General features: G+C 60.5%; 50 protein-coding genes, 1 tRNA gene and 1 pseudogene (1 of these 52 only partly in view). 20 read left to right on the top strand and 32 right to left on the bottom strand.

The window, feature by feature from the left end:
• Window positions 1-12: 12 nt before the first annotated feature.
• Window positions 13-177: a 50S ribosomal protein L32 gene (rpmF, locus tag HMPREF9237_RS03840; protein ID WP_016442420.1), complete on the bottom strand. Its 165-nt coding sequence runs from the start codon at window positions 175-177 to the stop codon at window positions 13-15.
• 305 nt (window positions 178-482) lie between these two features.
• Between rpmF and HMPREF9237_RS03835 the strand changes: the two genes are divergently transcribed.
• The 4 genes from HMPREF9237_RS03835 to epsC all read left to right on the top strand — a co-directional run bounded on the left by HMPREF9237_RS03835 (window position 483) and on the right by epsC (window position 3,587).
• The gene (locus tag HMPREF9237_RS03835) at window positions 483-1,148 is read left to right on the top strand and encodes an IMPACT family protein (RefSeq protein WP_016442419.1); all 666 of its coding nucleotides are present in this window, start codon (window positions 483-485) and stop codon (window positions 1,146-1,148) included.
• Window positions 1,149-1,229: 81 nt separating this feature from the next.
• Window positions 1,230-1,871 (top strand): TetR/AcrR family transcriptional regulator, encoded by a 642-nt coding sequence (locus HMPREF9237_RS08905; protein ID WP_051106967.1) that lies wholly within the window; start codon window positions 1,230-1,232, stop codon window positions 1,869-1,871.
• Window positions 1,872-1,997: 126 nt separating this feature from the next.
• A complete protein-coding gene (gene cysK / locus HMPREF9237_RS03825) occupies window positions 1,998-2,930 on the top strand; it encodes a cysteine synthase A (protein WP_016442417.1) in 933 nt (310 codons plus the stop codon).
• Between the two features lie 84 nt (window positions 2,931-3,014).
• A complete protein-coding gene (gene epsC / locus HMPREF9237_RS03820) occupies window positions 3,015-3,587 on the top strand; it encodes a serine O-acetyltransferase EpsC (protein WP_039898289.1) in 573 nt (190 codons plus the stop codon).
• A gap of 7 nt (window positions 3,588-3,594) precedes the next feature.
• Here epsC and HMPREF9237_RS03815 read toward each other — a convergent pair whose 3' ends face one another.
• A complete protein-coding gene (locus HMPREF9237_RS03815; protein ID WP_016442415.1) occupies window positions 3,595-4,041 on the bottom strand; it encodes a ribose-5-phosphate isomerase in 447 nt (148 codons plus the stop codon).
• A 105-nt stretch (window positions 4,042-4,146) separates the two neighbouring features.
• Between HMPREF9237_RS03815 and HMPREF9237_RS03810 the strand changes: the two genes are divergently transcribed.
• The 5 genes from HMPREF9237_RS03810 (at window position 4,147) to HMPREF9237_RS03790 (ending at window position 10,188) form a co-directional block, all read left to right on the top strand.
• Window positions 4,147-6,201 carry a M13 family metallopeptidase gene (locus HMPREF9237_RS03810; protein WP_016442414.1) on the top strand — a complete coding sequence of 685 codons (2,055 nt, stop codon included), beginning with the start codon at window positions 4,147-4,149 and terminating at the stop codon, window positions 6,199-6,201.
• Window positions 6,202-6,393: 192 nt separating this feature from the next.
• Entirely contained in the window at window positions 6,394-7,371 is a 978-nt protein-coding gene (locus HMPREF9237_RS03805) for an ABC transporter ATP-binding protein (RefSeq protein WP_016442413.1), read from the top strand.
• Window positions 7,368-8,198 carry an ABC transporter permease gene (locus HMPREF9237_RS03800; protein WP_016442412.1) on the top strand — a complete coding sequence of 277 codons (831 nt, stop codon included), beginning with the start codon at window positions 7,368-7,370 and terminating at the stop codon, window positions 8,196-8,198. The genes HMPREF9237_RS03805 and HMPREF9237_RS03800 overlap by 4 nt, the downstream gene beginning before the upstream one ends.
• Before the next feature lie 92 nt (window positions 8,199-8,290).
• Window positions 8,291-9,499 carry a sensor histidine kinase gene (locus tag HMPREF9237_RS08900; protein WP_155875834.1) on the top strand — a complete coding sequence of 403 codons (1,209 nt, stop codon included), beginning with the start codon at window positions 8,291-8,293 and terminating at the stop codon, window positions 9,497-9,499.
• A gap of 50 nt (window positions 9,500-9,549) precedes the next feature.
• Complete coding sequence (locus HMPREF9237_RS03790) at window positions 9,550-10,188, top strand: response regulator (protein WP_039898687.1); 639 nt, start codon at window positions 9,550-9,552, stop codon at window positions 10,186-10,188.
• A gap of 109 nt (window positions 10,189-10,297) precedes the next feature.
• Here the strand turns inward: HMPREF9237_RS03790 and HMPREF9237_RS03785 are convergent, their stop codons facing one another.
• The gene (locus HMPREF9237_RS03785) at window positions 10,298-10,894 is read right to left on the bottom strand and encodes a DsbA family protein (protein WP_016442409.1); all 597 of its coding nucleotides are present in this window, start codon (window positions 10,892-10,894) and stop codon (window positions 10,298-10,300) included.
• Window positions 10,895-11,073: 179 nt separating this feature from the next.
• Between HMPREF9237_RS03785 and pepN the strand changes: the two genes are divergently transcribed.
• Complete coding sequence (pepN, locus tag HMPREF9237_RS03780; RefSeq protein ID WP_016442408.1) at window positions 11,074-13,626, top strand: aminopeptidase N; 2,553 nt, start codon at window positions 11,074-11,076, stop codon at window positions 13,624-13,626.
• Between the two features lie 248 nt (window positions 13,627-13,874).
• Here pepN and HMPREF9237_RS03775 read toward each other — a convergent pair whose 3' ends face one another.
• From HMPREF9237_RS03775 to HMPREF9237_RS03760, 4 genes are read right to left on the bottom strand one after another with little or no spacing between them, the layout of a single operon-like run.
• Complete coding sequence (locus HMPREF9237_RS03775) at window positions 13,875-15,008, bottom strand: mandelate racemase/muconate lactonizing enzyme family protein (RefSeq protein ID WP_016442407.1); 1,134 nt, start codon at window positions 15,006-15,008, stop codon at window positions 13,875-13,877.
• A 47-nt stretch (window positions 15,009-15,055) separates the two neighbouring features.
• A complete protein-coding gene (locus HMPREF9237_RS03770) occupies window positions 15,056-16,189 on the bottom strand; it encodes a mandelate racemase/muconate lactonizing enzyme family protein (protein WP_016442406.1) in 1,134 nt (377 codons plus the stop codon).
• Window positions 16,186-17,838 carry a BCCT family transporter gene (locus tag HMPREF9237_RS03765; protein ID WP_016442405.1) on the bottom strand — a complete coding sequence of 551 codons (1,653 nt, stop codon included), beginning with the start codon at window positions 17,836-17,838 and terminating at the stop codon, window positions 16,186-16,188. Before HMPREF9237_RS03765 ends, HMPREF9237_RS03770 begins: the two co-directional genes overlap by 4 nt.
• 48 nt (window positions 17,839-17,886) lie before the next feature.
• Window positions 17,887-18,537 carry a GntR family transcriptional regulator gene (locus tag HMPREF9237_RS03760; protein WP_016442404.1) on the bottom strand — a complete coding sequence of 217 codons (651 nt, stop codon included), beginning with the start codon at window positions 18,535-18,537 and terminating at the stop codon, window positions 17,887-17,889.
• Between the two features lie 231 nt (window positions 18,538-18,768).
• Between HMPREF9237_RS03760 and HMPREF9237_RS03755 the strand changes: the two genes are divergently transcribed.
• Entirely contained in the window at window positions 18,769-19,908 is a 1,140-nt protein-coding gene (locus HMPREF9237_RS03755; protein WP_016442403.1) for a hypothetical protein, read from the top strand.
• Window positions 19,909-20,033: 125 nt separating this feature from the next.
• On the opposite strand, the gene HMPREF9237_RS03750 is transcribed toward HMPREF9237_RS03755, so the two are convergent.
• The 4 genes from HMPREF9237_RS03750 to HMPREF9237_RS03735 form a co-directional block, all read right to left on the bottom strand.
• Window positions 20,034-22,523 carry a LacI family DNA-binding transcriptional regulator gene (locus HMPREF9237_RS03750; protein ID WP_016442402.1) on the bottom strand — a complete coding sequence of 830 codons (2,490 nt, stop codon included), beginning with the start codon at window positions 22,521-22,523 and terminating at the stop codon, window positions 20,034-20,036.
• Between the two features lie 73 nt (window positions 22,524-22,596).
• Window positions 22,597-23,916: a sugar porter family MFS transporter gene (locus HMPREF9237_RS03745; RefSeq protein ID WP_016442401.1), complete on the bottom strand. Its 1,320-nt coding sequence runs from the start codon at window positions 23,914-23,916 to the stop codon at window positions 22,597-22,599.
• Window positions 23,917-24,185: 269 nt separating this feature from the next.
• Window positions 24,186-26,342, bottom strand: a complete 2,157-nt coding sequence (gene malQ / locus HMPREF9237_RS03740; protein WP_016442400.1) for a 4-alpha-glucanotransferase — start codon at window positions 26,340-26,342, stop codon at window positions 24,186-24,188.
• A gap of 243 nt (window positions 26,343-26,585) precedes the next feature.
• Window positions 26,586-27,938: an MFS transporter gene (locus tag HMPREF9237_RS03735; RefSeq protein ID WP_016442399.1), complete on the bottom strand. Its 1,353-nt coding sequence runs from the start codon at window positions 27,936-27,938 to the stop codon at window positions 26,586-26,588.
• A 292-nt stretch (window positions 27,939-28,230) separates the two neighbouring features.
• Here HMPREF9237_RS03735 and HMPREF9237_RS03730 point away from each other — a divergent pair, with 292 nt between their 5' ends.
• Window positions 28,231-29,886, top strand: coding sequence for a SulP family inorganic anion transporter (locus tag HMPREF9237_RS03730; RefSeq protein WP_016442398.1), 1,656 nt, complete (start codon window positions 28,231-28,233; stop codon window positions 29,884-29,886).
• A 23-nt stretch (window positions 29,887-29,909) separates the two neighbouring features.
• Here the strand turns inward: HMPREF9237_RS03730 and HMPREF9237_RS03725 are convergent, their stop codons facing one another.
• The gene (locus tag HMPREF9237_RS03725; RefSeq protein ID WP_016442397.1) at window positions 29,910-31,223 is read right to left on the bottom strand and encodes an MFS transporter; all 1,314 of its coding nucleotides are present in this window, start codon (window positions 31,221-31,223) and stop codon (window positions 29,910-29,912) included.
• A 92-nt stretch (window positions 31,224-31,315) separates the two neighbouring features.
• On the opposite strand from HMPREF9237_RS03725, the gene HMPREF9237_RS03720 reads away from it, so the two are divergent.
• Window positions 31,316-32,014, top strand: coding sequence for a TetR/AcrR family transcriptional regulator (locus tag HMPREF9237_RS03720; RefSeq protein ID WP_016442396.1), 699 nt, complete (start codon window positions 31,316-31,318; stop codon window positions 32,012-32,014).
• Here the strand turns inward: HMPREF9237_RS03720 and HMPREF9237_RS03715 are convergent.
• Window positions 32,011-33,000 (bottom strand): LPXTG cell wall anchor domain-containing protein, encoded by a 990-nt coding sequence (locus HMPREF9237_RS03715; protein ID WP_155875832.1) that lies wholly within the window; start codon window positions 32,998-33,000, stop codon window positions 32,011-32,013. The genes HMPREF9237_RS03720 and HMPREF9237_RS03715 overlap by 4 nt on opposite strands.
• A gap of 774 nt (window positions 33,001-33,774) precedes the next feature.
• Between HMPREF9237_RS03715 and HMPREF9237_RS09850 the strand changes: the two are divergent.
• From HMPREF9237_RS09850 to HMPREF9237_RS03695, 5 genes and pseudogenes are all read left to right on the top strand, one after another.
• Window positions 33,775-34,089, top strand: a pseudogene (locus HMPREF9237_RS09850) (type IIL restriction-modification enzyme MmeI); the annotation flags it as partial.
• A gap of 30 nt (window positions 34,090-34,119) precedes the next feature.
• Window positions 34,120-36,408: a class I SAM-dependent DNA methyltransferase gene (locus tag HMPREF9237_RS03710; RefSeq protein WP_196800236.1), complete on the top strand. Its 2,289-nt coding sequence runs from the start codon at window positions 34,120-34,122 to the stop codon at window positions 36,406-36,408.
• Between the two features lies 1 nt (window position 36,409).
• Complete coding sequence (locus HMPREF9237_RS03705) at window positions 36,410-37,354, top strand: acyl-CoA thioesterase (protein ID WP_016442392.1); 945 nt, start codon at window positions 36,410-36,412, stop codon at window positions 37,352-37,354.
• Window positions 37,355-37,651: 297 nt separating this feature from the next.
• A complete protein-coding gene (locus HMPREF9237_RS03700; RefSeq protein ID WP_016442391.1) occupies window positions 37,652-37,882 on the top strand; it encodes a hypothetical protein in 231 nt (76 codons plus the stop codon).
• Between the two features lie 136 nt (window positions 37,883-38,018).
• Window positions 38,019-38,501 carry a hypothetical protein gene (locus HMPREF9237_RS03695; protein WP_051106966.1) on the top strand — a complete coding sequence of 161 codons (483 nt, stop codon included), beginning with the start codon at window positions 38,019-38,021 and terminating at the stop codon, window positions 38,499-38,501.
• A gap of 226 nt (window positions 38,502-38,727) precedes the next feature.
• Here HMPREF9237_RS03695 and ettA read toward each other — a convergent pair whose 3' ends face one another.
• The 5 genes from ettA to HMPREF9237_RS03670 all read right to left on the bottom strand — a co-directional run bounded on the left by ettA (window position 38,728) and on the right by HMPREF9237_RS03670 (window position 44,725).
• On the bottom strand, window positions 38,728-40,407 hold the full coding sequence (gene ettA, locus HMPREF9237_RS03690) for an energy-dependent translational throttle protein EttA (RefSeq protein WP_016442389.1): 1,680 nt from the start codon (window positions 40,405-40,407) through the stop codon (window positions 38,728-38,730).
• A gap of 255 nt (window positions 40,408-40,662) precedes the next feature.
• Window positions 40,663-40,866, bottom strand: a complete 204-nt coding sequence (locus tag HMPREF9237_RS03685) for a hypothetical protein (RefSeq protein WP_016442388.1) — start codon at window positions 40,864-40,866, stop codon at window positions 40,663-40,665.
• A 129-nt stretch (window positions 40,867-40,995) separates the two neighbouring features.
• A complete protein-coding gene (locus tag HMPREF9237_RS08895) occupies window positions 40,996-41,613 on the bottom strand; it encodes a single-stranded DNA-binding protein (protein WP_016442387.1) in 618 nt (205 codons plus the stop codon).
• A 131-nt stretch (window positions 41,614-41,744) separates the two neighbouring features.
• A complete protein-coding gene (locus tag HMPREF9237_RS03675) occupies window positions 41,745-43,160 on the bottom strand; it encodes a GTP-binding protein (RefSeq protein WP_155875830.1) in 1,416 nt (471 codons plus the stop codon).
• A 20-nt stretch (window positions 43,161-43,180) separates the two neighbouring features.
• Window positions 43,181-44,725: a GTPase domain-containing protein gene (locus HMPREF9237_RS03670; RefSeq protein ID WP_051106965.1), complete on the bottom strand. Its 1,545-nt coding sequence runs from the start codon at window positions 44,723-44,725 to the stop codon at window positions 43,181-43,183.
• A gap of 164 nt (window positions 44,726-44,889) precedes the next feature.
• On the opposite strand from HMPREF9237_RS03670, the gene HMPREF9237_RS03665 reads away from it, so the two are divergent.
• Window positions 44,890-44,962: transfer RNA gene (locus HMPREF9237_RS03665), tRNA-Arg, on the top strand.
• Between the two features lie 148 nt (window positions 44,963-45,110).
• Window positions 45,111-45,785 carry an oligoribonuclease gene (gene orn / locus HMPREF9237_RS03660; RefSeq protein ID WP_016442384.1) on the top strand — a complete coding sequence of 225 codons (675 nt, stop codon included), beginning with the start codon at window positions 45,111-45,113 and terminating at the stop codon, window positions 45,783-45,785.
• Here the strand turns inward: orn and HMPREF9237_RS03655 are convergent, their stop codons facing one another.
• The 14 genes from HMPREF9237_RS03655 to fni form a co-directional block, all read right to left on the bottom strand.
• On the bottom strand, window positions 45,786-47,054 hold the full coding sequence (locus HMPREF9237_RS03655) for a ferrochelatase (RefSeq protein ID WP_016442383.1): 1,269 nt from the start codon (window positions 47,052-47,054) through the stop codon (window positions 45,786-45,788).
• A 74-nt stretch (window positions 47,055-47,128) separates the two neighbouring features.
• Window positions 47,129-47,857: a hydrogen peroxide-dependent heme synthase gene (gene hemQ, locus HMPREF9237_RS03650; protein ID WP_155875828.1), complete on the bottom strand. Its 729-nt coding sequence runs from the start codon at window positions 47,855-47,857 to the stop codon at window positions 47,129-47,131.
• A 209-nt stretch (window positions 47,858-48,066) separates the two neighbouring features.
• Window positions 48,067-49,242 (bottom strand): hydroxymethylglutaryl-CoA synthase, encoded by a 1,176-nt coding sequence (locus tag HMPREF9237_RS03645; protein WP_016442381.1) that lies wholly within the window; start codon window positions 49,240-49,242, stop codon window positions 48,067-48,069.
• Window positions 49,243-50,346 (bottom strand): hydroxymethylglutaryl-CoA reductase (NADPH), encoded by a 1,104-nt coding sequence (locus tag HMPREF9237_RS03640; RefSeq protein WP_016442380.1) that lies wholly within the window; start codon window positions 50,344-50,346, stop codon window positions 49,243-49,245.
• A gap of 5 nt (window positions 50,347-50,351) precedes the next feature.
• Window positions 50,352-51,245, bottom strand: a complete 894-nt coding sequence (locus HMPREF9237_RS03635; protein WP_016442379.1) for an amino acid ABC transporter ATP-binding protein — start codon at window positions 51,243-51,245, stop codon at window positions 50,352-50,354.
• Window positions 51,242-52,039 carry an amino acid ABC transporter permease gene (locus HMPREF9237_RS03630; protein WP_016442378.1) on the bottom strand — a complete coding sequence of 266 codons (798 nt, stop codon included), beginning with the start codon at window positions 52,037-52,039 and terminating at the stop codon, window positions 51,242-51,244. Before HMPREF9237_RS03630 ends, HMPREF9237_RS03635 begins: the two co-directional genes overlap by 4 nt.
• On the bottom strand, window positions 52,023-52,682 hold the full coding sequence (locus HMPREF9237_RS03625) for an amino acid ABC transporter permease (RefSeq protein ID WP_016442377.1): 660 nt from the start codon (window positions 52,680-52,682) through the stop codon (window positions 52,023-52,025). The genes HMPREF9237_RS03630 and HMPREF9237_RS03625 overlap by 17 nt, the downstream gene beginning before the upstream one ends.
• A gap of 157 nt (window positions 52,683-52,839) precedes the next feature.
• Window positions 52,840-53,763, bottom strand: a complete 924-nt coding sequence (locus tag HMPREF9237_RS03620) for a transporter substrate-binding domain-containing protein (protein WP_016442376.1) — start codon at window positions 53,761-53,763, stop codon at window positions 52,840-52,842.
• A 466-nt stretch (window positions 53,764-54,229) separates the two neighbouring features.
• Window positions 54,230-55,306, bottom strand: a complete 1,077-nt coding sequence (locus HMPREF9237_RS03615; RefSeq protein WP_039898282.1) for an AAA family ATPase — start codon at window positions 55,304-55,306, stop codon at window positions 54,230-54,232.
• 92 nt (window positions 55,307-55,398) lie between these two features.
• Entirely contained in the window at window positions 55,399-55,740 is a 342-nt protein-coding gene (locus HMPREF9237_RS03610; protein WP_016442374.1) for a helix-turn-helix domain-containing protein, read from the bottom strand.
• Window positions 55,741-55,821: 81 nt separating this feature from the next.
• A complete protein-coding gene (locus tag HMPREF9237_RS03605; protein ID WP_016442373.1) occupies window positions 55,822-56,130 on the bottom strand; it encodes a hypothetical protein in 309 nt (102 codons plus the stop codon).
• Window positions 56,131-56,438: 308 nt separating this feature from the next.
• Window positions 56,439-56,738, bottom strand: coding sequence for a hypothetical protein (locus HMPREF9237_RS09475; protein WP_155875825.1), 300 nt, complete (start codon window positions 56,736-56,738; stop codon window positions 56,439-56,441).
• 4 nt (window positions 56,739-56,742) lie between these two features.
• The gene (locus HMPREF9237_RS09470) at window positions 56,743-57,066 is read right to left on the bottom strand and encodes a hypothetical protein (RefSeq protein WP_155875823.1); all 324 of its coding nucleotides are present in this window, start codon (window positions 57,064-57,066) and stop codon (window positions 56,743-56,745) included.
• Between the two features lie 180 nt (window positions 57,067-57,246).
• A protein-coding gene (gene fni, locus HMPREF9237_RS03600; protein WP_016442372.1) for a type 2 isopentenyl-diphosphate Delta-isomerase crosses the window boundary here: on the bottom strand, window positions 57,247-57,671 show its 3' portion. The gene runs 715 nt beyond the window's last position; 425 of the gene's 1,140 nt are visible here — the last part of the coding sequence; its start codon lies beyond the right edge, outside the window — the gene reads right to left on this strand; its stop codon occupies window positions 57,247-57,249.

Raw genomic sequence — 57,671 nt, 5'->3', positions numbered from 1 at the left:
TTTCCCACGGACTTAGTCCGAGAGCAGCCCCTTCTTGTAAGCCTTGGCCAGCTTGCGCGGGATGCGCACTTCGCGGCCCCGCACGCGGACGGTCTGGAGCTCAGTGAGCTCGGCCTTCCACTGGGAGCGACGAGAGCGGGTGTTGCTGCGGGACATCTTGCGCTTAGGTACTGCCATGTCAACCGCTCCTCTCTACTTTCCGGGCCGCCCTGCGCAGCCGCTACGAATCTTCGTGTATATCAGCATCACTGGGGACGCTTCAATAACACACAGCGAATGAGTCTACCTCATCATCTCCTCGCCGCGCCAGACCGCACGTGTGAGATATCAAGCATCACCGTCACCATGGACGGCACGGGGTGGCACGCCGGGCACGGTGCGTCACGGCGAGGATGGCGGGCACGGTGCCGCACCGCGGGGCGCGCACCCCAGGAACGGCCCCTCGCGCCCCGTATAGGCACCGGTGATGAGAGAATACCGATATGTCGGATGTGCTTTTAGAGGCCGGGGCTCGCTACGAAACCGAACTTGAGATCAAGCGTTCTCGTTTTATTACGGTGCTGGCGCGGGTTTCCACCGAGGCGGAGGCGCGCGCCGTGATTGACGGCGAAAAGCGGCGTTTCCCCGACGCCCGCCACCATTGCAGCGCCTACGTGGTGTCTATCCCCAGCAGTGCTCCGATACACCGTTCTTCTGATGATGGTGAACCCTCCGGCACCGCCGGACGCCCCATGCTCGACACCCTCCTCGGCGCAGGGATTACCGACGTCGTTGCCGTAGTCACTCGATATTTTGGTGGAACGCTGCTGGGAACAGGAGGACTGGTGCGGGCGTATTCGGATTCTGTCACCCAAGCTCTCGGCCAGGCCCAACTGGTGGAACGGCGCATTGTGCCCCGTTACCAGGCCGCCCTCCCCCATTCCGATGCCGGCAAATATGTTGCGGCTTTCTCGAGCGCCGGTTTCAACCCCGAAGTGGAGTACCACGACCACGGTGTTGAACTGCGCATATCTACTGAGCGCGGAACAGCCCTGGCCGCTATGATGGCAGAGTTGTCCGCGGGGAATGTCGGCGTCGTACAAATTGATGACGCAATTATCGAGGTCCCCTACCTGGATAAACATGACGCGACTCCTCTAAAGAGTTAAAATAAACAAAAACGGCCGCATCGTGCTGTGCCGTATCGACACACGTCAACCACTGAATGCGGTGATGCCATGAGAAGCCCCTTGCGGACGCACAAGAAAACCGGACCCAAACCGACTTTCACTGCCGATGATGCAATCGACGCAGTCTTCGATATCGGTTTGGATCGGTTCACACTCGGCCAGGTCGCCGAGAAACTCGGCGTAGCAACTTCAGCTCTCTACCGTCTTTTCAAAAGCCGCGAAGACCTCATGGAAGCATGCCTGGCGCGCGTCTCGAGCGAATATCCCGCACCGGAAGGGGATAGCGCAGATGCCTTGCTGCGTGATTATGCGAATAAAGTGTGGAAGCTCATGGATACCCATCCGGGGCTAGATCTGCTTTTCGTGCAGTTTTCCGCCACTTCACGCTTTATCGCCCCGCACCTCAACGCCCTCATTAATGCGCTCGAAGATATCGCGGGCTGGGATGTCGAAATTGGGTTGCTCGCGGTGGACACCGTAACCAATATCATTATGGCCACCCACGCGGCGGCCGCTTCGTTTAATAACGTCAAAGATGATGCCGATATTGCCCAGCCCACCCGCGGAAATATCGTATTGTTCTCCCGCCTGAAATGGCGCGACCGGGCCAACCTCGATACCAAACTCGATTTCCTCATTCCGGCTTTCGCTGCGGAGGCCGAGCGCCGCGCGCGGGAATCGGCTACCACTTCCCGCGATTAGCCGGGGTATCTGCCCAGGTCTATCCACATCTCGGGCCACGCGTATCCGCTTGCGCTCCAGAAAATACTATGGAGCAGCGGGAACAAGATAGCTCGCAGCGGCGTTAGCGTACCCGAGGAGGAAAATATGACCATTTTCAATGACGCTACTGAACTTGTGGGGCACACGCCCCTCGTCCGTATCAACAAGCTCGCGGAGGGCAGCTCCGCGGAAGTCCTCGCCAAGCTTGAGTTTTACAATCCCGCGAATTCGGTAAAAGACCGGGTGGCGGTTGCCATTATCGACGCCGCGGAAAAGTCCGGCGCATTGCGCCCCGGCGGCACCATTGTGGAGGGCACGTCCGGCAATACCGGGATCGGCCTGGCCTGGGTGGGTGCCGCGCGCGGTTACAAGGTTATTTTGACGATGCCAGCTTCCATGTCGGTGGAACGGCGCATGCTGCTGCGTGCTTTCGGGGCTCGCTTGGAGCTGACCGATCCGAAGGAAGGCATGCGCGGGGCGGTGGCACGCGCCGAAGAAATCGTGGCAACTACCGAGAACGCAATTCTGGCCAGCCAGTTCACGAACATCGCCAACCCTGCCATTCACGAAAAGACCACGGGTGAGGAAATCTGGGCGGATACCGAAGGCAAGGTGGATTACTTTGTTGCCGGTATCGGCACCGGGGGCACCATTACCGGGGCGGGGCACGCGCTGCGCCGTCACAATCCGGACGTGAAAATTATCGCGGTGGAGCCCGCCGAATCACCGCTGCTTTCCGAGGGGCGGGCCGGTTCGCACGGCATCCAGGGTATCGGAGCGAATTTCGTGCCCGAGGTGCTCGATACGGAGCTTTACAACGAAGTCATCCCGGTTCCCACCGCGAAGGCTCTTGAGGTGGCCCGCGCCGCTGCTACCTCGGAAGGCCTGCTGCTGGGTATTTCCGGAGGCGCCGCGCTCCACGCCGCCCTCGAGGTCGCCGGGCGCGAGGAAGCCGCCGGCAAGCGCATCGTCGTGATCATCCCCGATTTCGGTGAGCGCTACGCTTCCACTCCCCTTTTCGATCCCTACCGCGACTAGTGGTAGGTACCGGTACGACGGCGCAGGCCAACGTGGCACGGGAACATCAGCCCACGGCGCGGACGGCCGGCTAGAGTAGAGCCTATGGGTTTATCTCGAGCACTCCGGATGATGCGGGAAGATATTGATACAGCGCGCCGGCACGATCCGGCGGCGCGTTCCCGCTTGGAAGTGGTACTGGCTTACTCCGGCGTGCATGCCGTATGGGGGCACCGGGTGGCGCACGCGATGTGGGAGGCAACGCCGCGACTCAGGCTGCCAGCACGTCTCCTCTCCCAAGCCACCCGGTTGCTCACCGGGGTGGAAATCCACCCCGGTGCCCACATTGGCCGCCGTTTCTTCATTGACCACGGCATGGGTGTGGTCATCGGGGAAACCGCGGAGATCGGCGATGATTGCATGATCTACCACGGGGTGACCCTGGGTGGGTCATCAGCCGAACCGGTCAAACGCCATCCCACCTTGGGAAATGGCGTCATGGTGGGGGCAGGCGCGAAAATACTAGGCCCTGTCCACATTGGGGACGGTTCCCAGGTGGGCGCGAACGCCGTCGTCGTTCATGATGTGCCGGCGGAAGCGACCGCGGTGGGAATCCCCGCGCGAGTACGCACCCCGGTCCATCACGAACCACTCATTGACCCGGCAATATATATTTAGGGTCTTTTTAGGCGCCTTCGTACCGCGCGATCTGGTCGATGCGGCGCTGGTGGCGCTCATCTTCACTGAAGGGCGTCTCCAAGAAAAGCTTGACCAGGTTCCAGGCTTCTTCCGGGGTGTGCTGGCGCGCGCCGATAGAAATGACGTTGGCGTTATTGTGTTCGCGCCCGAGCTTGGCCGTATCCTCATTCCAGGCGAGGATGGCACGCACCCCGCGCACCTTATTCGCCGAAATCTGCTCGCCGTTTCCGGAGCCGCCCAGCACGATGCCCAGCGACCCGGCGTCGTCTACAACGCCCTGCCCGCAGGCAATACACGGGGCGGGGTAATCATCGAGCGCGTCATAGGTTTTGGCGCCGTGGTCCACCACTTCGTAGCCACTCTCTTCGAGCTTCTCCACCAGGAATTCCTTGAGCTCGAAACCGGCATGATCTGTTCCAATATGTACTCGCATGCAGCCATCCTATCCTATTGTGCCGCTTGTCACTTTTACTTCGGGGTGGTGCGCCGGTGGCGATGCGCTATTTAAAGTGTCGTAGGCGTCCACTACCCTGGACACATGACTGATACTGCTTTACATGCTGTGCTTTCGGGTGCTGATACTTCGGTGCGCCCCCAGGATGATCTTTTCCGTGCCGTCAATGGCACCTGGTTGCGTGAGAAGGAAATTCCGGCCGATCAGGTGTCGGTGGGTTCCTTTATCGATCTGCGTGATGAGGCTGAACTCCACGTACGTGAGCTCATTGAAAAGGCCGCGGATGCGGCAGATGCGGCGGGCGCGGCCAGTTCGGAAACGGCCGCGAATTCCGCACCGGGCGTTCCGGCGGAATCGCTGGCGAAGGTGGTGGCCCTCTACCGTTCTTTCGTTGATACCACTGCGATTAATGAGAAGGGCATCGCTCCCCTCGCCGCTGATCTTGATCCGGTGGCTAGTGCGAAAACAAAGGAAGATCTGGCGCGCGTGATCGGTGCGCTCATGCGCACCGGGGTGGATAGTTTCTTCGGGGTAGATGTCTCCCCCAGCCTGGCCAATCCCAATGTGAACGAGTTTTCTATCGGGCAGTCCGGCCTGGGCTTACCGGATGAAGCCTATTACCGCGAAGCGCAATTCGCTCCGGTCTTGAGCGCTTACCGGGATTTCGTGCCGCAACTGGCCCAGCTCGCTTTTGCTGAGAAAGCCACCGAACCCAGCGCTGCTATTACGGCCGCCGCCGGGCGCGTCATCGATGTGGAAACGAAACTCGCCGCCGCGCATATGAGCCGCACGGATGCCCGGGATATGGATAAGGTCAATAATCCAATGTCCTTCGCGGATTTCGTGGCCTCGGCCCCGCAATTCCCCTGGGCTACCGCGCTGCGCGCTATTGGTTATGACCCCGATCAGCTCGGCACCATTATTGTGACCACCCCGCAGGCCCTGCAGGCCGCCGCGCAGCTGTGGGAAGAAACCCCGCTGGAAACCTTGCAGGAATACACCCGCTGGCGCATTCTGCTCGCGCGTGCTTCCTACCTTCCCGAAGTGATCGACGCAAAGAATTTCGATTTCTACGGCAAGGTGCTCGCCGGTACCACCCAGCAGCGGGACCGCTGGAAGCGTGCGGTGCAGCTGGTCAATGGTGTGCTCGGTGAAGCGGTGGGGCAACTCTACGTGGCCTCCTATTTCCCGCCCGAACACAAAGCCACCATGGATCAACTGGTGGCGGATCTCTTGGATGCTTATCGCCTTTCCATCCGGGATCTTGACTGGATGAGCGATGCCACCAAGGAGCGCGCCCTGGCCAAGCTGGATACTTTCGCCCCGAAGATCGGCTACCCCGAAAAGTGGAAGGATTATTCCTCCATGCAGATCGGTACGGATCTGCTGGCCAATATTCGTGCGGCCTGCGAATTTGGGGTGGAGGAAAACATCGCGAAGCTCGGCAAGGAAGTTGACCGCAGCGAATGGCATATGAATCCGCAAACGGTCAACGCCTACTACAACCCGCAGTGGAATGAGATCGTATTCCCGGCGGCTATTTTGCAATGGCCTTTCTTTGAGCAGGATCGCGATGCGGCCTTCAATTACGGGGGTATTGGCGCGGTTATCGGCCACGAAATCGGGCACGGTTTCGATGACCAGGGTTCCAAGTTTGATGCGGACGGCTCCCTCAACAACTGGTGGACTGATGAGGACCGCGCGGAATTTGAGAAGCGCACCGCGGCTCTTATCGCGCAATTCAATTCCTATATTCCGGCCCAGTTGAACGGTGACGAAGCTTTCCACGTTAATGGTGAACTCACCCAGGGTGAAAACATCGGGGATTTGGGCGGCCTGTCCATCGCACTCAAGGCATATGAGATCCACCTGGAACGCGAGGGCCTCACCCTGGACAGCGCTCCGGTGATTGACGGCTACACCGGCGCGCAACGCGTCTTCCTGTCCTTCGCCAAGATCTGGCAGGGGAAGAACCGCGACGAATGGGCCCGCCAGCTCATTGCCATCGACCCGCACTCCCCGTCCGAATTCCGCTGCAATGGCACGGTCAAGAATATCGACGCCTTCGCGCAGGCTTTCGGCTTGGAAGAAGGCGATGGCCTTTACCTCGCCCCGGAAGAGCGCGTGCGTATTTGGTAAAGGTACTTCTTGCCCGTAGTCGGAGACATGCGGAAGTAGTACCACGCCGGCGCTAACGCGCGCCTAGATGCCACGGCGTACCGGCGGCGGGGTGCCGGACTGACCAGGCCCACTTATCCATGACATCTGTCATGAAGAAGTGGTGATTCTTGGCAGTTCCGGTGCCCCGCCGCCCATTTTTACACTGATGGCATGAACACAATACCCGGGGCCAACCCGCCCCATCCGGTCCCTACCGCGCACCCCGCTGTTGCGGCCCGCTCCCTCAGCCGTTCTTTCGGACAAGTGCGCGCCGTGGATAATCTGTCGCTCACGATCACTACCGGGGAAATCGTGGCACTCCTCGGCCCCAACGGAGCCGGGAAAACCACACTCCTCGATATGGTCCTCGGCTTTACCAAACCCAGCCGCGGCACCCTTGAAGTTCTCGGCCGGGATCCCGGCTCCCCGGCCCTCACCGGGCACATTGGCGCCATGTTGCAGACCGGCGGGATGCTACGCGATCTCACCGCCGCGGAAACCCTCCATTTCCTCGCTGATTGCCTTCCCTTCCATCTGCCGGTAGCTGATGTCATTGAGCGCGCCGGCATGAGCGACTTCGCCTCCCGGAAAATCGCCAAATGCTCCGGCGGCCAAATCCAGCGCATCCGTTTCGGTGCCGCGCTGCTATCAGACCCGGAGCTACTTATCCTCGATGAACCCACCGCGGGGCTGGACGCCACGGCGCGCCGTGACTTCTGGGAGCACATTCGGGCCGACGCCGCCCGCGGACGCACCATCATCTTCGCCACCCATTACCTCCAGGAAGCCCAAGATATGGCCGAGCGGGTCATCCTCATGAATAACGGCCGCATCGTAGCGGACGGGAGCGTTGCTACTATCACCGCCCAGCAACGCCACCACCTCACCGTCACCTGGAATCCGCAGGCGAGTATCACCCCGGAAGAAGTAGCCCGGCGCGCAGGCGCTGACACGGTCGAACGAGACGGTGACCTGGTGCGTTTCACCGTGGCGGATTCTGATCGGCTTGCCGCCGTGATTCTCAACGAAGGTCTCGGCTCCCATCTTCAGATTTCTGCCGCCAGCCTCGAAGATGCTTTCTTCACCCTCACGGCCTCCCCGCACACCGATTCACCCGCCACTGCGGCACCCGAAGGAGCCCGCTCATGACCACTCCCGTAACCAGTCCGGCGACACCCCGTTCCCGCACCAGTATTTTCTTCTCCTATATCCGCCACGAGCTCTGGCGAAATTTGCGGATGGTGGATTCCCTGATCTTCCTTATTGCCCTCCCCCTCGTGATCTTCGCGGTTTTCGGGGTGGCCTCACCGGGAACCGATAAGCACATTCCTGGCGGCACCATCGCCGCCTACGTCATGGTGAGCTTGGCCCTCTACGGGGCGGCCACCGCGGCGACATCCATGGCGGGCGCCGCCGCCGTGGAACATGACAGTGGCTGGGGCCGCCACCTAGCCCTCACCGGGATGCGCCGCGGGGACTATCTGGCAGGCAAAATCATTGTCAGCCTCCTCATCGCCTGCCTCCCCATCGGCGCGACCTTCCTCCTCGGTATTCTCACCACGGCGCAATTTGATACCCCCGGAATCTGGCTCGCGAGCGCCGGACTGTGCCTGGTAGGCGTATTTCCCTTCGCGTTCTTCGGTCTGGCCGTAGCCCTGGCATTACGCAGTGAAACCGCGGTGTCCATTGCCTCCGGCGTGGTGGTGCTTCTCGCTTTCCTCGGTAATCTTTTCATGCCGCTGAGCGGGGCAATGATGGAGATGGCCCGGTACACGCCCTTCTACGGGGCAGGCGTGCTGGCCCACTGGCCCCAGAACGGGGAGGTTATTATTACCGGTGCTTTCGCCACGCCGGGTATGCCAGAGCTCCTTCCCACCGAATCCTTCGCCTGGACAATCGGGAATGTGGTGGTGTGGACGCTTGTCTTCGCGGCACTGGCGCTCCTGGCCCTGCGCCGTTCGACGGTGCGGCGCTAGAGTACGGGCGCTAAGGTACGGCTAACGTGCAAGCACAGCACCGGGCACGAGCGGCGGCCGCGGCAGAGCTTCGCGACCGCTATGCTCGTTCTATGGCCCCATCCTCCGCCGCGTCGTCTCCCGCAGTCTCATCGGCCACCGCCGCGCCGCGGACCTCCGCGCCGTCCCCAGCTAGCCATTATCTCAATCGCATGTGGCGCACCGCCAACCAGATACCGGCAGCCCCCACTACTCGCCGCGAGCGCCTGACCATGCTCTTCGGCAGCGGGATCTGGCTCATCTTCCTGGTCTTTCCTTTCGCTGGAGTTCTCTTAACGCCAAGTCTCACTCCACTTGAGCGCGGCCTCGGTTACGCGGGAATCTGTGGGTTTGGACTGACCTATATTCTGATTTTCCAATTTCCGGATATGCGTCCCTCGTGGCCCCGCTGGGTATCCCTCACGTTATGGAGCATTCCGCTGCTTGCCTGCGCGGCACTTATCCGCCCTTTCCCCTTTGGCTTCGCCTACACGGCACCTTTCTTCGCGGCAATATGGATTTTTTCGCTCCCGCTCATACCCGGGATTCCGTGCGGGCTTCTCTGTTTCGCGGGCGGAGCGGCGGCCCATATCTTGGCGCCGTATGATTTCGTGTGGGCAGCGTTTCTGGGCAGCATTATTATCCCGATGATCCCCATTCTCATCTCTCGCTTGCTGGAAGAATTTGCCGCGCGGTCGGCACGGATGCGCGCGGAGCTCATCCTTTCGGAGCAGCGCTCCGAGCTGGCCTCCGTGGTTCATGATGTGCTGGGGCATTCGCTGACCGCCATCACCGTGAAAACTCAATTGGCCTCGCGACTAATGGAGACCAACCCGGATGCGGCGCGTGCCGAATTAGAAGAAAGTCTCAAAATTTCGCGCGATGCTATCGACACGGTGCGGGCCACCGTGACCGACCTGCGCCAGCCCACTCTTGCTGCCGAGCTGGATTCCGCCTACGCACTGCTCCGTTCCGCGCGTATCGCCGCGCATATCACGCCTCCCCCGGAACTTCCCCTCCTCACCGCCCAGCTTTTCGCGTGGGTGGTGCGGGAAGCGGTCACGAATACGGTGCGCCATTCGGGTGCGCGCACCTGCACCATCACTATTGAGGACGGGGAGAGTGGCGCGCGCTTGCGGGTGGAGGACGACGGCGTAGGTATCCCCGCGGGGGCTCCGGCAGGCACCGGACTGACCGGGCTGCGCGAGCGCGTAGAAGCTGCCGGTGGAACCATAACGATTACCCGACTGGAGCCGGGAACCCGCGTGGAGGTGAGCATATGAACAACGCCGCGCAGCTAGGCAACGGTGCGGCCTCCAACAGCAGTTCGCAAATGAGCACCGGGACGACTACGGGGCGCCACCGCCCCATCCGGGTAGTGCTCGCCGATGATCAGCGAATGGTGCGCGAAGCATTGGCGGCGCTCCTCAACCTGGAAGAGGATATCGAGATAGTGGCGCAGCTGGAAGATGGCAGCGCCGTCGTTCCCACCGTGACGGAAACCTGCGCCGATATTGCGCTCCTCGATATCGAAATGCCGCATGTGGATGGAATTGCGGCCGCGCAAGCACTGCAGGCGGCGGGGGCCGGCTGCGGCGTCGTTATTGTGACGACCTTTGGGCGTGCCGGGTATTTGCAGCGTGCCATGGCGGCCGGGGCGCGCGGTTTCGTTGTTAAAGATGCGCCGGCCGAGGAACTCGCCGCGGCGCTGCGCACCGTTGCCGGCGGCGGCTACGCTATCGATCCGCAGCTGGCCGCGCAGGCCTTGCAGATGGGGCCCAATCCGCTCACCGAACGCGAAGGAGATGTGCTGCGCCTGGCGCTCAGCGGGGCGACCGTGAAAAGCATGGCCGCGCAACTGTATTTATCGCAGGGGACGGTGCGTAATCACCTCTCGGCCGCTATCGGGAAAACGGGGGCGAGCACCCGTACCGAGGCAGCGCAGCTCGCCCGGGCCCGCGGGTGGATCTAAAGCGCACCCGCGGGGGTGACGGTGCACCGGGGCGGAGCGACCAGCGCCCCCGCAGGAAGCACCAACAAGACACCCGGGCGGAGCTACAGACTGGTAGTCGGATAGCTACCTAGTCGAAAATTGGCCCCGTGGTACGCGAGCGCTTGAGCTCGAAGAAACCGGGGGTGCGAGCTAGGGCGAGGCAGCCGTCCCAGAGGGCGAAGGCGGCCTCGCCGTGCGGGGCCGGGGAGATCACGGGGCCGAAGAAGGCCACGCCGTCGAATGAAATAATGGGCACGCCCACCTCGTCCCCCACGAGCGCCAGCCCGGCCGCCACGCTCTCACGTAGCGCGGCGTCGTAATGTGCGGCGTCGTTCAAATACTCGCTACCTTCACCGAGAGCAGCGAGCACCTCGGCAAGAATCTCGCGCCCCACGGGGCGCCGGTCTTCATGAATAGCCTGGCCCAGAGCGGCGTAGAACTCGCCGACTTTTTCGTTACCTTCAAGCTGGGCAATTTTCATGGCGACAAGCGCTGTTTCGCGGCCCTCTTCCACATGGGCGCGGTACTCCTCCGAAATATCCTTGCCCTCATTGAGAATGGCGAGGGAGAAGGGGCGCCAGGTGACGGTGAAATCACGAGCAGCGGCGACCTCCGCGACCCAGCGGGAAGTGATCCACGTCCACGGGCATGTTGCATCAAACCAAAATTCAACCTGAGTACTCATGGTTCTATCCAAGCGTGAAAGCGGGCGCCGTGGGCCGCCTCGCGCCATAAGCGAAACTGGAACGGGGCGGCGGGCGGCATGAGAACGGTGCGGCAGAAAGCGGGCATGGCGGGCAAGGACGCTCCAGAACCGGTAGGATTTCACGTAAATTGTGCTGAAAGCCAAGGAAAGGAAGCTTGATGGCCGGGACTAATCTCACCCGCGCAGAAGCTGCGGAGCGCGCACAGATCGTCGCAACGCAGAATTACCGCATTGAACTTGATCTGACCACCGGGGAGGAAACCTTCGCGGCGGTGACCGAAATTGATTTTGAAGCAACGCCGGGTGCCGATACGTTCCTCGACCTCATCGCGAAGTCGGTGGAGCGCGTAGTGCTTAACGGCGCGGAGCTTGACCCGGCCAGCTACCAGGATTCGCGCCTGCCGCTGCCCAACCTGGCCGCGCAGAATACAGTGCGGGTGGAATCCACCCAGTACTACTCGCGCACCGGCGAGGGCCTGCACCGTTACGTGGATCCGGCCGACGGCGAGGTCTACCTCTACTCGCAGTTTGAGGTGGCGGACGCCCGGCGAGTCTTCGCGAATTTTGAGCAGCCTGATCTCAAGGCGAATTTCACTTTCACGGTGACCGCTCCGGAGAACTGGAAGGTCTTCTCCGTGTCCCCCACCCCGGAGCCGGTTGCCCTGGGTGAAGGCAAGGCACGCTGGGATTTCACCCCCACCGAGCGCCTGTCCACCTACCTGGTGGCGATTGTGGCCGGTCCCTACGAGGGCGTGGAAGGCGAACCCTTCCACTCCATTGACGGGCGCGATATTCCGCTGGGTGTGTACGCGCGTAAGTCGCTGGCGCCCTACCTGGATGCCGATGAGATTTTCACCATCACCCGCCAGGGCTTCGACTACTACGAAGCCAATTACGGCCATCCCTACCCGTTCCGCAAGTACGACCAGGTGTTCTGCCCCGAATACAATGCCGGGGCCATGGAGCACCCGGGCCTGGTGACCATCGTGGAAACCTATGTGTTCCGCACCAAGCCCACCGGCGCAATCATCGACCGGCGCACCATCACCATCCTGCACGAACAGGCCCATATGTGGTTCGGTGACCTCGTCACCATGAAGTGGTGGGATGACCTGTGGCTCAACGAATCTTTCGCGGAGTTCATGAGCCACCTGGCCGCTGCCAATAACACCCGGTGGAAGGATGCCTGGACCACCTTCCTCGCGTCCGAAAAGACCTGGGCGATCCAGCAGGACCAGCTGCCCTCCACCCACCCGATTGCCGCCGATATTCGCGATCTGGAAGATGTGCTCGTCAATTTTGACGGCATCACCTACGGCAAGGGTGCCTCCGTGCTCAAGCAGCTGGTCGCTTACGTGGGTCAGGAACAATTCTTGGCCGGGGTGCGCGCTTATATTGCTAAGCACAAGTGGGGCAATGCTACCCTCACCGATTTGCTCACCGAGCTGGAAGCTTCCTCCGGGCGCGATCTCAAGGAATGGACCCGGGTATGGCTGGAAGAATCCGGCGTCAATACCCTGCGTCCCGAAGTCGAATCGAGCAGCGGGGTGATTGACCGCCTCACCGTGGTCCAGACGAATGACGCGAACTCCTCGCTACGCCCGCACCGTATCCGCATCGCCGGATACGACCTGGACGGGGACGCGCTGCGCTGCGTGAAGTCCGAATGGGTGGATATTGCCGGTGAACGCACCGAGATCGCCTCCTTTGCGGGAGCGGAACGCCCCGACCTTATTCTCCTCAACAGCCAGGATTGGGGTTACGCCAAGATCCGTTTCGATGCTGATTCTTTCCGGGTAGCGCTGGAGAACCTCGACAAGTTTGATAACCACCTGGATCGCTCCGTGGTGGTCTTTGCGGCCATGGATATGATGCGTGACGGTGAACTCGACGCCCACACTTACGCCGATATCGCGCTGGCCGTGTTGGCGGACGAAACCGATGGGACCGTGCTGCGCGTGGTGCTCGGGTCCCTACATTCCGCGGTTGAGCTGTACTCCAACCCGGCAACCCGCGTGGAGTTCGCGGCTGCTGTTTCCGAGCGTATTTTCGAATTGGCGCTGACCGCCGCGCCGGGTTCGGACCGACAGCTCCAGCTCATGGGTGCGGCGATGCGTCGGGCCGTGAGTGAAGAACAGCTCGCTCTTATTGCCGGGTGGCGCGACGGCGTGGCCGTTCCGGAAGGGTACGACGTCGACCAGGAAGTGCGCTGGAATATTCTCATCGCATTGGCGGCGAATGGGAGGGCCGATCAGGCCGCTATCGATGCTGAATTCGCCCGCGATTCTTCCTCCTTCGGGCAGATTTTCGCGGCGCAGGCCGAAGGTGCGCTGCCTGATAGTGCGGCTAAGGAGAAGGTCTGGGAAGAAATTGTGCATCCGGAGACCAATACGCGCCAGCGCAACCTGGCCCTGGGCACCGGGCGGTCCTCCGCGGAAAGCGTGCGTGCCTACGCGGAGAAGTACTTCGCGGTGGCCAAGGATATGTGGGATAACAATTCGGTGGAAATCGCCTCGAATATGCTCGAGTACGCTTACCCGGCCCAGCTGGCCGGCCGTACTGACCTCGGGGTTGATCTGCTGGCCCTCGGTCAGGAATGGCTGGCTACCACGGATGCGGCGCCGGCCTGCCGGCGTATCGTCTCCGAAGTGGTGGATGGCACCGCCCGCGCGGTGCGCAACCAGGAGGCTGACCGGAAAGCTGGGAACTAGGCCGTAGCCCGCTGGCGTTGCGCCGTCGCCGATAAGCGGTAACCGGATGTCGGTAACTGGTAGACACGATAGCGCAGGCCGCTAAGCCGGTCCTAAAGATGCACAGTGCCGGGGTGATCATCCTAGTGAGGTGACCACCCCGGCACTTGCCGTTTACCGTTAGTTAGCGACAGCTGGTACGATCCAGCTCGCTACTGCACTGAGGAATAACCCAGGAACCAACCTAGGATCAGCCCTGCAGATACGGATCACAGATCGCGTTCCGTCAGCGAGTAAGAGAATAGAGCCTCACGCTCGACGCGTTCCCAATCCATATCAACACCAAGACCCGGAGTATCGCTTGCGACGATATTTCCTTCCTCATCGATTCGGAGCGGATTCGTGGCGGCGTATTCCATCGGTTCAATCGGGAGGGCCTGCTCGAAGAAACGGCAGTTCCCCATTCCTAGCATGAGGCTAAGATTCGCTGCTTGCGAGAGCGAGTAGCCCCAGGACTGCAACTCAACCTGCATGCCGTGGGCCTTGGCTAGGGACATAATATGCCGCGTTCCGGTAATACCACCGGCGAGCGTGGCATCAACCCGCAGATGATCCCAGGCTTCTCGGCTAATCCCTTGAGCGATTAACCCACCACTGAGAATCTCGTTGCCCGCGGGAATGATCTCGATATCAAGCTTGCGACGCAACCACTGGTAGCCTTCCAGATCGGAATCTCCCAGGGGCGCTTCGAACCATAGGTAACCAAGCTCTTGGAGTCTCTTGCCCACCCTGAGTGCCTCGGTCCGGTCGTACCGGCCTTCCACATCAAGCATCCATGTCACATCACGGTCCCCGAAGGCTTTCGCCATCTCATCGACAAGCACAAGGTCCTTATCCGGAATGCACCAGGTATGGAATTTGATGGCACGGTAGCCTGCATCCAAGTATTCCGCGACCTTCTCCAGGTATTCGTCAATAGTGAAGAAGAAGGGGGTACTGGCATAGGCTGGGATGGACCGTTTTGCGCCGCCCAGGAGCTGGTACAGCGGGAGATCCGCGGCTTTGGCAGTCAGATCCCACAGCGCGATATCGAGCGGTGCGACTGAGAGTGGAATCATCGAAGCGCAGCGATTCGCCATGATTTTGTACAGAGCCTCACGGTTCACCGCATCTTTACCAAGAATGGACGGGGCCACGTGGCGAATAGCGTTGCCCAGGGCAACGTCCACGCCGCCTTCGGTCCACGAGATCGCGCCGCCCACCCCGTAGGTATCTTGGCTGCGCACCCGCACCACGGTATTTGTCACATGCAGCTCATCGTAATAGGACGAGGTGCGGTACAGAGCTTCGGGATTTGTCAGGACGTATACATCAATCTGATCAACCGGTAGCTGTAAGGTCATGTCTTTCTCCTTAGATATGTCAACCTTCGTTGGTTGGTTTTCTTCTTTTAGGACGGGATCTCCACCCGATATCGGGTAATGAGATCTTCGTTCAGTTCTATGCCCAAGCCCGGGGTGTCCCGAACTGGGATTTGCCCGTTTTCCAGGGTGAGCGGATTGGATACCAGATCGGTGAATAGCGGGCTGGTGCTCTGGGAGTATTCGATCAAATCGCCTCCCGGGAGTGCAGCCAGGAATTGCGCGGTTGCGGCAAGCAGAATACCGGTGCTGAACCCGTGCGGCACTACCCGGGTGCCCTGTTGCTCAGCCAACGCGGCGATCTTACGCATCTCGGTGATTCCTCCGGCCCGCGTAATATCCGGTTGCACAATATCCGGCCGGGAATTTCGGATAAATTCGTCGAATTCCGCGAGAGTTGACAACGGTTCCCCGCCCGAAATCGGCACGGCAACAGATTCCCCTAGCCTCCTCAGCGCGGCATGGTTATCAACATAAATCGGCTCCTCTACCCACATGAGTCCGTAATCACGCAGGCGTGCTATCTGTTCCGAGGCATAGCGCACGTTTTTCCAGCGATAGACCAAGTCCAGCGCAAGGCCAACGTTATCGCCGATTGTCCGCCGGACCGCTGCTACCACTTTTTCATCATGCTCCGGCTCAAGGCCGAAGTGAGCCCCGCCCATCTTGATATCACGGAAGCCACGGCCGATAATTTCAGCGCTGATACGCTCATTTTCCGCGATATCATCCGAGGGAATGAAAGTTCCATACGCCGGGATGGCATCACGTACTTTTCCGCCTAAGAGCCGGTGAATAGGAACTCCATAATATTGCGAGGCGATATCCCACAGGGCAATATCAATCGCACTGATAGCATGAATGACGGCACCACGGCGTCCAAAATATGATGACTCATCAAACATCTTGCGCCACAGACGATCAATATCAAGCGGGTTCTCGCCCAGAAGGATCGAACGCAATCCCCTACTGGTGGAGTGTGATTCCGGAGTTTCAACAATGGCTTTGAGCACCGCAGGCGAACTATCGGATTCGCCAATTCCGGTTATCCCCTGATCGGTATGAACCCGAATGAGAAAAGCATCTTCACCCCATTCGCACGGCTCGTTTAGCGCCGGGACTCTCAGCCATATAGCCTCAACATCCGTAATAACTATGCTCATTGGGTACCTCCTGCTTCGAGATCGGTTGCGACCCGGCCTTCGGATTCGCCTTTATCTAAGGGAAGTGTGATTTCTCCGGTCTTCGCATCAAAGTATTTCAGGTCTCGCCTGAGCCATTTGATTAATCCGTAGATCTGGAGCGCTAGCAGGATAACGAACGGGACCGCGGTGAGCGTCAATCCGGTCTTGAGTGTTTCTAGATTGGCGTTGATCGCGATCATCGCGAAGGGAATCGCACTGAGCATAAGCACCCAGAACATTCTGAGGATACGGGCCGGATCCTTACCTGCCGGAAGATTGCGTGTACTGACGGTCGAAATCGTGAAAGCCGTGGCGTCAAGGTGCGAAGAAAGGAAGAGCAGCATGATGATGAAGTACACGATGGCGAAGATGGTACCCACGGGGAGATTCGCCAAGAGTGCCGCAACCGCGGATTCACCGCTATCTTCCACCAAGATCTTCGGGGCATTAATGCCGCCACTCACCAATTCGTGAATCGAGTAACTGGATAGAACTCCGAAAACGAACATGATTCCTGCCGCGCCACCACCGACAAGGCCGAACACAACCTGCCTGATAGTTCTTCCCCGCGAGACACGAGCAATGAAAATAGCTACGCCCGGAAGGTAGGACATCCAGTACAGCCAGTAGAAAACAGTCCAGTCGCGGGGGAAACTACCCCCGCCCACCGGATCGGTGAAGAGGGACATATGTACGAAGTTCTGGATTTCCAGTCCCATGGCATTTGTTGCGTTGAGAGCAATGAATTCCGTTGGGCCGATGATGAGAACCACGAATGCGAAGAGGAAGACGCCAACGACGGCGGCTCGGGCCAGTTTTTGCAATCCAGATGTCAATCCCGCATACGAGCTCAATCCAAAGAGCAGGGACGAGAACAGCAGAATAACCGTCTTGAGAATCAGGGAGTTCGAAATTCCGAAGATTCCAGAAAGACCAGCGGAAATGGTATTAACAGTTACCGTGACCGTGAGGATGAGGCCACCAAAGGTCGTGAATAGGAAAATAATATCGATGACGCGGCCGAGCCAGCCTTTCGCTTTGACCCGTCCGTTACTGACCGCTTCCATATTACCGGCGTAACTGAGGTGCTTTCCGCGCCGAATATGGAAGTAGTAGGCCATCGCGATGCCGGCAATAACGTACATCGCCCACGGTGTGGGTCCCCAATGGAAGAAAGCATAGGCCAGACTCTGGTCCAACGCTTCACGCGAGTGGGCTTCAAGGTTGAGACCCGGAGTGTTGTAATAATAGGCCCATTCCATAAAGGCCCAGTACATTGTTGCGGAACCGAGTCCCGCACTGATGAACATAAATAGCCAGCTAGGCGTTGAATATTCCGGTTTTCCGGAACCCAGTTTCACAGAGCCAATACGGGAACAGGCAAGGACCAATGCCATGGCTACGCAGAAGAATCCGAGAACCTGAATGGGAACCCCGAAGATTCGGGTGGAGCCATTAAAAAGTGTACTTGCGCCATTTTGGGCCTCATCTGGCCACATTAATAATGCGATAACAACAAGGGCTACAACGATGATTGACCCAATAACGAGAACATAATCAGGGCGGGATTTTACACCGTCGGTCGCGGTGGCGGCAGACGATTTATCCCTCAACTTTTTCTCCGACATGGAAATCTCCTTTGATTATCCAGACGACAGCGAGGAATTCTTATTTATTCAATTGAGATAATCGAGATACGGTTTATTCGTTTCGATAATGTGCCGACCGAGCGCCTTTAGACTCTCCTCCTTATTGCCCGTTCGGAAAACTCGAAGTAATTCACGATGGTCTTCAACGAAGGTCGGCAAGGCACCTGATCTACCTGTCTGCAAAGCAAAATGCATGCGAATTCGCGGATCAATAGCATCCCAGACACTCCGAACGGTATCGGATTGGGCCGCATCAACAATGAGACCGTGGAAAGCAATATCGGCTTCGTTGAAAGCGTCAATATCACGATCTAACACCGCTCTATCCATCAAACGCACCAGGTTCTCCGCCTCGTCAAAGTAGTCAGAGTCCAAAGCGTCAAAAGCTTCGCCGAGTGCAAACTGTTCCGTTTGCACCCGCAGGGGAAGAAGTAGCCCCTCCACCTCACGGCGCGAGATAGAAGCCACCACGGTTCCCGTATACGGAGTAGCCACCAAGAGGCCCTGCAGCTCGAGAACCACAAGAGCCTCACGCACCACGGTACGGCTCACCCCGTAGGTCTCACAGATTTCTTGCTCGATAACGCGGCTTTTTGGCTCGAGTTTTCCGGTAAGAATCTTCTTACGCAATTCTTGGACAAGACGATCTTTCATCGACAGTCGCACCAGTCGCGCCATAACAGCCTCCTTCGTTAGCGTCGATTGTATACAATCCACAATCTACTGTCTAGAGAGATGTGCTACACCGCGCGGGTACCTACCCTCAAAATCAAACCCCCACGCACCACCGTGGGGAATATCGCATATTCCTGAATATTTATATCATCACATTTCTCAATATCCTTTTATTAATTCGCTATAAACTTGTGGTGCGTACCGTATATATCCAAGGAAGAGGAAGGTACCCCGATGAAGCACCCGAGTTACCTGGCTGTTGCCGCCGCTGCGGCCACAGCCATTTTTATTCCCGCCGCGGCGCTCGCTGCCCCGGCCACACCAGCGGCACCTACGACCAATCTTTCCCGCGTGGATGCGGAGAAAACTGCGGATAGGGACAAGGCTGCACAAGATAAGGCCGCCGCGGAAGCTGAGCTTGCTCGGGTTACCGCTGATCTCGCTGCGGAGCAGGACAAGCTTCCGAAGCTGGAAGAATCCCTGACCACCGCCCGGCAGCGCCTGGCGGACCAGGAGGCTCCCCTCGCACCACTTCTGGCCCAGCAGCAGGAACTGACAACCGAATGCGGCAAGCTCGACACCGCTGGAGCTAACCAGGAAAAGAAGCTGGCGCAGCTTCGGACTACGCTCAAGGAAGTTCAGGAAACCGAGTACGCCACCATCGACGAGAAAAACGCACTGGTCGTCAAGCGCAGCAAGATGCAGCAGGCCGGGGCAGATGTGACGGATATCAGCGCCCAGATTGACGCGCTGGAAAAGAAGCTCGAGCAACTGCGCACTCAACAGCAGCAGCTCAATACCCAGATTTATGAGCTTCAGCCGCTTATCGAGGAGCTGCGGGGCGCACAGGGGCAGTGTCCGGTTATGCAAGCTGAGCTTGCCCAGCAAATCAAGGATGCGCAGGCGGCAGCCGCTCCGGCCCGCACGGATGTCGCAGAAAAAGCGAAGGTGCTCGAAGCAGCGCAGGCCCGCGTGGCTACTCTCAGCGAACGTGCCGCCGCGCTCAACAAGAAGATCGCGGAGCTCACCGAGATCCTTGCGCGCCCGCTTCCCACGCTGCCGGCACAGCCGGAGCAGCCGGCCCCGTCGGCTCCGGTTGAACCGGCACAGCCTTCCGCGCCAGTTGTTCCGACGACGCCGCCCACCGGCCCAGCGGCCACCCCGACCGTCACGGGCACCCCGGCAGCTCCCTCCACCGCGGCCGCTCCGACAGCCGCGACTCCCGCCGCATCCCCGGCAGCAGCAACGCCCAAGGCCAGCGCATCCAAGCCGCAGCTAGCCCACTCCGGTGCGGAGCTGGGCGGCGCTATTGGCGCGGCTACGGTGCTCCTCGGCGCAGGTGGGGCGCTGGCGCTCCGGCGTGTACGTAACTAAGCACCAGTCCGGTATCTAGCGGGAAAGCGCGATACCTCGAATACAAGCCGAAGCGGCGGATACCCACAGATATCCGCCGCTTCGCTTATTGTGTGCTGGTGCTTTACACGGTGCCGCACCGTCCCTTAACGCAAGGCGCGCGGGAGCCGGGCGCCGTCGTTGTCAAAAGCGGAGAGGGGGTAGCAGGTGACCTGGAGATCGCCGCTCACCTCCATCCGCACCTGCCCGCGCGGGTAAATGCGCTGGGTGAAGGATGCGGTGTTCTCCTGGAAGAGTTCCACCAGGGAACCATCCATCCATAGCGAGGCCGGCGCGTGCACAGCCGCGGTGAAGAGCACTTCATTAGTTTCCGAATCGCGCAGCGAGATGGTGCCGCTGCCCGCCAGATCCAGGGAGAAGGAGCGCAGCTCAGGCAGTTCGGTCACGACCTCACCCTCCCCCTCGCGCAGCGCGAAGATTTCGGGAGCCGGCTGGGTCCACACGCGACCGTCGGAAATACGCACCTGGCGCGGGTAGGTCAGCGCACCGTTATAGCCCGACGCGTCGATATCGGCATCGGTACGGTCCGAGCCTTCCCAGGTCCAACCCCAAGCGAGCACGCGGTCCCCGTCCACCACGCACTGCGGCGCGTAGAAGTCCGGCCCGGCATCGAATTCACCGCCGGCACGGGGCACGAAGCGCGGGTATCCGGCACTCATATCCAGATCACCCACCAGGTAGGCCACCCCGGTGAGGTGGTCCATGAGCGTTTCCGCTTCCACCCACTGGGAAACGATAAGTACCCACGCGTCTCCCACCTGGATGAGCTGGGGGCATTCCCAGATAGAGGCCGGTGCGTAGATGGAGGCAAGCGGGTCGTCGCCCACCAGGAGGGTGTCCAGGTAGCGCCAGTTGCGCCAATCGGAGCATTCGTAGAGGAAGATCACGGGGGTGCCGTCCTCAAAGCCGCCACCGTGGATGGCGTAGGTTGTGCCCTCCACCTGGAAAATGAAGGGGTCGCGCATGGCGCGTACGTTTTCGATGGGCGGCATGGTGGCGACGACGGCGGTGGGCTCCCAGCCGCTCCGGTCAGCGTTTTCCTCGGCTAGGACCGTCACGGAGGGACCATCCCCGCGGGTGACGGCAGTGTAGAGCAGCGAGGAGACGCCCTCGTGCACGGTGCCCACGCCGGACCAGCAGCCGGCCGAATCGGGCTGGCCGGGGCGCGGCTTGAGGGCGATGGGCTGCGCCGTCCAATTGACGAGGTCGGTGGAGGTGGCATGCCCCCAATGGATGTGGTCGTGCCAGGGCGCCTTGGGGTTGTACTGGTAGAACATATGCCAGGTATCGCCCACCTTGTGGATACCGTTGGGGTCGTTGACCCACCCGAAGTTCGGGCGTACGTGCAGGGCGGGGAAGAAACGATCGGGGAAGTGATCGAGTTGTGTCATGATTGCCTCCTTTGTTGAGGGGGTTGGGGGCGGCGTGGCGGCCAGCGGGGAGCGACTGTGTCCCTCATCGTTGAGGAGGGCACGATCGGGTACCCAGCCGGCGTGACGGCGCCCGTGGGCTGCGGCGTAGAGCCGATGTTGGTCGGTTCCCGCCGTTGAGCTTTCCTGCGGCGCCGTGGGGCAGCCGCAGCTCGGCCCGGTGATGACGGTGCAGGGCACCAGTCGGGTACGGTGGCGCTCCGCGGCGGCATCCGAATCACCGAGCAGGCGGGTTATTTCGGTAATGGCGCGCTCGGCAACCTCTTCTACCGGGTCAACGGCGCGCAGGAATGATTGGGCTTCAGGCAAATGCGAGTCATCGAAAACGGCCAGGCGGATATCGCGGCCGGGCAGCAGCCCGCGGCGCCGTATCTCAGCCATGGCGGGCACGCACATAGCGGAGCTGCCCAGTACCAGGGCGTCAATATGGGCGCAGGAGTCGAGCACCTGGGCGATCTGACGGCGCACCGCTCGCGGGGAGGAATGGGCGCCCACCAGCTGGTGGCGGGTCACCCGGTGGCCCCGTTCCACCAGGGCTTCCTCGAAGCCGCGCATATGCTGCGAGCCGTTGGCGATGCGCCGGTCCGGGTAGAAGAGCACCGGGTAGCGCACCCCGTGGTCGAGGAGGTGTGCGGTGATATCGCGGATCCCCTGCTGGTAGTCCGTGCTTACCTGCGGAGCCACCACGGCGGGGTCATTCCCGTTGACCACCGCGAACGGGATGGCGTGGCGGCGCAGCCGGGGCAGTGAATGCCGGCGCCATCCGGGCACGGGGCTGATAATAACCGCGTCCAGACGGTGCGCGATGAGGGCGCTGAGCGCCGCTTCTTCGGTATGCACATTCGCCCCGGTATCCAGCAGGAAGGGCACCAGGCCGGCGTCGGTGGCCTGGCGGGCCATTTCCAGGGCCACGGCCGTGCCCCCGGCGTTGCCCAGCAGGGTTCCCACAATGGCGATTCCGGGCGAGGCACCGGCGCGCAGGGAGCGGACGGTACGCGGACTCGAATAGCCCAGCTCCGCTGCCGCCTCGAGCACCCGCATCCGGGTGGATTCGGCCACCCTCCGGGTCCCGTTGAGCACGTGGGACACCGTGGTGATTGACACCCCGGCGCGGCTCGCCACGTCTTTCATCCCTACGCCCGCCATTGTTCCTCCTTACTTTCTTTTACGACGACGCCGGCGGCCCGCTGCGCGGGCCGCGCCAGGGGCGCCGCCCGGGCTATACGTCTTCGAGAAGAGTTCCCTTCGTCTCCGGCATCATAGTCCGTGACCAGATGACCGCGCCGAGCATGCACGCAGCGTAGAAGAGGAAGGTGAAGGTCATCGAGGCTTGGAACATCACCGGGAAGGTGCCGGAAATGATCGCGGCGGAAACCCAGTGAGCGGCTGAACCAACGGCCTGCCCGTTCGCACGGTGGGCCGGCGGGAAGATCTCCGAGATGAAAACCCACAGTACCGAACCAATACCGACCGCGAGCGCGGCGATGAACACGATGATGAGCACCAGCACGATAATGCCGGTGGTGGTGGACAGTTCCGAGCCGTTGAAGTAGAAGATTCCGGCGATGGCCAGCAGCGCCACCAGGTCAATGCCCGCGCCCAGGGTCACCAGTGGGCGGCGCCCCACTTTATCCACGAGGGAACGCCCCAGCAGGGTGAAGGCTAGGTTGGTGAGCCCCACCAGGATGGAGGAAGCGAAGGCGGCGTCGCCGGCGATGCCGGCCGACTGGAGCAAGGACGGTGCGTAGTAGAGCACCGCGTTGGTACCCGCGAACTGGGAGAAGAAGGCGATGAGGATCGCCATGGTGATGGGGCGGGCGGTGCGCTTGGAGAAGAAAGGCTCGGTTGCCGCGGCGTGCGGGGCAGCATTGTGCATATTTTCCATCACCTGGGCGGCTTCGTTCTTACCCCACAGGTCTTCCATGACGCGCAGTGATTCGGAGTCGCGCCCGCGGGTGTAGAGCCAGCGCGGGCTTTCCGGGATGAAGTAGCACACCGCGAGGAAGATAAGGGAGGGTACCGCCTGAATACCGAGCATCCAGCGCCAGCCCAGTTCCACCGGCATCATCTTGACGATGATGTAATTGGAGAAGTAGGACACCACGATGCCGATCACGATATTAAGCTGCACCGTGGCCACCAGTTTTCCGCGCCGTGCCGCCGGGGAAATCTCCGCTGTATACAGCGGGGCGATCACCGAGGATGCCCCCACCGCGATTCCGCCGAGCATGCGGAAGATGAGGAAGAATACCCAGCTATTGGCCACCGCCACGCATACAGAGGTGATGAGGTAGAGGGCCGCCACACCCTTGAGGACGGGGCGCCGGCCCCATTTATCGGCCGGGATGCCACCGAAAAGCGCCCCGATAATGGTGCCGATAAGGGCGCAGGAAACTGTGAAGCCCAACTGCCCGGCGCTCAAATCCCATTTATCTTGGAGGGCTGCCGTGGTTCCGGAAATCACCGCGGTATCGAAACCGAAGAGGAAGCCACCGAGTGACGCGGCGGTGGCCGAAAATGGTACGAGATGTTTTTTCATGTTCTCTCCTCACCGTTGAGAATGCTGATCGTGGCTGGCGCTGCGATGGCGGGAACGGTGCGCTTCCGTTGCGCGCCGTACTCCTTGCCCCGCGCCCCGTTTCCAGTTCAGGAAAGGGGCAGACCGGCCGGTGCATTCACTCTAAGAAGAAGCGCTGGGCAACAGGTAGGCCTGTCTCCTAAAATTTGCGCAAATTTTAGGAGACAGGCCTACCTGCGTCGTCGTACCTTTAAAAACAGCCGCGAAGCCGCTTGTTCCCGCAAGCCACCTTAGCCGTGCGGATGGCAGCGCTCGTATTCCGCCGTGTATGCGGCGATAAGGGAGCGCAGCCGGGGGTGCTCACCCAGATCCTCAGTGAGGACCACGGATTCGGTGCCGTCGGCCAGCGGGATCTTCCAATTCGGGTACTCGGTATCGGTACCGGGCTGGTTTTGGGTGCGTCGCTCACCCACCGCGTCCACCAGGGCAATGGCCTGGAGCTGGGCAGGAGTGCGGGCAATATAGCAGTGCATCGCCTCGATGAGCTCACGTTCGGTGGGATCGTGGCTCTCCAACAAACCGCAGCCGCACAGGGTATCAATAAGCACGCTACGCTCGCGGCGGGCTTCTTCGCGCACCTGCTCCACCGGCTCCACCAAGATATTCAAGGAGGCGCGCAGGTCCACATGTTCGCCGGCCAGGTAGCCGGCCAGCGGGGGCAGGTCGTGGGTATCCACCGTGACCAGGGAAGCGCTGCGGTAGTGTTCGGGGGCCCGGAAAGCTTCCCCTTCTTTTTCGAAGAGCATGACGGAGGTGCCGAAAATCCCGCGTTCGGTGAGGAAATCACGCACCCAGGGTTCCACGTTGCCCAGGTCTTCCCCGATGAGGAAGGTGCCCGAGCGCACCGCTTCCAGCATGAGCACGCCGATGAGGGCTTCGTGGTTGTAATAGACGTAGGTGCCGTCCACCGGCTTATTGCCCGCCGGGATCCACCACAGCCGGAAGAATCCCATGACGTGGTCGATGCGCAGCGCGCCGGCGTGGCGCATGACGGTGCGGGCCATATCGCGCACCGGTGCGTAGTGCTGGCGGTCCAGCTCCACCGGGTTGAAAGGCGGCGGGGACCAGTCTTGGCCGAGCTGGTTGTACATATCCGGCGGGGAGCCCACGCTCACTCCGCTGGCGAAGGCATCCGGATTGGCCCAGGCATCCGCCCCGCAGGCCTGCACCCCCACCGCGAGATCGTGCACCACGCCGATGCCCATACCGGCATCGCGGGCCACCTTCTGGGCGGCTTCCAGCTGCTGATCCATGACCCACTGGCACCAGCAGTAGAAATCAATGCGTTCGCTTAGCTCAGCGCGTTCGCGGCGCGAGGCGAGAGTATCGGGCCGTTCGCATGCGGCGGGGAAATGCTTGCCGTAGCGCTCGTACATCGCGCACCAGAACGCGAAATCTTCCAGGCCCTGCCCTTCGGCGGCGCGGAACGCATCGAAATCGGCCTGGCGGGCGTGACTGCGCGGTTCGCGGTAGATCACTTCGAGGGCGCTGCGTTTAGCTTCCCAGCAGGCGCTGCGGTCCAGCAGGGTATTGTGCAGCGAGGATTCCTTGGGGGCCTGCCCCGCCCACGTGACCATGGAGCGCTTGCCAGAGTCCATATAGGCGACTTCGCGGATGTCTTCCGGGCGAATGTAGAGAGGGTTGAAGAAGCGGCGCGACGTCGGCAAATACGGCGAATTCGTGAGCTGCCCGCACGGTTCAGCGGCATGCAGCGGGTTAATGAGCACGAATTGCGCCCCCAGCCCGCCGAAAAGCGAGCCGAGTTCGGCCAGATCCGCGGTGTCCCCCGTCCCCCAGGAGTCGCGCGAGCGCACCGAGTAGAGCTGGCTCATCACGCCCCAGCCGGCCACGCCTTTTTCTGCCGGGGCGGGCAGGCGCGCCGGCACCACGATAAGCGCCCCGCTATGCCAGGTGGCGGCCTCCTCCCCCACTGCCGGCGGGGTGACCTTGGCGCGCACCGTATGGTAGCCCAGCGGTAGATTGCCCGGGATAATAAAGGCGGCGCGGCCGATCATGGCACCGTCGATGAGGCGCGGCAGTTCAAAATCTTCGGCCTGCACGGCGCGGAGTTCCCCGCCGTCTTCTAGTTCGTAAGTAAGGGCCACGGCCGCGCCGTGGGGCACGTGCACGCGGATAATCTGCTCATTACCTTCGCGCACCACCGTGGTGGCGGGCAGCACGTGGCGCCATTCGCGGCTATCCACCGTCTCCAGCGCCGCCTGCGCCGCTTCCGGAGTGGAGGTGTCAATTCCCATGGCCGCGAGCACCGCGACGAGCGTATCGGCGTCAACCGTCACGTATTCGCCCGCGAAACTCCAATAATGCGTTGCCACTCCGTATGCATCAGCGATGCGGTTGAGCATATCCTGCGGTGGTGAACCCGCCATGGTTCCCTCCTTGTTTCTCCCCGTGTATCCCCGGTTGCTCGCCTCCGGTGGCAAGCCCGGTTACTAGAATATCTGCTCCGCTGCCTTTGCGTGGAATCCGGCGCCGTGGCGGAAATGGTACGACGACGACGGCGCAGCTGGAGGGGGCTGCCCCGCCACGCGCCGTTGGCACCGGGCCGAGCACCGTTACCACCCCACAGCTGCGGAAATTCACTCCGTGGCTAGATATGCCCTTCGCGTGGGCTACGCGGTATGCGCGGGATGCGTGTGCCGGAGGTAACCGAAAGAGACAAAAATGCTCACCGCGATAAGCAGCCACGTTATTCCGTAGGGCAGCGCAGAAATGCCATCTCCCGATGTGAAAGCCAAGGCCACGATGGAGGTGGTGAGCGGAATAAACATTGTGGATGCCAGGGATTCCACGATCACAGCAGAACTTGCCATAGTTTCAATGGTGATGCCGTCGGGTTCATCCGGGTCGTCGAAGAAAATATTGAGAGTGTCCAGGTACGCGATGCCTATGCCTATCCCGGCAAGGGTCCACGCGATGCAGAAGACAGGCGTAGCTGATGCCGGGCGCCACCCGGAGATAATCCATGCCGCGAAGAAGAGCGCCGCGAGCGCGATGAAACCGAGGCCGAAAATAACACGGAGCTGATATCCGCGCCGGGTGGTGGCCGGTTTAATACCGCAGACCACGCCCACAACGGCCCATCCGAGGCCACCGCCCATAATAATGACGCCCAGGGCATCCGGGCCTGCCTGGTAGAGGTCGTGCGCGGTGAGGGAGACCAGTTCATTTCCCGCAAAATAGCCGCCGGTCAGGAAGAGCATTCCCACCAGTGCGGCGCGGCGGGGTGTTTTTTGGGTGAAGGTGCCCTGCGGCATAAGGAGCACCGCCACGCGGCCCAGTACCGCCACCCCGGTGCCCATGAGCACGATCTTGAGCGCACCCGCCGCGGGGATAATCGTTATTCCCACCCCCGCCACGATGAGGAAAAGTGCCGTGTAGGAGAAAGGCGATTCTTTGCGTTCCCCTGCGGTTTGAAGATTGAGGGCGATAACGAAACGGACTACCAGAAGGAGCGGGAGGTAGAGAAGCATGGCCCAGCGCCAGGACAGCAGATGCGTCACCCACGCCGCGTAAGCCGGGCCCACCACGGAGGAAACCACCCAGCTCGCGGAGGAAAAAGCTAGGGTGAGGCGCCGGGCGCGCCCGGAAAGGCCGAGTGCCACCGCACCGATGGAGGTCATCGCCAGGGTGGAGCCGGCCAGGCCTCGGATCACCGCCCCGAGAAGATATATCGAGATATGGGGCGCCGCGGCGCTGGTGCAGGCACCCAGCACTAGAAATACGGTGGCACCCATGAGGAGGCGCGGTAGCCGCACCCGGTTCATTAGCGCCGCGCCGATGGGCAGCCCCGCCATGGAAGCGATCGCGGATACTCCCATAATCACGCCGTAGAGGTTTTGCGCGTGCAGGTCCTTCGCCAGGATCGGCAAAATCAGCTGGTTGAGGTAGGTCTGCATTCCCCCGATAAGTTCGAGGATAATGACGGCAATAGCAATAACCAGCCCGGCGCTACGTTTTTTCATGGTTTTACTGTAGCGGGGTCGAAAGTCCTAAAAAATACCCGAGCCGTCACAAGATCTCACCCTAAGGTCCTGTCTCAAAACGCCACCAAAAAGACGCCCCGCGCGCGACCGCACACCGCCGTCTCAAAATATGGACATATATGCTATGGTGGCTTCGTTCGACCAAGCACGCATCTTGACGCCCACCGCTATAAAACAGCGCGATCGGTGCGAAACAGCACTATTTGCGCGCCACTCTCTCCACGTATGCGCGATACGGCCTGTTCAGATGCTGAGATTGTGAAAGGTTTTTGTGCCCACTTTTATCACGCATCTGCGTTCCCTGCTGCCCTGCGCCGATGACCTGCGTGCCACCAAAAAATATTGGCGCCAGGATATTGCCGCGGGCGTCACGGTGGGAATCGTAGCCCTCCCCCTCGCCCTCGCTTTCGCTATTTCCAGCGGCCTGAGCGCGGAAGCCGGCCTCATTACCGCGATCGTGGCGGGAATCATCGCGGCAATCTTCGGCGGCTCTAATTACCAGATCTCCGGGCCCACCGGCGCCATGGCCGTTATCCTGGCGCCCATCGTCACCACGCACGGTGCGCGAGTAGTGCCGCTCCTGTGCCTCATGGCGGGGCTCATGATTCTGCTGGCCGGAGTGCTGGGTTTGGGGCGCGCCGTCTCCCTCATCCCCTGGCCGGTTATCGAAGGTTTCACGGTGGGCATTGCCGCCATTCTTTTCTTCCAGCAGGTCCCGAATATTATCGGCGTGGAGGCACGCGCCGGGCTAAGCACCCTCCCGGCCGCCTTCGAAGCCCTCACCCGCATAGCTCCCGCAACGGCGCTCACCACGGGGCTGCTCTGCCTGACCGCCATCATCATTATCGCGGTGTGCACGAAGATCTCGAAGAAGCTCCCCGGTTCCCTCATCGCGGTGCTGGTGGTGAGCATTATCGCCTGGGCCGCCGGCCTCACGGTGCCCACCATCGGCACCATTCCCTCCGCTCTCCCCGCCCCGGTCGTCCCCGAAATCTCCGTTGCCCTGCTCAGCGCGCTGGCGCCGGGCGCGCTCGCGGTTGCGGCCCTGGCGGGTATTGAGTCGCTGATCTCGGCCCGGATCGCGGCGGGGATGGTGCGCGGCGGTAGCTATTCTCCGGATCGGGAACTGGTGGGCCAGGGCCTGGCTTCGGTGGGCTGCGGGCTTTTCGGCGGTATGCCCGCCACCGGCGCCATTGTTCGCACCGCCGTGAATGTGCGTTCTGGTGGGCGCTCGCGCCTGGCCGCGATTATTCATTCCCTGGTTCTTATCGCGGTGGTCTATCTGGCGAGCGCCGCGGTCTCAGTCATTCCGCTCTCGGTTCTTGCCGGTGTGCTGGTGGTGACCTGCTACCGCATGATTAATCCGGATACGGTGCGCCAGGTCATGCGTTCCAATCGCTCGGACGCTTCCGTTTTCGTGATTACGGCGATTATTACGGTGGGTCTGGATATTATTTGGGCGATCACCGTGGGAATTATTATTTCCGGGATTCTGGTGTTGCGGCGCATGGCGAACCGTTCGGGTATTTTCCGTGAGGATCTTCCTTCCGATCCGAAAATTGCTATTTTGCGGGTGGATGGCACCATGTTTTTCGGTGTGGGTGACCGGATCGAGCGCGAAATCCCGCGCCTGGCGGGCGTGGATGTGGTGATTTTGCGTCTCTCCCGCGTCGGAATCGTGGATGCCACCGGGGTGCGAGCCCTGGCGCAGGTGGTGGACCGCCTGGTCGATGCCGGCAATACCGTACTGGTCAAGGGCCTCCCCAAGCAGGTGCAGGAGATGGCCCAGCGCATGGAACTGGGCCAACTCAGCATCGATGACTATCTTTTCGCGGATATGGACAGCGCAATGGCGCAGGCCCGCCATATCGTGACCGCGAATGGCAGTTCCACCGCTACCGGCCGTTTCCGCGCGGTGGAAGAATAAGTACGACGCCGCCGCCTCCCCCGCTACTGCCTAAACGAGGGATGCACCGCACTCATGAGAATGCCCAATGCCAGCAGCACCACGCACACCGCAATCGGTAGCCACGGCGCGATGCCATAGAGCGCCGTGGAAGCAACGGGGGCCAGCACATAGGCCATGCCGTTATTGGCGTTGATGAGTCCGGCCATGCCGCCTTGCTCATGCGGCTCCATCTTCAGGGTGGGCGCGGTGTTATAGCCCGGCATCGCTAAGCCGGAGCCGAGCCCCGCTAAAACGCAGGCCAGCACGAAAATCCACAGGTGGGTCGGATGAAGCAGCAGGGCTATCGCTACGAAGAAGATCACCAGGCCGCGGCGGAAGAGCTGCACCGCGTTCCAGCCGAGCCGGGGCGCCAGCGCGGCCTGGGCGATAATCATGACCACTCCCATAATGGACATGCACAAGGCCGTGAACCCGGCGGTGGCCGCCGCTTCCAGTCCCAGTGCGTCTTGGAGCAGGAAGCCGAACACGGTGGTCAGGGTGGAAAATACGGTGAACATGAGGAAGCCGCAGGCCAGGAAAGCGAATGCCCGCGGGTCGAAATAGCTGACTTTGGCGGGCTTTTCCACCCGTTTTTCGCCCCGGGTGGGTTTGAAGGTCACCAGCAGCACCACAACCCCGGCCAGGATCATGAGCGGCATAACTACCAGTGGCAGCATAAATCCGCCGAGGGCCGCCAGGCTCCCGCCCACCAGTGCGCCGAGGATGGTCGCGAAGCCTTGTGCGGCGCCCAGCATGCCCACGCCTTTGACTCGCTGCCCCTCACTGTAGGTGTGGGTGATGATGTAGGTCTGTGCAGCGGGCGTGATCGCGGCGATGGATCCGCCGTACAGCAGGCCGCGGGTGAACACCACCCCGATCACCAGGGCGCTCCCAACCAGCGCGCCTTGGAGTCCGAACCAGGCCACCACCGCGAAGGCCGCGAGCGCGGTGGCCGCGCCCAGCATGCCGGTCACCAGAATGGGGCGGGTGCCCCGCCGCAGGGAGACTCTCCCCCACGTGGTTGAGCTGAGTGAAAGCACGATGGCAGCCAGGGAGATCGTCGCCCCGATATGCCATTCTTGCAGGCCAATTTCACGCGAGAGCGGAGCAATAATCGGGTTGAGAATCATCTGGCCCATATAGGCCAGCAACACCGTCAAAAATAGTGGGAGCAGGCCCGGTATCTGGCCTTTCTTCGAACCAGGTTCAGGCGCGGCTTCCGTTTCGGGTTTCGATGCGGCTTCCGATCCGCTTTCCGATACCGGCTCCAATTCCGGTTCCGCTGCCGGTTGCGGGTGAGTATTCGCGTCGGTCATAGCGCTTCCTTGTGAGAAGTAATGGGTGAACGGCACACACACTAGAACACTGTTCTAGTAATGTCAATGCAGGGTGGCGATATGCTGGGCGTATGCACGCTAAATCCGTGAACACCGGCCGGCGCGTCGGTCTGACCCAGGATAAGATTCGCCACGCCGCCCAGGGCCTCTCCCGTGACCGCGGCATCGAAAATTGGTCGATTCGCGATTTAGCACTCGAACTCAAAGTCTCTCCCTCGGTGATTTACCACTACTTCGCTAACAGGGATGCCATCGTCGATGCCGTGATCGCGCATCTCATCGGCTCCATCGCCCTGCCCGAAGTAAGCCTGGAGTGGAAAGAATGGTTCATGGCGCTGGCGCAGAACGCCCGCCCGGTTCTGCTTGAACATCCGGGGGTGACGGAGCGGATGATGCACGGCAATTTCAGTGCGGAGATGCTCCCCCTCCTTGAAGCGTCGTTCGAAAAATTGCACGAGGCCGGTTTCCACCATCACGCCCCGCAGGCCTACACCATGATTATCAATACGATTCTGTGGGCGATCACGGCGCGTAATTTGCGCAGCCCCACTCGCCGCGAGCAGCGCCACGACCTCGTCGGCATGGTCGCCCAGGCCCAGCCGCTGGCCGCCACCTCCACCGCGCTCGCCGATATGCTCACCAACTACCTGCTGCCTCTCACGGATCCGCAGAACGAAAACCAGATGAGCCAGGAATACTTCACCATCATGGTGCAAGCCCTCCTGGTGGGCCTGGAACAAACGCTCCTCCCCCGCGAAAGCTGCAACTAATACCAGCGGCGCCGGGCTCCTAATACTCCGCCCACGCCAAGAACCACAAGAAGGGCCGCGAGGAAGGCGGCATGGGAACTGTGAGCGGCCCCGGTTGCCGGCAAAGCTTGAGCCGGCGTTCCGCTTGCGTGCGGCATTGGGGTGACCGCAGTTGTCGGAGTGGGTGGAGGTGTTTGGCTCGGCTCCGGTGTAGGAGATGGAGGAGTTTCTGCCATTGAGGGCGTCGGAGAAGGCGTCGGATCGATGCCATCTTCAGACGGGCACAGATCTTTCTGCTCCAGCGTGAGCTGTGCAGCAACGTCACTACCGTCGGGCCCTATTGCGATAACTTTGACGTTCTGCCCCGCTCTAGCATCAGGAGCAGGAAGCGTCATATTCACATCTCCCGCTGCCACCGGACGCTCAAGAAGCGGCCGGTCCTCCAAAGTGACTTGATACATCGGAACCAGGCTCGTTAAGTGCGGAGTGTACGTAGCGATCGAGCGCCAATGACCGATTGCAGTTTCCCTACCAAAAACCTCGACTTTTACAGGAGGTTCCTCCGAATCCGAACCGCGATTAATGCCCGCCTGACCCCTGCAGTCAAAGTGGTAACTCAAGCCAAGCACGATCTTCGGATTCCCCTCCACATCCTTAACGGTTGTATATTTCCTCCCCGAATCGGCCGGCGTCCATATGCAATTAAAACTGTCATTGACTCGCAGCTTCACGAACGGTGCCGTAAAGTGAGGCGGTCCCATTTCGCCCGTGAGGCGAACCTTGCCGGAGAAATGAACGCGATATTTGACTTCCCTTTCTGTCACCGATATCTGCGGTTTGCCCGCCACGCATTGCGAACTAATGGAAATCTTCGAGGACTTCTCGATGTGACCGCTGCCGGGGTCCACTGCGAACTCTGAGCCTATCGCGTGCGCAGCGGCTCCGAAACCACACATCCCACCAGCCACAACGAGCGTGGTGACTATTCGTTGCAAGATCTTCTTCATGGCGATCGGGGAGACTAGCCCAAGAATCACCCCCCCCCCGCAAGGGAGGCAATCCCGAGGATCACGCTCTTTTTCTACACTATTGAGAAAGGAATTCGCAATACGTTTCTAAATATCTACACGTATGAACTTATTGGTAGCGCGCGGGCAGTACCAGAAAACTTCGGGTGAATGCCCGACTGCTTGCCTCTGTACTGCCGGCTGCCGCGTCACACTCCTAGCCAGCGGCACCCGCCGGTGAAAAACTGAACAAGCTGACCATAAAAAATACCCTAGTAGTGCTCGTTCCGATGTCTGGCATTGGTGTCTCCCCAGACCATCCGAGAACTCCGTGCACTATTGGTCATACGGATATAATTCCGTTTAGAATCCAGGCTCTATTGATTCGACTCAAATGCGTAGGTATTCTCTCTTACGACAGGACTCCCCGCACCTCTCACTGAAGTGTCCCAGGGGAGACGTTTTTTATCTGGGAGTTACGGTCTATAGGCCGAACCGGAACATCTGGGTCTCCCCGCAGCTTGGGTGAACTGTTATCACCAACTGCTCTCGTCGGGAATTCACATGTATCCACCCCGTCGAAACGCACCGCCTAAGATAGTCCCATACCACCCGGCCGCACCCGCGCGCCCGGGCCCGCCGTGAAAGGAGCCGCGCGTGGCACTGACCCTATCCACCATCGAGGAAAGCGTGCGCGCGCTGGCCGGCCAACCCAGCTACACCCGCGATTTCTTCTTTGACCTGCTGCGCGCTTACGGCATCTCATAATCCTCCATCGCCCGTCTGCGTTCCACCACCGCCAGCTCGATCAACGTTGCGGCCGACCGAGAACACGAAATCGCGTGGAAAAACAAGCTGTATATCCGCGAAACCACCGGCGACCTCGCCGCCGCGGCCCTCGACCTCAAAACCAGTGACACCGCGATCCGCTACAACACCCGTTTCGTTATTGCCACCGATTACACCAGCCTCGCCGCCTTCGATACGAAAACGGGTGATTCCCTCATCACTCCGCTCGCGCAGATCGACAAAAACATCACGTTCTTCCTGCCGTGGGCGAATATGGAGCGCCGCGATTTCGCCTCGGATACCAAAGCGGACCGCCGCGCCGCCGAACACATGAGCAAGCTCTACGATGACCTCCTCGAAGCCAGCCCCGATATGCTCACCGACGCCGCGTCCCGCCACGGCCTCAATATTTTCTTCACCCGCCTCCTTTTCTGTTTCTTCGCGGAGGACACCGGCATTTTCGCGCGCGGCCAGTTCACCAGCGCCATCGGCTCCTTCACCGCCCGCGACGGCTCGGACACCGCGGAATTCCTACGCACCCTCTTCCGCGCCCTCGACACCCCGAACGCCGCGGATAAACCCGTCTACCTGCAAGACTTCCCGTACGTCAACGGGCGCCTTTTCCGTATTAATAACGACGACGACGCCTCTTTGGCTGTCCCCCACTTCACCATGGCGGCCCGGGACTCCCTCTTGCGGCTCGGCACTCTGGATTGGTCAGAAATCAACCCGGATATTTTCGGTTCTATGTTCCAGGGTGTGGTCGATAAGCAGCAGCGCGCCAACCTGGGCCAGCACTACACCTCGGTTCCAAATATTCTCAAAACCATCCGCCCGCTCTTCCTGGACGAGCTAGAAAAGCAATACGATGCCGCCGCCAATTCGGTGAAGAAACTGCGGGATCTGCTGGCTCGTATCCAAAGCATTAAGGTATTCGATCCCGGGTGCGGCAGCGGCAATTTCCTTGTTATTGCTTATAAAGCGCTGCGCCACTTGGAGCATAGAATCCTGGCGCGCATCGATAGCCTCTCCACCTCGGGCTCCTGGTCGCTGCTGGGGATGGGTGAGGAAGAAAAGCTGGGTGCGGCTACCCTGGGCTTGGCTTCTTCGGTGATCAATATTGAGAACTTCTACGGCATCGAAATCGATGACGTCTCGGTCGAAATGGCGATCCTCTCGCTCTGGATTGCCAAGCACCAAATGAATGAGGAATTCGCAGAGAAATTCGGCGTGGATATTCCCCTCATCCCTCTCAAGGAAACCGGGCATATTGTGCACGGGAATGCCACCCGCCTCGACTGGAATGAGGTCTGCCCCAATAACGGAACAGATGAGATTTACATTATCGGAAATCCACCCTATGTGGGAAGTACGTACCAAACCAAGGATCAGAAGGAGGACTTCGCCTATGTTTTCGATAGCGCGAAGTACCCGAAGAAGCTTGATTATGTTGCCCTGTGGTTCATTAAGGGCGCGAATTACATTCGCGGCACCCAAGCCAAGCTCGCTTTCGTGACCACGAATTCCATTACCCAGGGCGAGCAGGTCGCCCTCCTCCACCCCCATGTATTCACGGGCGGTATTGAAATCGGCTACGCCTACACCTCTTTCAAGTGGAGCAATAACGCCTCCCATAATGCCGGGGTGACCGTGGCCGTCATTGGCCTCCGTAATGAATCCTCCGAGCCCAAATACCTCTTCACCGGCCTCGTTCAAAACAGGGTGGAGAATATAAACGCCTACCTTATCAACGGGCCGGATATTTGTGTCCCTTCCCGGCGTACAGTCCTTTCACCCACATTGCCGAAAATGACCAACGGTTCAAAACCTACTGACGGAGGAAACCTCATCCTCTCCCCTGATGAGACCGAAGAAGCTTTGACAACAAACCCTGAACTCGACCAAGTTATCAAAGCGTTTGTAGGGGCTGATGACTTCATTAACGGGAAAGATCGCTTCTGCTTCTGGATCGAGCAAGAAGATGTCCCGAAATTCGGCGACATCGCTTTCGTGAAGAAGCATCTTGATCGCGTCGCGAAATTCCGGTTGTCAAGCAGGAAAACAGCAACTCAAAATCTCGCTAAGTACCCGTGGAAATTTGAATTCACGAGCTACAAGCCAACCGACTCAATCATCGTTCCACGGCATTCTTCCGAACGGCGATCCTATGTACCCATCGGATATCTTGATTCGAACACTGTCATCTCCGATGCTTCCTTTGCTGTTTATGATGCTGAGCCGTGGTTGTTCGCCTTGCTGACCTCGAAGATGCACATGGCCTGGCTACGCGCTGTTGGCGGGAAGATGAAAACCGACTTCCGGTACTCGAATACCTTGGTCTATAACACTTTCCCCGTGCCAGAGTTGTCGGCGTCGTCGAAAGAAGAACTCACGAAACGCGCGCTACGCGTACTCGATGTACGCGAATACCACTGCGAAAAAACACTCGCGGAACTCTACGATCCGGACCTCATGCCACGCAACCTCCGCGAAGCACACGAAAAAATTGACGAGGCAGTCGATAGACTTTATCGCAACAAGCCCTTTGCCTCTGATGAGGAGCGGCTGGCCATCCTATTTGAGAAATATCAGCAGCTCGTTTCGGCGGAGGGGAAGTAGCGTGGCGCGCGCCGCCGGGAGTGAGGAAGATATGCACCGCATCGATATACCGGAAACGCACACCGAGCCCTTGGCGTCGATTCTCAATAATCTGCGGCTGGAGCGCTGCGGCACGGGGCGATATCGCGGCCAAAACCTGGTGCAGATTACCGGGAAAGTCTACGGCGGGCAGGTGCTCGGGCAGGCTACGATGGCGGCGGCTGATGATGTGCAGCGCTCGCTCGGCATCGGTGAGGATGAGCGGCTGGCGCATTCCATTACCGCGGCTTTCCAGCGGGCCGGGCACCTGGATGAACCTATCGAGTTCCAGGTGGAGGAAATCAACGACCTGCGCTCCTTCTCTACCCGGAATGTCACCGCGTATCAGGGTGACCGTTTGATTTTCACGGCGCGGGTGTCGTTCCAGTTGCGCCAGCCCGGGCCTACCTTGGCTTCCCCGATGCCGGATGTTCCCGGGCCGGAAGGGCTGCCTTCGTCGGTGGATTTCTTCGGGGCGCTCGATAATGTGTTCGCGAAGGTGATGTCGTCCACGAACGGGATTGATATGCGGCGGGTGGAAGGTGATATCTACCTGCGGCCGGATCCGGGGCGGTCCCCGCGCCAGCATCTGTGGCTGCGGGCGCGTTCGCCGATGCCGGAGGGAACCTCGCGTACCCTCCAGCGGGCGATGCTCGGCTATTCTGCGGATCAGTTCATGTTGGAACCGGCCTTGCGGGCCCTCGGCTTGGCCTGGCTTTCCCGCGGGATTTCGGTAGCGACCCTCGATCATGCGATCTGGTGGCATCGCAATTTTGATATGTCGGAGTGGATTTTGGCGGAGATGGAATGCGTTTCCGCGCAGAACGGGCGCGCCCTGGTGAACGCAAAGTTCTTCCAGGACGGGCGCCATATTGCCTCCATGAGCCAAGAAGGCATGGTCCGGGTGCCGCTACCGGCCCTCAACTAAGGAAAGCAATACACCTGATTCCAGGATGGCCTGTCGTAATCTCGCGCCTTGAGGGGAGAACATCAGGAGGCAGGTGCCGGCTACGCGCGATATTTCGCCATATTCGCAGCGAAAACACTACGAGCTCCCTCCTTCCCTAGCTGTAAGCAACGACGTAGAAATCATCCACAAAATCGGCTCACGTTGCGCTTTTCCACAGGTCGGTAAATAGCTCTTTTTTGTGGCTCTGTGCCATGCAAGAATGGCGGAAAAGGAGAAGTAACCACTTCGCCACTAGGCGATTGAGGGAGTGACACTATGAGTTTTGATAGGGAACGTAAATTGTTTCCAGATCTAACGTTCACATCGCTTGAAGATGTTCTCAAGCGCAAGGAAGAGATCTTGCAGGAGGTCAGAATGACCCGCGAAGAATTCGACCTACGCGCTGATAACTACCAGCTCGGGCCAAAAGAAACTAACGCCTACTTCGAAATGGTAGGTCTGGATCGCTTCGAGGAGTTGTACCGTGGTGAACGCACGATTGGATGAGCGTGCTAATGAATTTGCCGCACACTTACAGCGGATCGGAGAGCTGATTGAGCCCGGGTTCTCGCTGTCGAGGCAATCGGTCGCAAAAGCAGCCTTTCCGGCAATAAGACTGTCGGGTGATATTCACGTTGCTCATTTGCTCACTATCCGTTTCGATTACGAAGTTTTCCTCAATCAGGAAACCGGTTTACTAGCTGTCAATGAGTCCACGTTCTCGGTGATTCATGGCAGGGTTGGAAAAGAGCCCCTGGTGCGCTGGGATTATATTCGCTCACCACGCTCAAATATCCCCTGCGCACATGTCCAGGTACATTCCCACCGCGATGAATGGACGCACGCTTTACTCCTGGGTGGTAATCATTCTCGCCGCTCACGCCGGCGTACTAAGAATAATGCTCGCACTCCGCGTATTGCTGATGTTCATTTCCCGGTGGGTGGGCGCAGGTTCCGGCCCTGCCTGGAAGAAATCATCCTTTTTGTTATTGATGAATTCGGAGCAGCGTGCACGCCGCAAGCACGCAAAGCACTCCAGCATGGTATCCAGGAATGGGATGAGAACCAGCTGAGAGCCGCGGTACGCAATAACCCCACCATCGCACTCCAAGCCTTCGAAGCATGAACCACCCGCACTTAAATCGATACCTGACCATAACAGCGAATGAGGTAGCTGTTCGGCTATCACAATAACCGAACAGCTACCTCATATCCGTATATTTATCGCTGCTAACCGGCGGAACTAATCCGCGCGCTCCCGCCTGCATCCAGCAGGCTCCTACGCATTAGCGTGGCGCGGGACTCGCCTGCGTCGCACGCTATCTGCGAGCGGGCCGAATAGCAGCTAGATTTTAGCGCGTCAGCTTACGATGAGCACCGGCACCCGGGTTGAGTGCGGCTTCACCCAGGCGTTCCACCTTGTTCTTCTCGTAGCCTTCGAAGTTGCCTTCGAACCAGTACCACTTCGAGGGATCCTCATCGGTGCCTTCGTAGGCGAGGATGTGGGTAGCCACGCGGTCAAGGAACCAGCGGTCGTGGGTGATGACCACGGCGCAACCCGGGAACTGCAAAAGCGCGTTTTCCAGGGAGGACAGGGTTTCCACGTCCAGGTCGTTGGTCGGTTCGTCAAGGAGCAGCAGGTTGCCGCCCTGCTTGAGGGTGAGGGCGAGGTTGAGGCGGTTGCGTTCGCCACCGGAAAGCACCCCGGCCTTCTTCTGCTGATCCGGGCCCTTGAAGCCGAATGCGGAAACGTAGGCGCGCGAAGGCATTTCCACCTGGCCGACCTGGATGTAATCCAGACCGTCAGAAACAACTTCCCACAGGCTCTTCTCCGGGTCGATACCGGCGCGGTTCTGATCCACGTAGGAGATCTTCACCGTTTCCCCGATCTTCAGCTCCCCGCCATCGAGGGGTTCGAGGCCGACGATGGTCTTGAAGAGGGTGGTTTTACCCACGCCGTTCGGGCCGATAATACCCACGATGCCGTTACGCGGCAGCGAGAAGGACAGCCCATCGATAAGCACGCGATCCCCGAAGCCCTTCTTGAGGTTCTTCGCTTCGATAACCACATTGCCCAGCCGCGGCCCCGGCGGAATCTGGATTTCTTCGAAGTCGAGCTTGCGGGTACGTTCGGCTTCCGCTGCCATTTCTTCGTAGCGTTCCAGACGTGCCTTCGACTTGGCCTGGCGGCCCTTCGCCGAGGAACGCACCCACTCAAGTTCATCCTTGAGGCGCTTGGCGAGCTTGGCATCCTTCTTGCCCTGGATTTCCAGACGATCCTTCTTGGTTTCCAGGTAGGTCGAGTAGTTGCCCTCATAGGGGTAGAGGCGGCCGCGGTCCACTTCCGCAATCCACTGCGCCATATTGTCCAGGAAGTAGCGGTCGTGGGTGATGGCGATAACCGCGCCCGCGTAGGACTTCAGGTGCTTTTCGAGCCACAGCACGGATTCGGCATCCAGATGGTTCGTTGGTTCGTCAAGGAGAAGCAGGTCCGGGGCTTCCAGCAGCAGGCGGCACAGGGCCACGCGGCGGCGTTCCCCACCAGAAAGCACGGACACCGGGGTATCCCCCGGAGGGCAGCGCAGTGCGGCCATGGCCTGCTCCAGCTGGGAGTCCAGATCCCAGGCGTTCGCGGCATCAATTTCCGTTTGCAGCTTGCCCATTTCTTCCATGAGGGCATCGAAATCCGCATCCGGATTCGCCATTTCTTCACCGATGGCGTTGAAACGGGTGATCTTCTCCAGGATGTCCTTACGGCCCAGCTGCACGTTTTCCAGAACAGTCTTGTCCTCTTCGAGGGGAGGTTCCTGGAGGAGGATACCCACCGTGTAGCCCGGGGAGAGGCGCGCTTCCCCGTTGGAGGGCTCATCCAGCCCGGCCATGATCTTCAAGATTGTTGATTTACCGGCACCGTTCGGACCGACCATGCCGATCTTGGCTCCGGGGAAAAACGCCATGGTGACGTCGTCAAGGATGGTCTTATCCCCCACACGCTTGGAAGCGTGGATCATCTGGTAAATGTATTCAGCCACTTATCCCGTCCTGATTCGCGATTCAGTGCCGCGCATCGCGCTAGGTGTTGCGCGAGCGGCCCAGACCAGTGTACCGAGCCGCCCGCGAAAAGTCCCCCCGATGTGACTGGAACCGGGATGGAATGGGATTTTCTCAAGTAGATAAGTATGCCATCGCGGCACGCTGCGGATATCTACGTGGTGGTAAAAGAATCGCTAACGAGTCTGGTAGACGGATCAAGGCGGCCAAGACTCTTTCCCGCCTCGGAGGTGACACTAATCTTCCAACCCAAGATGACGCACCACCTCATCAAAAGGTATGAGCCGCTCTTTGCCGGACTCAACATCCGCCCAGATCTTCTCCGCCTCAATGAGGTCGAGGGCATCTTCAACGGCCTCGTGTGCCACTACTTCGGCGTTGTCACCCGCAAGCTCTTCAAGGCGATCAAGCATTTCTTCACCAATATTGATACTCATCATTACATCCCTCCCCTCAATAACTAGGCGCGGAAATAGTAAAGTGGTCCGGGGTTTGTTCCAAGGAATGAAACCCGGGCATGCTTGTAGTGTACCTATCAGAACAACAGGTGAGTAGAGGCATTTTCAGCATCACCATGCGCCACCTGACGGATCCGAGCGCAAAGCTTCATCCGCTGACATCACGTCAGGAGAGATTCCGTCAGGTGACATCGCCGGAGGCGGCACACCTATTCCCGCTGGCCCGAGCGGTTCACCCGACGCTTCAGAAGAATCCGATTCCTCGATGAGCCAGCGGCTATCCCCCGGCGTGCTTTCCCCGGCCGCTGTATCCGCGGAGCTCACCGTGCCAGCCGATCCGCCATTTGTTTCCGCAGCTGGATCGGGGCGAACTTTAACGAAGCTGGCCCGCCCGGTGGTGAGCTCGACTCCCACGGCATCGGCAAAGAGAGTGAGACCGCGCATGGTGGAACCGTCCTTACCGGTCCATTCGCGCATATCGAGCCGCCCGCGCACCAGCAGCGGAGTGCCGGTAGTCACCGATGTTTGGATATTACGGCCGAGGGTACCGCGCGCCCGCACCGTGTACCAAATAGTATTGCCGTCCTCAAAGCGGTTAGTTTCTCGCGAGAAATAGCGCGGGGTCACCCCAAGATTGACAGTGGTGACATCCCCACTGGTGGCATTCTCATAAACTTTCGGGTTGCCGCCGGCATATCCACGTACCGCGACGATGGTGTCATTAACCATGATGCTGTCCTTTCCACCGCCACGGGCGGGCGGTGGACACCATCATGACCCGCTCACGCTCGCCCGGCTATCCGCATGAGCCTGCTTGTGGATAACCATGACATTTCAGCGGCCTGTGAATAGCTCACCAGTTACTCCCCGCGCACCACCTGGCGCACGCGCGCGTACTGGTCGAGCACCTCCCGCGCCGGAGCAACGCAATGCTTCTCCACCACCGCGCCCAGTTCCTTATTCACCGCGCGCTGGTAGGCCCGCGCCCGGGCAGCTGCGCTGCGGCGTCGTGCCCACCATCCCAGGGCGAAACCGCACAGCACCGCAACCACCGCACCAAGAACCGCCCCCCACCACGGCGCCACCGCCGCGACGCCCGCGCCAACGCACGCCGCAGCAAGCAGTATCCCGGCGAGCACACCACCGAGCAGGGCCCCGCGCCCGCCACCGCGCACCGGAACGGCGCGCAAAGCCCCACCAATGGCGCGGCGTAGGGACGCGGCGTCGCTCACCTGCTCATCCACGCGGCGCGCCCACAGCTGGGGCAGGCCGCTGCTCGCGTGCGCGAGCCAAGCCTCGCGATGCGCGTCCACCACCGTGGCGGCGGGCTGCTCGGGCGGCGCCACCGCGCGGGCATGCCAGCCCACCCCGGCAATTGCCTCGGCCACCGCCGGCACCCCGGAAGCCACCGAGAGCCCGCGCGCGATCTCCTCCGCCTTTTCCGCCTCCAGATGCACCGGCGCGGCCTCGAGGCCCTCCCCCAGGCGCGCCCCGATCTCATCAAGGTACGCACCGGTGGTCTCCAGCGCGGCATTGGTAATCCCAGCTGCCTTCTCCAGGGCGTCGCGCAGCGGCTCCAGCCCGCGCCGCCGCAGCGCCGAAACCGGGAAAATCGGGACAGAATCAGCGATGCCGTCCGCGCGCAGCAGCTTGCGGATATCCGCGGTGATGGCCTCCGTGCCGCCCTCCGGGAGGGTGTCGATCTGGTTGAGGACCACGATCATGCGGTCGGCGCGTTCGCGCATCGCCGCGATATAGGAATCGTGAATGAGGTGGTCGGCGTATTTTTGCGGGTCGAGCACCCACACCAGCACGTCCACGAGCGGCAAAATGCGGTTGACGAGCGCGGAATTACCCAGGCTTACCGAATCGTGATCGGGCAGGTCAAGGAGCACCAGGGAATCAAGCTCGCGCTTCGAGCTGCTCAGCAGCGAATTATGGGAAATGGTGCGCTCCGGTTTCACGCCGAGCGCCTCGAGCACGGGGCGGGCCGCCGCGGACCAGACGCAGGCCGTGATATCCATGGTGGTGGGCCGCACGTCCCCCGCGTCCGCGAAATTGAGCTCGGTAAGCGCATTGAACAGCGTGGACTTACCCGAACCGGTGCCACCCGCGAGCGCCGCCACCGTCAGGCCGAGCCCCGCCTCCAGACGCCCGGAGATTTCCTTCAGTTCCCGCTCGGCGCGCTGCAGCACATACGGATCGAATAGATCTTTTCCTTGAGCGACGACGCCGCGCAGCTGCTCCAAGCGCGCGGTCACGGTGGCTGTGTCCATGAGCTTCTTCCCTTCCTCCACTAGAACCTGTCTTTAAATTCGACGGCACGCAGCCGGAGCGTGCGCCCCGAACCGAGCTCCACATCGCCAAGCTGGTTACGAAATACTTTCGTGACCTCGGTGATTGCCCCGTCGAGGAGCCGGGCTAGTTCTTCGCGGGCCTCGCGCACAGCCCCGCCCCGGTAGAGCCCGTCGGCTAGGCTGCGTGCCCCGTTCACTCCCCCGGCCGCGGCCCCGAGTACCGCGGCCATCCCTGCGGTGCCGAACCAGCGATTGCGCGGTGCGGCCTGCGCGGTAGCCTTCAGGTAACTCATCCACGCGGAGAAGGCCCGGAAACGGATGGCGTCCAGATCGAGGGCGGCGCGAGCGCTTGCCGCGAGTTCGCGAGTGTCAATCACCCCACCCGCCCAGGAGCTAAGAATTGCGTCGCTGGCATCGCTGAGCTGCTGGGTGAGGGTGACATCCGCGGCGGTGCGGACCGCTTCAAACACGGTGGTCATGGCGGCGTCGCGGGCCCCGATACGTCCGCGCGCCCCCAGGCCGGGGGTGGCGGCCGGGTTAATACCGGCGAGCGGCCCCCCGCTGGAGGCGGCGGAAAGCCAGGCGGTGGTGGGCGCCCCGGCCCCGAAGCGTCCGCTGAGGGCGGCTTTGCGCAGGGCTTCGCGCGGGGCGGTGGCGGACTGCTCCACCACGGAGCGCAGGTACTCCACGGCTTCCGCCTGCATTTCCACCGCGGCGGCTATATGTTCCAGGCGTTCGCCCATATGCGGGAACATGGCGGCATCCGCCCGGGTGATGAGGGCCTGGCCGAAGCCGGTTTCGGACATGGATTCGAGCCACTGGCGCAGCTCGGCCACGCTAGCGGGGGGAAGGAGCCCGGCGGTGGGGCCGTTATCGGCCACGATGAGGAGCGGTGAGTCCCCCAATCCGGAACTTTCCATCCGGCGCGCGAGGTCCGCGCGCACCGTGGGGGCAGCGCTGGCCGGGACCCGGTTGAGTACCACCGCGGTGGTCACCCCGCGCCCGTGTGCATCGGTGAGCACCGACCAGGCGGTGGCATCCCCGTAGCGGGAGGCGGTGGTCACAAAAATCCACAGGTCCGCGCTATTGAGGAGGGTGCGGGCCAGGGTGCGGTTATCCGCGTCCACGGAATCAAGATCGGGGGCGTCTACCAGCACCAGCCCGGGGATTGCGCCGGCACTTTCACGTACCTCAGCCAGGGTGGTGAGCACGTGGCCTTCCAGGAGCGGAGCATCATCCGGGTGCACGGCGATCACCGGGGTGCGGGTGGTGGGGCGCAGCACCGAAGCAGCGGAGAGTTCCTCCCCGAAAAGCGAATTGAAGAGAGTGGATTTCCCGGCCCCCGAGGAGCCGCCGAGTACCACCACCGCCGGGGTGGCCTCGCGTTGCATTCGCGGGAGCACCCGGTTTTTCAGCTGGGTGATGAGCTGGGTGCGCTCCGCTTCGATATCGCGCGAGCCGGGCAGGGCAAGGGGAAAGCGCGCTTTATCGAGCGCGTCGATAGTGCGAGCGATAAGACGAGGAACATCACGATATTGAGCCACCCCTCTATTGTTCACCATTTTGACGCGGGCGCGTAGTTTTAACCCCGCCGCCGATTCGGGTACATTAAGAGCGCCGCTTATGCACAAGGTGATAGTTCTTTCTGCATCGTGATAGTTCATTGCGTGTTGTGAAAGTTCGTTACATATTGTGCAAGGTGCGCCAGGCCCCTGTAGCTCAGTGGATAGAGCACCGGACTTCTAATCCGTCGGTCGAAGGTTCGAATCCTTTCGGGGGCGCTTTTGTTTCGGGCTGTTCCGCGGCACCACCCGGCAGCACCGCCCGCGTGGCCACAGTCCCCGCTGCCAACTGGCGGCGTCGTCGTACCTCCCCTTCCCCACGCGGACCGCATCCGCCCGCTCGCACGCGTGTGCTTAGAATGGAGGGGTGAGTTACCACGATCTAAACGATCCGATTGTCTGGATCGATTGCGAAATGACAGGCTTGGATCCCCGCGTTGATGAGCTGGTGGAAATTTCCGTTGTTGTGACGGACGGCAACCTCCACCCGGTGGACGCGGGCATCGATATTATTATTAAGCCCTCCGATGCGGCGGTCGCGCAGATGAACGATTTTGTGCGCGATATGCATACGTCCTCTGGTCTCATTAATGAATGGGAGACCGGGGTGAGTGTGGCGCAGGCGCAGAGCCAGGTGCTCGCTTATCTCAAGGAGCGGGTGCCGGAAGGTAAGGCGCCGCTGGGCGGTAATTCGGTGGGGACCGATAAGACCTTCCTCACCGCATACATGCCTGAGCTGGTCGATTACCTCCACTATCGCATTATTGACGTCTCCTCCATTAAGGAGCTGACGAAGCGCTGGTACCCCAAGGCGTATTTTGTGTCCCCGGAGAAGTTCGGGCACCACCGGGCCCTCGGTGATATTTACGATTCCATCGACGAGCTGCGCTACTACCGCGCGGTACTCTTCCCGGAAAGCGTGGACACCGAGGTTGCCCAGCAGGCCGCACGCCAGGTAGAAGGCGAAACGAAACGGCTGGCTGCCGGCGATACCGGCGATAGCTGCGCTACCGGTATCGCAGCCGCCGAGGCCACCGAATAATTACGCGTCCACGCCTTCCCCGATAAAGCCGCCAATGGCGCGCAGTTCGGGGAGGTGCGGATTCCGGCACGAATGCGCCGGGCACAGATCGAACCACGGGCCCATCTCAGTGAGGTGGGCCCGCTGCGCGCGCGGACGCCCCTCCAGGCGTTCCTCCACCAAATCAGCCAGACCGGCCACGAAAGCCGGATGCTCTTCCGGTGTGGAAACCCGCGCGAAAGCCAGGCCGCACTGCTGCGCCGTCGCCCGGGCCTCATTATCAAGGTCCCACAGCACTTCCATGTGATCGGATACAAAACCGATAGGAACGACGACGACAGCCCGCCGCCCGCGCCCCGGCAACGTTTCAATAACATCATTAATATCGGGTTCCAACCACGGAATATGCGGCGGGCCGGAACGGGACTGGAAGACCATCTGCCAGCTCAGGCGAGCCCCCACCTGCTCCTCCACCGCGCTACGGATAGCATCGCGCACCGCTTCGTGCTGGCGCAGATAGAGCCCACCGCCCAGTTCGTGCGGGCCGGAAAGCTCATTGGCGCGGTTGGGAATGGAATGCGTAGTGAAGAGGACTTCAATCTCTTCCGCCGCGAAACCGCGCTCCCGCATCTGCGTATAGACAGCCGCAAGGCCCTCAATAAAGGGGACCACGAAACCGGGATGATCGAAGAATTCCCGCAGTTTATCCACCCGCATATCCTCGGGGATTTGCGCGTATTCGAGCGCGTCCGCGAAATCCTCCCGGTACTGGCGGCAGGAGGAATATCCCGAATACGCCGAGGTAGGCACCGCCAGCAGCGTGCGGTGGCCATCTTCATAGGCATCGCGCACCACTTCCCAAATATAGGGCTCCCAATTGCGGTTACCCCAGTAGACGGGAATATTGTGGCCGCGCCGGGCAAGTTCGCTTTCTAGGCGGGCACGCAAGGCCGCGTTTTGCCCGTTAATGGGCGAACTGCCCCCGTTGAGCCGATAATGCACCGCCACTTCTTCGAGGCGATCATCGGGAATGCCCCGCCCTGCCGTGACATTGCGGAGGAAGGGCAGTACGTCTTCCTGACCGTTAGGCCCGCCAAAGGAAGCGAGCACGATGGCGTCATAGGCGGTGGGTTCACTCACCCAGTGCTCCCCGCGCGCGGCGGCGTGCTGCACGGCGGGGCTTCCCGCCAGAATATGCTCGCCCGGAGCGCGGGTGATGCGCGTGGCACGCGGAGCTTTCCGTTCGGCCACCAGGGCGGCGCTGGTCTGTTGACTGGCTTGGTAGTCCATGAATCTCCTGTGTAAGCGCTGCTTATCCGTGCACGTTCCGCGGTGGTAAACACCGCTCACGGAATAAGCACTGTTTAGGCTTCGTAGCGCAGAATCTTGGCGAGCTCGCTGGTTTCGCAGCGGCGCCCGAAGAAGAAGGGTGTTTCACGCTTCATCCAGCGCCGCGCCTGGGTGTAGCGCATGGCGCGCATGAGGTCCACAATCTGGGTGGGATCTTCAGCTTCAAAAGCGAGCATCCACTCGTAATTCGACATCCCGAAGCACGCGACGGTATTGGCGAGGATCCCCTCAAATTTCGAGGCGGCCATGCCGTGTTCACGCAGGTGCACGGCGCGTTCCTTGCCGTCCATGAGGTACCACTCCGCGTGCCGCACGAAGGGATAGGTACACAGCCAGCTCAGCGGCTTATCACCCACCAGGAAGGCCGGGGCGTGCATGCGGTTGAATTCCGCGGCCACGTGCACACCGGGAACCTGCCAGGTCACATCAAGATTCTCAAAAAGCGGAGTGGTGCGCAGGTCCCGCATGAAATCCTGGAGCGGGGCAAGGTCTTTCCCGTGCACCCACACCATGAGATCGGCATGCTCGTGCAAATTGGACAGATCGTAGAAGCCACGCAGGGTGACTTCCGGGTGCGCGGCAATAACTTCATCAATGCGCGCCGTGGCATTGGAAAGATCCGCGGGGGCCGGGCTACCGGCCGGGCGATGAACAACTGTGTAAATCGTGTATTCGGTATCAGGATGGTGGTCGCCGCCGGAGACGCTCCAGTTCGGTTCCACATCTGCGGGTCGTTGAGTCATGTTCCCCATCGTACTGTCTCCTAAGTCTTTCGTCACTTGACACGCGCAGAAAAACTGTATCAGATTTCGGAGACTCCCGAGTTTCGCCCGGGGTGGTGCGGGTAGCTCACCTCCAGTATGGTCGAGTTTCACTACGGCATACGATTATTTTGCGGGGTGCCGTACATGTGGGTGTCGCCATCTTGGTACGACGACGCCGCCCCGGGCCACTATCCCTCCGCCCGCACCTCGTACTGGCGCACCCCGCAACTCACCCCGGCGAAGCGGAAAGGTGCGGTGGTCTGCGGCGGCGTCGAAAAATCGGCGGAATCCGTGCGCAGAGCACCGTGTAAAACCCGGTAGGTGGGGAAATCGATAGTTTCCCGCGCGGCGAGCAGCGCTGCGACCCCCGCGGCATCCGCCCCGGTTTCCCGCAGCCGCTCCCGGTAGCCAGCCACCGGGATACCGGCGAAGAATTCCGCCACCGCGCCCGAGCCGTAGGAGAAGAGCCCGATGGGGGTATCGGTCAGATCGGCCGGGTCGGTACCGAGGAGGGAAAGGATGCCAATATAGAGGGCGGCTGTGTAGGAGTTGCCGATGTGGCGCCCGTAGGTGAGGCCGGTTTCGATCACCTCATCTCCGCGCGGATCGTTCGTATGGGCCATGAGACGGGCGTGGGCTTTGCGAGCCATTTTCCCGAAGGGCTGGTGGTGCACGAAACGAGCCAGCTGAGCTGCGGGGATGCCGCCTTGGGCGAGGTAGTCATCATAGGCCCCGGTGAGGGCATCCATATAGGCATCCATGGAGAGGTGGCCGTCTACCAGCGGGGTGCTGGAATCATTCGGGCGCCAGAAATCGTTGATATCCGCGGTGTAAACACCGCTCACCGCGGGAATATTCAGCAGGCGCGGCTGCGCGCTCACCAGGAAAGCCACCGCGCCGGCTCCCTGGGTGGGTTCCCCGGATCCGCCCGCCGCGTACCGCGCGATATCCGCGGCGATGACCACCACTTTTTCTTTCGGGTGACGCGCCACAATACCGAGGGCACTTTGTAGCGCCGCGGTCCCCCCGTAACAGGCTTCTTTCATTTCCACGGTGCGCACATGGCGCGGCAACCCGAGGAGCGCGTGCAGGAAAACCCCGGCAGATTTCGACTGATCCACCCCGGATTCGGTGGCGAAAATGACGGTGCGGATTCCCTCCGTGCCGGTGGCGGTCAAAAGGCGCGCCCCGGCCTGGGCCCCCAGGGTGACGGCATCCTCATCGAGGGCCGGGATGCTCATATGTTCTTGGCCGAGCCCCACGTGGTACTTACCCACGGGCACGTCCAGAGCCTCCGCCATATCCGCGAGCGGCAGGCAGTAATGCGAAGTAGCGCAGGCAAGTGCGTCAATACCGATATTCACTTAGTTCTCCTTAACGCGTGGCTGCTGCTGAGCCGCACGGGGCGCGGGTGCCCCGCCGCGTTCAAATTTACGGTGCGCGTGCATGAGCTCACCCGGATTCGTTTGCGCGGCCAGCAAGGACAGTTCCCCGCACAGCACAGTAGCGGCAATCATGGCCGCCAGGCGCCGGGAGTTCTCCCCGGCCGGCCGGCTCCGATCCGCCAGATCCATACGTTCCATGACCGCTTCAATACCGGGCAGGTCCTTGCCGTTACCCACCGTCCCCACGATGAGATTCGGGAGGGTACAGGATACATAGAGCCCGCCTGCGCGTTCTTCCACGTGGGTGAAGCCCTGGGATCCTTCCACGATATTGGCGGCATCCTGGCCGGTGGCCAGGTACACCGCCAGCAGCATATTGGCATAGTGGGCATTGGCCGAACGCACCGCCCCGGCGAGCGTAGAGCCCACCCAATTCTTGCGGTAATTCAGCTCGGCAATTCGGTGCGCGTCACTGCGCAGCCGCTTGGCGATCACCTCATCCGGAATAAAAATATCGGCAATGGTGCGCCGCCCGCGCCCCAGAATCCCGTTGACGGCGGAAGGCTTTTTATCAATGCAGTAATTCCCGGAAATGGACCCGTAGGTCAGCTCCGGGCACACCGCTGATATTGCACCCATAAGAGCTTCAGCTGCCTGGGTGGCCATATTGTGACCCGAGGCATCCCCGGTGGAGAATTCGAAACGCACAAAAAGCAAATTCCCCACCACTTCGGGGTGGATATCCAGCAGGCGCGCGAAGCGCGACTGCCCGGCCACCACCCGTTCCCACTCGGAACGCCGCGCCGCGATGTCGGTGACCGCGCGGAGAGCCGCTGCGGCGGCGTCGGCAATAAAAAGCACCGAGCGGGACATGCGCTCATCGGCCACGCACACGCGGATGCCACCCTCCACCATGCGTGAGACATCCGCGCCGCGGTTGCACGAAGGCCACAGCGGCGTTTCGTAGGTGGCGAGCGGAACCTCCACGGCGCCGCTCAACACGGGGCCGGAGATGTGAATAGGGCCCACCCATTTAGTGGGGATGGGGGTCTGCGAGTCCGGGGTGATTCTCGAGTCAGTCACGCCGCTCAGTCTACCGGCTCAAAAACGAATGTCTTGAGGAAGGCACGGGCACGTTCCGAGGCGGGGCTGGTGAAGAAGCGCTCGGGGCTATCAATTTCCACGATTTTCCCGGCGTCCATGAAGACCACGCGGTCCGCGATCGCCCGCGCGAAACTCATTTCGTGGGTGACGAGCAGCATCGTCATCCCGCCGCCGGCCAGCTCGAGGACCACGTCGAGCACCTCGCGTACCATTTCCGGGTCCAGCGAGGCGGTGATTTCGTCCAGGAGCAGCACCTCCGGCTCCATCATGAGCGCGCGCACAATCGCCACCCGCTGCTTCTGCCCGCCGGAAAGCTGACTGGGGCGCGCATCGGCCCGGTTCGCCAACCCCACACGTTCCAGCAGTGCCAGGGCGCGTTCACGGGTCGGAGCGATAGGTGCCTTGCGCACCACCCGCGGGGCCAGGAGCAGATTCTCGAGGACGGACAGGTGCGGGAACAGTTCGTAATTCTGGAAAACCATCCCGATGCGGGCACGCGCCGCGGTCCAGTCCGTGCCCGGTTCCGCGAGGTTCTGCTCACCGTAGGAAATGCTTCCGGATTGGATATCCTCCAGTCCGTTAATGGTGCGCAGTAGCGTAGATTTGCCGCATCCAGATGGGCCGACGACGACGACAACTTCGGAAGGCGCCACCTCAAGCGAAACACCTTGGAGGGCATGCACGCCATTCGGGTAGGTTTTATCAACGTCCACTAAACGCAGCCTTTGTGCGTGCCCGGCCGCGCCACGCAAAGCGAGCGGGCTGGGAGCGGATGCGGCGCCTAGGGCGCGCGGGCCGGGAGCGGATGTGGTGCCTAGGGAGCGCGAGTCGGAGGCGAGTTCAGGGTCGAGGGGCTGGGAATATGCCGGGCTTGTCATAGTGCTAGTTTCCTTTCCAAGTGGCGTGAATAGGCGGAGATCGCGTAGCAGACCACGAAGTAGATGAGGAAGACCGCGCCGTAGATCCACAGGGCGGCATCCGGGTACTCGAAGCGTTCCCGGTCGATAATCGACTGGGCAACTTTGAGGATTTCGATGACGCCGATAAGGGAAACAAGCGCCGTCGTTTTAATCATGCGGGTTGTGAGATTGACGGTGAGGGGGATGAGCTGGCGGATGGCCTGCGGGAGAATCACGTGGCGCTGGAGCTGGCGGGTGGACAGCCCGAGCGCGCGGGCCGATTCGTATTGGTGGGCGGGTACGGCGGCAATGGCGCCGCGCACCAGGTCCCCCATCTCCGCCGTACCCCACAGGGTGAAAACGATAATCGCGGCGAGCTCGCCGGACATATCGAGGTGGAAGGTACGGGTGGAATCGAAATAGACGATGAAGAGGAGCACCACCTGCGGGATGATGCGCAGCACCTCCACGTAGGCGCGGGTGAGGAAACGGACCAGACGCGAGCGCACGTCCATAACCAGGCCCAGGAGGGTTCCGAACACGAGGGACAGCGCCATCGCGATGAGGGCGATGCGCACCGAGACCCACAGCCCTTGGAAAAGGAGGGAGAGGTTCTCCGGGTCGAGGAGTGGGCGCCAGCCTTCCCCGCCGCTAGTCGGAATGGTGGGCGCGGGTGCGGAGGTGAAGCGAGCGGGCAGGGACGCGAGCGCGCCGTGCGTCGTCGTAACATATGCGGATACGGAAGCGAGGGTGACGTTAGCGAACGGCAGCATAGCGGCGCATCCTCCCTTCCAGCCAGCGCGCCCCGAGGGCGATGGGGAGCAGAATAATCGTGTAGCACACCGTGAGGAGGAGCAGTGCTTCCTGCGTGGTGGATTGCAGGCCCATATGTTCGCGGGCCAGGTACATGAGGTCCGGAACGGCAACCACGTACACCACCGAGGTCTCCTTGATGAGGAAAATAATATTCGCGGTGAGTGCCGGCATCGCCACGGCCACGGCCTGCGGAAGCAGGACCCGGGTGAGGGCCTGGCGGCGGGTGAGCCCGAGGGCGAGGGCGGATTCGCGCTGGATGCGCGGCACCGAGTCCAAGCCGGAGCGGAAAGCTTCGGCCATGTAGGAGCCGCCCAGGAACGTCAGCCCGATAATCGCGCAGGTTTCCCCGGTGAGGGTGAGGCCGATTTTCGGGAGGCCGAAATAGAGGAAGAAAAGCTGGACAAGAAGCGGGGTATTGCGCGAGAGCTCGATGTAGATGGCCACGAGCTGGCGCGCAATAGGCACCCGGAAATGCGCGAGCGCCGCGCACACCCAGCCGAGGAGGAGGGAGGCGGCCACGCCAATGGCGCCGATGCGGAACGTGACGAGCATGGCCTGCAAGTACAGGGGCCACGCTTCGCTCAGTACTGATAGATCCATGGAGTCTCCTCGCGTGAGATTCGCTCTCTCCCGGCGCGGGCCGCCCGGGCGGTTAGCTGAGGCCGGGCGGCTTTTATGGAAGCCGATTCGGGCGGCTTTTCTTGGGGCCGGCGTTTTTTGGTGCCGGGCGGCCCGCGCGTGAGGGAGGAGGGAACTGTTAGCGAGCCCCTCCCTCGATGACGAGTTCATCGGGAGAGATCGCGGTGCCGTAGACCGGGGCGAGGGTCTGCTCGAAGTCCTTGTGGAAGAAGTTCTCCTTGCCGAGATCCACGAGGTTGTTATTGATCCAGTCGCGCAGCTCGGTATTCCCCTGCTGCACGGCGGCAGCGATGGTGGACTCTTCCCCGAAGGAAGCAATTCCGGTCACGAAATCCTTGTTCTGTTCGGTGAAGGCGAGGGCTTCGGTGTTGTCGGTGATCCACACGTCCCCGCGTCCGTCGGTAAGGGCATTGGTGGCCTCGGTGTACTGCTCGTACTTAGTCACCTTCCATTCCGGGTGGTTGGCGGTAATCCACGCATCCTGGCTGGTGCCCTTGACGATAATAATATTTTTATTCGCGAGTTCCGCTTCGGAACGCACCGGCTCCTTCGCGCTGGAAACGGCACCGAAGGAGACCTTCATGTAGGGATTGGCGAAGTCCACCTGCGCGGCGCGTTCGGGAGTCACCGTGAAGTTCGCGAGAATAATATCGACTTTTCCGGACTTGAGGAATTCCACGCGCGAGGAGGCATCCACCGGGACCCACTCGACCTTGACACCCAGGTCTTTGCCGAGGCGCTCACCGTAAACTATGTCGTAGCCTTCGTAGGTGTTTTTCCCGACCAGCGAGCCAAAAGGTGCCTTGTCCGCGAAGGTGCCGATGCGAATCGAGCCGGCTTCTTTGATCTGTTCGGGGGTGCGGGCCCCCACGGTGGCGCTCTCCGCACCGGCCCCGGTACCCGCGGCGGTACCGGGGGCGGAGTCACCCGAGCCGGATAGATCCGGGCTGGAGCACCCGGTAAGGGCCATGGTGAGCGCCGCCAGGGCGGACAGCCCGCCCAGGACGCGACGACGAATACGTGAGGTTTGTGCAATTGCCACGGTTCTTCCTTACTTGGTGTTGGGTTGACCGTGGATAATGCGGGATTTTGGGAACGAAACGCAAGGCCGTGCCACCGCGGACATCGCATTATCCACATTTGTGTTAGTCCCCGGGAATTGAACACCGGGGTACCGCTTGTCCGCGCTGGCTTATCCGAAAATGCCCGGTCTTCAGTATGGGGCAACTAACTTTTCGGGTTCCGCTGGCGAACTAGCGACAGCAACACATGCAACACATGGGGCACATGCAGGTACGCACGCAGGCACCGCGCATCGCGGTGTGCATCTGAGTGGTCCTGTTCGCCATGGGGTTTACGTTAGGCGCTCATCGCGCAGAAATCCAGTTGAGGAAAGAACCATCCCTGTGGGACATCTCATAAGGCGGTGCGGGAGTGGGGTTATTGGGGCAGGTCAGGTACGACTGCGGTGCGGCGTCGCTCTGAACGAGCGAGGCGCCAAGAAGTGGTTAGAGGAAACTCAGCGACTCGTGGCCTTTGAGCCATTCACGCATATACGGGATAGCGAAATCAACCTTCCCGTAGCCCGCTTGAGTAATGACGCCAGCTTCAATCAAACGGGCTCGGTAGGTGCCCACGTAGTTGCTGTCTTTGCCTAGTCTTTCAGCAATGTCGCGCACAGAAGACGCTCCGCTATCTTGAGCCATGGCAAGCAAAAATGTTCTATCAACATTGGATAGGCCGTCAAGCTCCAGGCCGTGGACGGTATTCCCCAGCCGCCGCAGCGCTGCCGCTGCGCCTTCTTTAGCGTGCTCGCACGTAATAGCCGCACTATCCCGAGCCTGCTGCCAAGTTTGGTAGCCGACGAGTTGAATCATGTACGGGTATCCGCGAGTCGCCTCCGCCATGAGCTCGATAGCCTCATCAGCAACCTCACGTTTGTTGCTGTCAAAAACCTGTCTGAAAGAATCGGCGACGAGCTCTAATGAAACGTCCTTGAGCTGCATCGGAGTCGCCCTGCGGAAGAAGGAAATGACCTTGTCCCGGTGCAGAATGGGTAAAACGGATGGCAGGCCAGCCATAACCAGCGCAATATCGCGATTTTCGCGGATCATATGCTGCATCGTTGTGCCCAGGGTGCGAAGCTCTTCGATGCTGCCGGCCTGAGTTTCGTCAAGCGTTATGAGCAGTCCTTTTCTAAAGAAGGGTTTCTCGAGCTCCCTCGTCAGGATTGTCCGAAAGTCCAGGGCCTGCCGAGCTTCGCTCAGCTCTACTGATAGGCCTCCGGGAAGACTGACCCCGGTTATTTGCCGGCGCTTGGAGACCAGCTGGTTGGCGATGCGTTCGATAAAACCGGCTTCGGCTGTTTCGTCGATTGTTTGCCAACCGTGAGCTCTTGCTTTGTCCCGAAACGCATTCAGGAGCGCCGTTTTCCCCACGCCCCTATTTCCTGTTACGAGCGATAGCCGGGCAGGAGCACCAGGGCCATCAGCCAAGGAGTCCTCGAACTCTTGAATGAGGCTCTCCCGACCAACCAAAACAGGAGGTGTCGCACCCGCCGTTGGCTTGAATGGATTACCCGCCATGTCTATCCGCCCATCTCAGCCTTTACTATCTTTTACATCTTCTACTTCTTATACATCTTAGGAAGGCGAGTCATTTCCCGAGTCGTGCAGATCTAACTTGCGCTTGACACCAATTCAAGATCGGCAAAATAGCCGAGCGCAGCGTCCCGCATGTTCTCCGCATCCGACTTGTCCATCCCGGAACAAGTGGCATAGCTTACCTTGTCACTGACATCAGCGAGCGAAAGAAGGCCTTCAATGCTCACGTCGAGAGCGACCGAGAGCTGATAAAGAACAGCCCCATCAACATCACCCATCCCAGATTCAAGCTTCACTACGGCATCGAGCGGAAGCTGCGCCATTGCCGCAAGTGCTTCGCGCGTAAGTCCCTGGTGAGTGCGATATTTTTTCACCTGCTGGCCTACCGCCAAGGTGTAATCATTCTCCAACGCCATCGTAGATCTCCTTGTTGATGTGGTGTCTACCAGATCCAAATATTACAACCAGTCATGCTCCCCGTAGGGATCCGAAACACTTTAATCTTCGCTCCCTCCGGGTAACCGGTAAGGGCGAATAATCACCTTGGGGGACAAATACTTAGTGACTTTCATTGCTTTTAACCGTGCAGCAATAGGAAGATTAGGACGGTAATGGATTTTCTCAACCTCGCCGGTCTGCTTGTTCACAAGAAATCGTGGTTCGCCCTTCGCTATCCTGCCCCTTGATAGCATCGGGTTATAATATTTGTCATCTTCTGCCCACCCGCGGGAAGTGATTGTATCTTTCGGGTAAAACTCATGCAGACGCTTTGCCGCGAGATAAACCGCTTCCTCCCCCGTAATCACGCTCTCATCCCTCCCGACCCGATTGAGGGTGAATAATCACCCTAGGAACCAAATGCTTAATCCAGTCCATTGCACGCAGCCGGGCTGTGATAGGACTATCGGGCCAATATTGAAATTGCTCAACCGCACCAGTCTGTTTATCTACGAGAAAATTTGGCTGTCCCTTCGATATGCGGCCTTTGGATAGCATTGGCGCATAAAACTCGTCGTCTTCGCCCCATCCACGAGAAGTAATCGTACATTTCGGATAAAGTTCATGCAGACGCTCAGCGGCGAGACGTTCCGCTTCCTCCCCCGTAATCACGCTCTCATCCCTCCCGACCCGATTGAGGGCGAATAATCACCTTAGGAGACAAGTGCTTCGTCCGCTTCATTGCCTTCAACCGCGCCGCAATAGGACTGTTAGGGCGATAATGGAATTCTTCAGTCTCACCAGTCTTTTTATTCACAAAAAAGCTTGGCGACCCCTTCAAATCACGCCCCAACGATAGCATCGGAGCATAAGACTCACCATCTTCAGCCCACCCACGAGAAATGACATTATCTTTTGGACAGAGTTCATGCAGGCGCTCAGCAGCGAGACGTTCCGCTTCCTCCCCCGTAATCACTTCCCTAATCCTTCCTAAACAAGGTATTCCACATACGACGGAAACGCCGAGGTCGGATAATCACCCTACGGAATAAAAACTTAGTTCGCTTCATTGCTTTTAACCGTGCAGCAATAGGAAGATTAGGTAGATAATGGAATTCCTCAACCTCACCGGTCTGCTTGTTCACAAGAAAACCGGGTGGCCCTTTTGACGGATATTTAACGAAGACACTAGGACAATAATATTCGTCGTCTTCCAACCACCCACGAGAATAAATCGTGAATTCCGGGTAATACTTACGCTGACGCTCAGCGGCGAGGCGTACCGCTTCCTTCCCCGTAATCACGTCCCTCATCCTCCCCAAACAAGGTATTCCACACGGGATCCGTCGGCTCACAACCAGCCAAACCAAACGCCTAGACAGAACCGGGATCCGCACCTTCACTTTGCTCCACTATATCCGGATTCGGGCCCGGTGTGAGGATTGATGAGCGGTCTGATTCGTTCACCGAACTATTTACGAAATTCAGTTATCCGCCGCAGCACCACGCCGCGCATACGCCTCAAGATCGACACCGCGCAGCCGGGCCCGTTCGGCCAGCTCCCCGGTAATAAACACCTGGCACTGCCGCGCCACACTGACCGTCTGCGCCCCGAGCAGCGCCAGCAGCGCGCGCACCTGATCCCGCCAGGAACGCAAACCTGCCACAGCCGCTTCATCCCCCTGAACCGCCAGCTCAAGGAATTGGCGAGCCACACCGGCCGCACGCGCCCCCAAAATAAGCGAACGGACAACGTCCAAAGGAGTGCGCACCCCGCCCGAAGCCAGCAGGTCAAGCCCACTTCCCGCCTCCGCCTCAAGCAGGCACAGCGCAGCCGATTGCCCGAAACCCGCCACATACGAATATTCACTTGCTTCCCGCCGGGAATTTTCAATGCGGGCGAAATCCG

The sequence above is a fragment of the Actinotignum schaalii FB123-CNA-2 genome (assembly GCF_000411135.1).
GTDB lineage: Bacteria > Actinomycetota > Actinomycetes > Actinomycetales > Actinomycetaceae > Actinotignum > Actinotignum schaalii_A.
Note: the sequence above shows the minus strand (reverse complement) of the source record. Positions and strands in the feature narration are given on the sequence as shown.

Coding starts and splice junctions, on each gene's coding strand:
- rpmF (WP_016442420.1), bottom strand. CDS start 177: ATGGCAGTACCTAAGCGCAAGATGTCCCGCAGCAACACCCGCTCTCGT.
- HMPREF9237_RS03835 (WP_016442419.1), top strand. CDS start 483: ATGTCGGATGTGCTTTTAGAGGCCGGGGCTCGCTACGAAACCGAACTT.
- cysK (WP_016442417.1), top strand. CDS start 1,998: ATGACCATTTTCAATGACGCTACTGAACTTGTGGGGCACACGCCCCTC.
- epsC (WP_039898289.1), top strand. CDS start 3,015: ATGGGTTTATCTCGAGCACTCCGGATGATGCGGGAAGATATTGATACA.
- HMPREF9237_RS03815 (WP_016442415.1), bottom strand. CDS start 4,041: ATGCGAGTACATATTGGAACAGATCATGCCGGTTTCGAGCTCAAGGAA.
- HMPREF9237_RS03810 (WP_016442414.1), top strand. CDS start 4,147: ATGACTGATACTGCTTTACATGCTGTGCTTTCGGGTGCTGATACTTCG.
- HMPREF9237_RS03805 (WP_016442413.1), top strand. CDS start 6,394: ATGAACACAATACCCGGGGCCAACCCGCCCCATCCGGTCCCTACCGCG.
- HMPREF9237_RS03800 (WP_016442412.1), top strand. CDS start 7,368: ATGACCACTCCCGTAACCAGTCCGGCGACACCCCGTTCCCGCACCAGT.
- HMPREF9237_RS08900 (WP_155875834.1), top strand. CDS start 8,291: ATGGCCCCATCCTCCGCCGCGTCGTCTCCCGCAGTCTCATCGGCCACC.
- HMPREF9237_RS03790 (WP_039898687.1), top strand. CDS start 9,550: ATGAGCACCGGGACGACTACGGGGCGCCACCGCCCCATCCGGGTAGTG.
- HMPREF9237_RS03785 (WP_016442409.1), bottom strand. CDS start 10,894: ATGAGTACTCAGGTTGAATTTTGGTTTGATGCAACATGCCCGTGGACG.
- pepN (WP_016442408.1), top strand. CDS start 11,074: ATGGCCGGGACTAATCTCACCCGCGCAGAAGCTGCGGAGCGCGCACAG.
- HMPREF9237_RS03775 (WP_016442407.1), bottom strand. CDS start 15,008: ATGACCTTACAGCTACCGGTTGATCAGATTGATGTATACGTCCTGACA.
- HMPREF9237_RS03770 (WP_016442406.1), bottom strand. CDS start 16,189: ATGAGCATAGTTATTACGGATGTTGAGGCTATATGGCTGAGAGTCCCG.
- HMPREF9237_RS03765 (WP_016442405.1), bottom strand. CDS start 17,838: ATGTCGGAGAAAAAGTTGAGGGATAAATCGTCTGCCGCCACCGCGACC.
- HMPREF9237_RS03760 (WP_016442404.1), bottom strand. CDS start 18,537: ATGGCGCGACTGGTGCGACTGTCGATGAAAGATCGTCTTGTCCAAGAA.
- HMPREF9237_RS03755 (WP_016442403.1), top strand. CDS start 18,769: ATGAAGCACCCGAGTTACCTGGCTGTTGCCGCCGCTGCGGCCACAGCC.
- HMPREF9237_RS03750 (WP_016442402.1), bottom strand. CDS start 22,523: ATGGCGGGCGTAGGGATGAAAGACGTGGCGAGCCGCGCCGGGGTGTCA.
- HMPREF9237_RS03745 (WP_016442401.1), bottom strand. CDS start 23,916: ATGAAAAAACATCTCGTACCATTTTCGGCCACCGCCGCGTCACTCGGT.
- malQ (WP_016442400.1), bottom strand. CDS start 26,342: ATGGCGGGTTCACCACCGCAGGATATGCTCAACCGCATCGCTGATGCA.
- HMPREF9237_RS03735 (WP_016442399.1), bottom strand. CDS start 27,938: ATGAAAAAACGTAGCGCCGGGCTGGTTATTGCTATTGCCGTCATTATC.
- HMPREF9237_RS03725 (WP_016442397.1), bottom strand. CDS start 31,223: ATGACCGACGCGAATACTCACCCGCAACCGGCAGCGGAACCGGAATTG.
- HMPREF9237_RS03720 (WP_016442396.1), top strand. CDS start 31,316: ATGCACGCTAAATCCGTGAACACCGGCCGGCGCGTCGGTCTGACCCAG.
- HMPREF9237_RS03715 (WP_155875832.1), bottom strand. CDS start 33,000: ATGAAGAAGATCTTGCAACGAATAGTCACCACGCTCGTTGTGGCTGGT.
- HMPREF9237_RS03710 (WP_196800236.1), top strand. CDS start 34,120: ATGAGCAAGCTCTACGATGACCTCCTCGAAGCCAGCCCCGATATGCTC.
- HMPREF9237_RS03700 (WP_016442391.1), top strand. CDS start 37,652: ATGAGTTTTGATAGGGAACGTAAATTGTTTCCAGATCTAACGTTCACA.
- HMPREF9237_RS03685 (WP_016442388.1), bottom strand. CDS start 40,866: ATGATGAGTATCAATATTGGTGAAGAAATGCTTGATCGCCTTGAAGAG.
- HMPREF9237_RS08895 (WP_016442387.1), bottom strand. CDS start 41,613: ATGGTTAATGACACCATCGTCGCGGTACGTGGATATGCCGGCGGCAAC.
- HMPREF9237_RS03675 (WP_155875830.1), bottom strand. CDS start 43,160: ATGGACACAGCCACCGTGACCGCGCGCTTGGAGCAGCTGCGCGGCGTC.
- HMPREF9237_RS03655 (WP_016442383.1), bottom strand. CDS start 47,054: ATGGACTACCAAGCCAGTCAACAGACCAGCGCCGCCCTGGTGGCCGAA.
- hemQ (WP_155875828.1), bottom strand. CDS start 47,857: ATGACTCAACGACCCGCAGATGTGGAACCGAACTGGAGCGTCTCCGGC.
- HMPREF9237_RS03635 (WP_016442379.1), bottom strand. CDS start 51,245: ATGACAAGCCCGGCATATTCCCAGCCCCTCGACCCTGAACTCGCCTCC.
- HMPREF9237_RS03630 (WP_016442378.1), bottom strand. CDS start 52,039: ATGCTGCCGTTCGCTAACGTCACCCTCGCTTCCGTATCCGCATATGTT.
- HMPREF9237_RS03625 (WP_016442377.1), bottom strand. CDS start 52,682: ATGGATCTATCAGTACTGAGCGAAGCGTGGCCCCTGTACTTGCAGGCC.
- HMPREF9237_RS03615 (WP_039898282.1), bottom strand. CDS start 55,306: ATGGCGGGTAATCCATTCAAGCCAACGGCGGGTGCGACACCTCCTGTT.
- HMPREF9237_RS03610 (WP_016442374.1), bottom strand. CDS start 55,740: ATGGCGTTGGAGAATGATTACACCTTGGCGGTAGGCCAGCAGGTGAAA.